The 57,671-nt window shown below is 41.0% G+C and carries 53 protein-coding genes (1 of these 53 running past the window's edge); 2 read left to right on the top strand and 51 right to left on the bottom strand.

The annotated features are described in order from the left end of the window. The 33 genes from ACQKMR_RS21770 to ACQKMR_RS21610 form a co-directional block, all read right to left on the bottom strand. On the bottom strand, positions 1 to 1,472 hold the 5' portion of the coding sequence (locus ACQKMR_RS21770; protein WP_427699185.1) for a hypothetical protein. The gene continues 442 nt to the left of window position 1, outside the view; the window shows 1,472 of its 1,914 coding nt (coding positions 1–1,472); the start codon lies at positions 1,470 to 1,472; its stop codon lies off the left edge, out of view. A gap of 22 nt (positions 1,473 to 1,494) precedes the next feature. After that, positions 1,495 to 2,268: a ribonuclease HII gene (locus ACQKMR_RS21765; protein WP_427699196.1), complete on the bottom strand. Its 774-nt coding sequence runs from the start codon at positions 2,266 to 2,268 to the stop codon at positions 1,495 to 1,497. 202 nt (positions 2,269 to 2,470) lie between these two features. Continuing rightward, positions 2,471 to 3,343 carry a ribosome biogenesis GTPase YlqF gene (gene ylqF, locus ACQKMR_RS21760; RefSeq protein WP_053345306.1) on the bottom strand — a complete coding sequence of 291 codons (873 nt, stop codon included), beginning with the start codon at positions 3,341 to 3,343 and terminating at the stop codon, positions 2,471 to 2,473. A 17-nt stretch (positions 3,344 to 3,360) separates the two neighbouring features. Continuing rightward, positions 3,361 to 3,921: a signal peptidase I gene (lepB, locus tag ACQKMR_RS21755; protein ID WP_427699184.1), complete on the bottom strand. Its 561-nt coding sequence runs from the start codon at positions 3,919 to 3,921 to the stop codon at positions 3,361 to 3,363. A 217-nt stretch (positions 3,922 to 4,138) separates the two neighbouring features. Then, on the bottom strand, positions 4,139 to 4,486 hold the full coding sequence (gene rplS / locus ACQKMR_RS21750) for a 50S ribosomal protein L19 (RefSeq protein ID WP_053345304.1): 348 nt from the start codon (positions 4,484 to 4,486) through the stop codon (positions 4,139 to 4,141). A 130-nt stretch (positions 4,487 to 4,616) separates the two neighbouring features. Then, a complete protein-coding gene (trmD, locus tag ACQKMR_RS21745) occupies positions 4,617 to 5,351 on the bottom strand; it encodes a tRNA (guanosine(37)-N1)-methyltransferase TrmD (protein WP_427699183.1) in 735 nt (244 codons plus the stop codon). Beyond that, positions 5,351 to 5,869 carry a ribosome maturation factor RimM gene (rimM, locus tag ACQKMR_RS21740; protein WP_328113997.1) on the bottom strand — a complete coding sequence of 173 codons (519 nt, stop codon included), beginning with the start codon at positions 5,867 to 5,869 and terminating at the stop codon, positions 5,351 to 5,353. The genes trmD and rimM overlap by 1 nt, the downstream gene beginning before the upstream one ends. A 10-nt stretch (positions 5,870 to 5,879) precedes the next feature. After that, positions 5,880 to 6,266: a YlqD family protein gene (locus tag ACQKMR_RS21735; RefSeq protein WP_053345301.1), complete on the bottom strand. Its 387-nt coding sequence runs from the start codon at positions 6,264 to 6,266 to the stop codon at positions 5,880 to 5,882. A 223-nt stretch (positions 6,267 to 6,489) separates the two neighbouring features. Continuing rightward, a complete protein-coding gene (locus ACQKMR_RS21730) occupies positions 6,490 to 6,720 on the bottom strand; it encodes a KH domain-containing protein (RefSeq protein WP_053345300.1) in 231 nt (76 codons plus the stop codon). A 13-nt stretch (positions 6,721 to 6,733) separates the two neighbouring features. Continuing rightward, positions 6,734 to 7,006 carry a 30S ribosomal protein S16 gene (gene rpsP / locus ACQKMR_RS21725; protein ID WP_053345299.1) on the bottom strand — a complete coding sequence of 91 codons (273 nt, stop codon included), beginning with the start codon at positions 7,004 to 7,006 and terminating at the stop codon, positions 6,734 to 6,736. Between the two features lie 153 nt (positions 7,007 to 7,159). Then, positions 7,160 to 8,500, bottom strand: a complete 1,341-nt coding sequence (gene ffh / locus ACQKMR_RS21720) for a signal recognition particle protein (protein WP_230158133.1) — start codon at positions 8,498 to 8,500, stop codon at positions 7,160 to 7,162. Between the two features lie 11 nt (positions 8,501 to 8,511). Further along, complete coding sequence (locus ACQKMR_RS21715; protein ID WP_427699182.1) at positions 8,512 to 8,844, bottom strand: putative DNA-binding protein; 333 nt, start codon at positions 8,842 to 8,844, stop codon at positions 8,512 to 8,514. A 107-nt stretch (positions 8,845 to 8,951) separates the two neighbouring features. Further along, the gene (locus tag ACQKMR_RS21710; protein WP_427699181.1) at positions 8,952 to 11,738 is read right to left on the bottom strand and encodes a VWA domain-containing protein; all 2,787 of its coding nucleotides are present in this window, start codon (positions 11,736 to 11,738) and stop codon (positions 8,952 to 8,954) included. Further along, positions 11,728 to 13,491: a VWA domain-containing protein gene (locus tag ACQKMR_RS21705; RefSeq protein ID WP_427699180.1), complete on the bottom strand. Its 1,764-nt coding sequence runs from the start codon at positions 13,489 to 13,491 to the stop codon at positions 11,728 to 11,730. The genes ACQKMR_RS21710 and ACQKMR_RS21705 overlap by 11 nt, the downstream gene beginning before the upstream one ends. A 9-nt stretch (positions 13,492 to 13,500) precedes the next feature. Then, the gene (locus tag ACQKMR_RS21700) at positions 13,501 to 14,364 is read right to left on the bottom strand and encodes a DUF58 domain-containing protein (protein ID WP_427699179.1); all 864 of its coding nucleotides are present in this window, start codon (positions 14,362 to 14,364) and stop codon (positions 13,501 to 13,503) included. After that, positions 14,364 to 15,368 carry an AAA family ATPase gene (locus tag ACQKMR_RS21695; protein ID WP_427699178.1) on the bottom strand — a complete coding sequence of 335 codons (1,005 nt, stop codon included), beginning with the start codon at positions 15,366 to 15,368 and terminating at the stop codon, positions 14,364 to 14,366. The genes ACQKMR_RS21700 and ACQKMR_RS21695 overlap by 1 nt, the downstream gene beginning before the upstream one ends. Positions 15,369 to 15,375: 7 nt before the next feature. Further along, positions 15,376 to 16,956 carry a hypothetical protein gene (locus ACQKMR_RS21690; protein ID WP_427699177.1) on the bottom strand — a complete coding sequence of 527 codons (1,581 nt, stop codon included), beginning with the start codon at positions 16,954 to 16,956 and terminating at the stop codon, positions 15,376 to 15,378. Continuing rightward, positions 16,953 to 17,804, bottom strand: coding sequence for an ABC transporter permease (locus ACQKMR_RS21685; protein WP_427699176.1), 852 nt, complete (start codon positions 17,802 to 17,804; stop codon positions 16,953 to 16,955). Before ACQKMR_RS21685 ends, ACQKMR_RS21690 begins: the two co-directional genes overlap by 4 nt. Further along, positions 17,801 to 18,736, bottom strand: a complete 936-nt coding sequence (locus ACQKMR_RS21680) for an ATP-binding cassette domain-containing protein (protein ID WP_427699175.1) — start codon at positions 18,734 to 18,736, stop codon at positions 17,801 to 17,803. Before ACQKMR_RS21680 ends, ACQKMR_RS21685 begins: the two co-directional genes overlap by 4 nt. After that, entirely contained in the window at positions 18,733 to 21,111 is a 2,379-nt protein-coding gene (locus ACQKMR_RS21675; protein ID WP_427699174.1) for a hypothetical protein, read from the bottom strand. The genes ACQKMR_RS21680 and ACQKMR_RS21675 overlap by 4 nt, the downstream gene beginning before the upstream one ends. 164 nt (positions 21,112 to 21,275) lie before the next feature. After that, a complete protein-coding gene (gene ftsY, locus ACQKMR_RS21670; protein ID WP_427699173.1) occupies positions 21,276 to 22,283 on the bottom strand; it encodes a signal recognition particle-docking protein FtsY in 1,008 nt (335 codons plus the stop codon). A 26-nt stretch (positions 22,284 to 22,309) separates the two neighbouring features. Next, complete coding sequence (gene smc, locus ACQKMR_RS21665) at positions 22,310 to 25,873, bottom strand: chromosome segregation protein SMC (protein WP_427699172.1); 3,564 nt, start codon at positions 25,871 to 25,873, stop codon at positions 22,310 to 22,312. Between the two features lie 24 nt (positions 25,874 to 25,897). Next, positions 25,898 to 26,638 carry a ribonuclease III gene (rnc, locus tag ACQKMR_RS21660; RefSeq protein ID WP_427699195.1) on the bottom strand — a complete coding sequence of 247 codons (741 nt, stop codon included), beginning with the start codon at positions 26,636 to 26,638 and terminating at the stop codon, positions 25,898 to 25,900. A 265-nt stretch (positions 26,639 to 26,903) separates the two neighbouring features. Next, on the bottom strand, positions 26,904 to 27,137 hold the full coding sequence (locus tag ACQKMR_RS21655; protein ID WP_053345291.1) for an acyl carrier protein: 234 nt from the start codon (positions 27,135 to 27,137) through the stop codon (positions 26,904 to 26,906). 57 nt (positions 27,138 to 27,194) lie between these two features. Then, the gene (fabG, locus tag ACQKMR_RS21650; protein ID WP_427699171.1) at positions 27,195 to 27,938 is read right to left on the bottom strand and encodes a 3-oxoacyl-[acyl-carrier-protein] reductase; all 744 of its coding nucleotides are present in this window, start codon (positions 27,936 to 27,938) and stop codon (positions 27,195 to 27,197) included. A gap of 2 nt (positions 27,939 to 27,940) precedes the next feature. Further along, the gene (gene fabD, locus ACQKMR_RS21645; protein ID WP_427699170.1) at positions 27,941 to 28,882 is read right to left on the bottom strand and encodes an ACP S-malonyltransferase; all 942 of its coding nucleotides are present in this window, start codon (positions 28,880 to 28,882) and stop codon (positions 27,941 to 27,943) included. 24 nt (positions 28,883 to 28,906) lie between these two features. Beyond that, a complete protein-coding gene (gene plsX / locus ACQKMR_RS21640; RefSeq protein ID WP_427699169.1) occupies positions 28,907 to 29,896 on the bottom strand; it encodes a phosphate acyltransferase PlsX in 990 nt (329 codons plus the stop codon). Between the two features lie 24 nt (positions 29,897 to 29,920). Beyond that, positions 29,921 to 30,481, bottom strand: coding sequence for a transcription factor FapR (gene fapR, locus ACQKMR_RS21635; protein WP_427699168.1), 561 nt, complete (start codon positions 30,479 to 30,481; stop codon positions 29,921 to 29,923). A 119-nt stretch (positions 30,482 to 30,600) separates the two neighbouring features. Further along, the gene (recG, locus tag ACQKMR_RS21630; protein ID WP_427699167.1) at positions 30,601 to 32,652 is read right to left on the bottom strand and encodes an ATP-dependent DNA helicase RecG; all 2,052 of its coding nucleotides are present in this window, start codon (positions 32,650 to 32,652) and stop codon (positions 30,601 to 30,603) included. Continuing rightward, positions 32,649 to 33,533 (bottom strand): L-serine ammonia-lyase, iron-sulfur-dependent, subunit alpha, encoded by an 885-nt coding sequence (sdaAA, locus tag ACQKMR_RS21625; RefSeq protein WP_427699166.1) that lies wholly within the window; start codon positions 33,531 to 33,533, stop codon positions 32,649 to 32,651. Before sdaAA ends, recG begins: the two co-directional genes overlap by 4 nt. Before the next feature lie 37 nt (positions 33,534 to 33,570). Further along, entirely contained in the window at positions 33,571 to 34,233 is a 663-nt protein-coding gene (sdaAB, locus tag ACQKMR_RS21620) for an L-serine ammonia-lyase, iron-sulfur-dependent subunit beta (protein WP_427699165.1), read from the bottom strand. A 224-nt stretch (positions 34,234 to 34,457) separates the two neighbouring features. Next, positions 34,458 to 36,128 carry a DAK2 domain-containing protein gene (locus tag ACQKMR_RS21615; protein WP_427699164.1) on the bottom strand — a complete coding sequence of 557 codons (1,671 nt, stop codon included), beginning with the start codon at positions 36,126 to 36,128 and terminating at the stop codon, positions 34,458 to 34,460. 19 nt (positions 36,129 to 36,147) lie between these two features. Then, positions 36,148 to 36,510 carry an Asp23/Gls24 family envelope stress response protein gene (locus tag ACQKMR_RS21610; protein WP_053345282.1) on the bottom strand — a complete coding sequence of 121 codons (363 nt, stop codon included), beginning with the start codon at positions 36,508 to 36,510 and terminating at the stop codon, positions 36,148 to 36,150. Positions 36,511 to 36,762: 252 nt separating this feature from the next. Between ACQKMR_RS21610 and rpmB the strand changes: the two genes are divergently transcribed. Beyond that, the gene (rpmB, locus tag ACQKMR_RS21605; protein ID WP_034313767.1) at positions 36,763 to 36,951 is read left to right on the top strand and encodes a 50S ribosomal protein L28; all 189 of its coding nucleotides are present in this window, start codon (positions 36,763 to 36,765) and stop codon (positions 36,949 to 36,951) included. 199 nt (positions 36,952 to 37,150) lie between these two features. On the opposite strand, the gene spoVM is transcribed toward rpmB, so the two are convergent. The 17 genes from spoVM to ACQKMR_RS21520 form a co-directional block, all read right to left on the bottom strand. After that, on the bottom strand, positions 37,151 to 37,231 hold the full coding sequence (gene spoVM, locus ACQKMR_RS21600) for a stage V sporulation protein SpoVM (protein ID WP_034313769.1): 81 nt from the start codon (positions 37,229 to 37,231) through the stop codon (positions 37,151 to 37,153). 120 nt (positions 37,232 to 37,351) lie between these two features. After that, positions 37,352 to 38,005 carry a thiamine diphosphokinase gene (locus ACQKMR_RS21595; protein WP_427699163.1) on the bottom strand — a complete coding sequence of 218 codons (654 nt, stop codon included), beginning with the start codon at positions 38,003 to 38,005 and terminating at the stop codon, positions 37,352 to 37,354. A gap of 137 nt (positions 38,006 to 38,142) precedes the next feature. Beyond that, positions 38,143 to 38,790: a ribulose-phosphate 3-epimerase gene (gene rpe, locus ACQKMR_RS21590; RefSeq protein WP_427699162.1), complete on the bottom strand. Its 648-nt coding sequence runs from the start codon at positions 38,788 to 38,790 to the stop codon at positions 38,143 to 38,145. Position 38,791: 1 nt separating this feature from the next. Continuing rightward, entirely contained in the window at positions 38,792 to 39,673 is an 882-nt protein-coding gene (gene rsgA, locus ACQKMR_RS21585; protein ID WP_427699161.1) for a ribosome small subunit-dependent GTPase A, read from the bottom strand. A gap of 24 nt (positions 39,674 to 39,697) precedes the next feature. Next, positions 39,698 to 41,722 (bottom strand): Stk1 family PASTA domain-containing Ser/Thr kinase, encoded by a 2,025-nt coding sequence (gene pknB / locus ACQKMR_RS21580; protein ID WP_427699160.1) that lies wholly within the window; start codon positions 41,720 to 41,722, stop codon positions 39,698 to 39,700. A 5-nt stretch (positions 41,723 to 41,727) separates the two neighbouring features. Continuing rightward, positions 41,728 to 42,477 (bottom strand): Stp1/IreP family PP2C-type Ser/Thr phosphatase, encoded by a 750-nt coding sequence (locus tag ACQKMR_RS21575; RefSeq protein WP_427699159.1) that lies wholly within the window; start codon positions 42,475 to 42,477, stop codon positions 41,728 to 41,730. A 4-nt stretch (positions 42,478 to 42,481) separates the two neighbouring features. After that, entirely contained in the window at positions 42,482 to 43,576 is a 1,095-nt protein-coding gene (gene rlmN / locus ACQKMR_RS21570; protein ID WP_427699158.1) for a 23S rRNA (adenine(2503)-C(2))-methyltransferase RlmN, read from the bottom strand. Next, positions 43,577 to 44,929, bottom strand: coding sequence for a 16S rRNA (cytosine(967)-C(5))-methyltransferase RsmB (gene rsmB / locus ACQKMR_RS21565; RefSeq protein ID WP_427699157.1), 1,353 nt, complete (start codon positions 44,927 to 44,929; stop codon positions 43,577 to 43,579). Next, positions 44,916 to 45,875: a methionyl-tRNA formyltransferase gene (fmt, locus tag ACQKMR_RS21560; protein ID WP_427699156.1), complete on the bottom strand. Its 960-nt coding sequence runs from the start codon at positions 45,873 to 45,875 to the stop codon at positions 44,916 to 44,918. The genes rsmB and fmt overlap by 14 nt, the downstream gene beginning before the upstream one ends. Beyond that, entirely contained in the window at positions 45,872 to 46,357 is a 486-nt protein-coding gene (gene def, locus ACQKMR_RS21555) for a peptide deformylase (RefSeq protein WP_427699155.1), read from the bottom strand. The genes fmt and def overlap by 4 nt, the downstream gene beginning before the upstream one ends. Positions 46,358 to 46,452: 95 nt before the next feature. Beyond that, a complete protein-coding gene (gene priA, locus ACQKMR_RS21550) occupies positions 46,453 to 48,864 on the bottom strand; it encodes a primosomal protein N' (protein ID WP_427699154.1) in 2,412 nt (803 codons plus the stop codon). A 6-nt stretch (positions 48,865 to 48,870) separates the two neighbouring features. Next, positions 48,871 to 50,073 (bottom strand): bifunctional phosphopantothenoylcysteine decarboxylase/phosphopantothenate--cysteine ligase CoaBC, encoded by a 1,203-nt coding sequence (gene coaBC, locus ACQKMR_RS21545; RefSeq protein ID WP_427699153.1) that lies wholly within the window; start codon positions 50,071 to 50,073, stop codon positions 48,871 to 48,873. Positions 50,074 to 50,330: 257 nt separating this feature from the next. Further along, a complete protein-coding gene (rpoZ, locus tag ACQKMR_RS21540; protein ID WP_427699152.1) occupies positions 50,331 to 50,537 on the bottom strand; it encodes a DNA-directed RNA polymerase subunit omega in 207 nt (68 codons plus the stop codon). 3 nt (positions 50,538 to 50,540) lie between these two features. After that, positions 50,541 to 51,155: a guanylate kinase gene (gmk, locus tag ACQKMR_RS21535; protein ID WP_034313809.1), complete on the bottom strand. Its 615-nt coding sequence runs from the start codon at positions 51,153 to 51,155 to the stop codon at positions 50,541 to 50,543. 10 nt (positions 51,156 to 51,165) lie between these two features. Then, complete coding sequence (gene remA, locus ACQKMR_RS21530) at positions 51,166 to 51,429, bottom strand: extracellular matrix/biofilm regulator RemA (protein ID WP_034313813.1); 264 nt, start codon at positions 51,427 to 51,429, stop codon at positions 51,166 to 51,168. A 54-nt stretch (positions 51,430 to 51,483) separates the two neighbouring features. Beyond that, the gene (locus ACQKMR_RS21525) at positions 51,484 to 52,359 is read right to left on the bottom strand and encodes a YicC/YloC family endoribonuclease (RefSeq protein WP_427699151.1); all 876 of its coding nucleotides are present in this window, start codon (positions 52,357 to 52,359) and stop codon (positions 51,484 to 51,486) included. Between the two features lie 154 nt (positions 52,360 to 52,513). Next, positions 52,514 to 55,192: a calcium-translocating P-type ATPase, SERCA-type gene (locus ACQKMR_RS21520; protein ID WP_427699194.1), complete on the bottom strand. Its 2,679-nt coding sequence runs from the start codon at positions 55,190 to 55,192 to the stop codon at positions 52,514 to 52,516. Between the two features lie 449 nt (positions 55,193 to 55,641). Here ACQKMR_RS21520 and ACQKMR_RS21515 point away from each other — a divergent pair, with 449 nt between their 5' ends. Beyond that, entirely contained in the window at positions 55,642 to 57,369 is a 1,728-nt protein-coding gene (locus ACQKMR_RS21515; protein WP_427699150.1) for an Rqc2 family fibronectin-binding protein, read from the top strand. 126 nt (positions 57,370 to 57,495) lie between these two features. Here ACQKMR_RS21515 and ACQKMR_RS21510 read toward each other — a convergent pair. Next, on the bottom strand, positions 57,496 to 57,671 hold a 176-nt coding region (locus tag ACQKMR_RS21510; protein WP_427699193.1), incomplete at its 5' end, for a transposase.

Below are 57,671 nucleotides of genomic sequence, written 5' to 3'. Positions count from 1 at the left end.
TTCAAAATTTGTTCTGCCAATTCCTTAACGGATACCGGATTTTGCTCGTTCAGAAGTTTAAGTAGCAACGGTTTGAGGGTCTCTAAATCCTTTGTTAAATCTTCCAAACCATCTCCAGGCATATTAGCAAGAGCATGTTCCAACTGTAGTCCAAGCATCTTCGTCCACTCTTTAAGTTGTTGTGCAACAGAGGCACCATCCGTGAAATCGATTGTTTGATATTCAGATTCCAGCAATTGTGCAAGCACTAATTTCTCAGCATTCGTAACGGAGAGCGCCTCAGGACGTTGCTTAAGCGATTGAATCAGTAGTTCTGTCACTTTACCCTTCGACTCGGTAACTTTCACTGTATCCTTATTTAAATGGGCTATCAGATCATTTACCTCTATTTCGGCACCCGCTATTCTATTTCCGGCTGATGCTTCTGCAAACGTACGCTCAAGCAAGCGGGATGCAAGAGCGGACAGTTCTTCTGAAGAAATGGCTTTTTGCTGAATTGATTTGATCTCAGTAGACGTTCTTGCTTCTACATAATCAAGACCGTTCAATAACCGATTTAGACTATATTCGACCTTTTCAACTTTCCCCAACGTTCCATTTTTTGCATCAGATAGCAATTGCAGTCCCTGTTGTAGTTTATCAGTCACTGAGTTCTTAGTAGATCCTGATATTTCCGCCGATTCGACAACTAATTTCTCCAAAAAGCTAGCCTCAGTAATCCCCATTGGAATGAAACCAGTCTTTTGAAGTAGGGAGAATGCCCCGGATTTCAATTCAGCTGATGCATTGGAATCGATCCAAGTGGTAACAAGTTTCTGTAAACCAGTTTGTTGAAGCTGATTCAGTTTAGTTACATGTAAAGAGTCTAATACCCCTTTTAGTTTTACTGATGTTTCCGAAACACTGTCCTGTAATTGTTGCTGCAGACCACTGAGCAATTTGTGAAAAGGTTCGCCTTTTGCTTGTGCCAACAACGCTACAAAAACATCTTTAACAAAAGGTAATTGCTGAAGAAACATTATTTTGATGATAGACAGCCCATATTCTTCCGAACCAGCAGATTTTACCCATTGCAGAGCGGACAAAAAAGTATCCTTTGTAATCGGGACTTGATTTTTCAGTAAATATTCGGCAAGCCTGGTTGCCTCCGGTTCTGGAGATATGCCAAGATGAGCGAGCAATTGTGAAGCCCCTCCCTTTAAATTAGAAAAGTTCATAATCGGAGAATCTAGTACTTTTAACACAACGTTCTCTTCATTTGGCTGCTGTACTTGAAACCAATACCTTTCTCCTGCCTGAAGTGGTGAATCGAGTGTAGCAATCATTTTTTGATGGCCAATCTGCACTTCCCCTGTTTGGTTAGGATAAATCCTGTTCACTTTTCCGAAAAGGATTTGTCCATTTTTCAAACTCGAACTTCCCTGTATTTCAATGGGTGAAGACACGGATTGACCGCTTGTTATCGATTGCATCTCTCTCGCCCTCTCTCTTAGCTTAGTCCTTCATTCGTGCGGCGATTTCCTTTACAGGTGCAAAACTTCTCCTATGCCAAGGTGTAAGCCCGTGATTATCGAGTGCTTCTAAATGTTGTTTTGTGCCGTACCCCATATGCTTTTCAAATCCGTATTCTGGATACGCTTCCCCATATTCCTTCATCATCCTGTCACGTGTCACCTTCGCGATAATAGAGGCAGCAGAGATAGAGATACATCTTGCATCTCCCTTTATGAGTGAAAGTTGAGGAATCGGCACTTCAAGTTCCATCGCATCAATCAGCAAATGATCCGGGAGTTCTGAAAGATTGTTCACCGCCGCAATCATGGCCTTTTTCGTAGCTTGATATATATTGATTTCATCAATTTCTTCGCTATGTACAATGCCCACCCCGATGGATAGGGCTTCCTTTACGATAGTCTCATAAAATAGTTCCCTCTTTGATTCAGGAATCTTCTTAGAATCATTTAGCCCTGGCAGATAAAAGGATTCCGGTAAAATAACTGCACTAGTCACAACTGGTCCCGCTAACGGCCCTCTTCCTACTTCATCGATACCGGAAAGAACTGAAAAGCCCTGTTTTCGCAGCTCCCGTTCAAACTCCGTCATTTTCATAAAATTATTCTTTACCTGTAACTCTTTTTCATAGGCTCTATGCCATTTACTTACTAAGTCCGTTACTCCCTTTCGTCCATCCTCCTGGCATTCTTGTAAGAACGAATCTTCTGGCATGCTTACTGTTTTTAACTTCGAAGAGATTTCTTTTATACTCATAGCAGTTTTCATCATTTATCACCTATCATTTTAATTATCGGCAGTCATGCTTCATTTCTACAGCTTAAACAAAAATACGGAGCGGAAAAGAGACATCAAAAAGTAAAAAAACCTTTTGACATCTACCTCCAGCTCCGTATCAACCCTATAAACTGACATTCCTTTTAAAAATCATGTCTGTGTTCTCTAACCTCAAAAGAAGTTATTCGGGGGTATTTTCTTCTTCTTTTTCTATCGGTAGCTCAAACGTGAGCGGACCCATCTTTTCAGAACGGATTTCTCGAACGACCAATTCTGCGGTTTTATCATAATCAATAAAGCCCCCAGATGCTAGACAACCTCTGAACTTTCCAACTGCATCAAATAATTCAAGCGTTTCTTGAGGAATTACATCCAGATTATAACGGGATTTCAAACGATCCGGATATTCTCTTTCTAAAAAGCGAAGGCCGTATAAAGAAACTTCATGCAAGTTTAAAATCGTATCTTTGATTGCTCCTGTTAGCGCTAGTCTTAAGCCAACTTCCTGATCCTCAAATTTAGGCCAGAGAATCCCCGGTGTATCCAGAAGTTCTAATTCCTTTCCTACTTTTATCCATTGCTGTGCTTTCGTAACACCAGGTGTATTCCCTGTTTTGGCAATGTTTTTTTTAGCAAGGCGATTGATTAAAGTCGATTTCCCTACGTTAGGAATACCGACAATCATAGCACGAATCGCACGCGGCTTAATTCCTCTTGATTCCATCCGGTCATACTTTTCTTTTAAAAGTTTCTTAGAGGCAGCTGTAATCTGGTTTAAGCCATTTCCTGCCTGTGAGTTAATAGCGATTGCCGTTTTACCTTGCGATTTATAATACTCAAGCCACTCATTGGTTTTTACCGGATCAGCCATATCAGCCTTATTCAAAAGGATAACCCTTGGTTTATGCTGTATGATTTCATCGATCATAGGATTTCGTGAAGATGCAGGAATCCGGGCATCCACAAGTTCAAAAATGATATCGATTAGTTTTAATTTTTCTGTTACTTCCCTTCTTGCTTTGGCCATATGGCCAGGGAACCACTGTATTGTCAATGGAATCAACCTTCCTACTATTCCGCCAATCGAAAGTCTTCAATCGGCCAATAAACTAATTTAGTTTTACCTAACACCTTATCGTAAGGAACAACACCAACCCCAATATGGCGGCTGTCCTTACTAAAACGGCGATTATCTCCTAAGACAAATAGATGGTCTTCAGGCACAGTTTCTTGTTCTATGACATCACTTAATGTAAATGATTCCGTCAAAGCTCCGCCATCTATCAACTGCTTTTTATATTCATCCAAGTATGGCTCTGCATAGGCTTTTCCATTCACGTAAAGCGTATCATCTTTATATTCTATTTTTTCGCCTGGCAACCCGATGACCCGTTTTATATAATCTTTGCCTTCAGGGGCTTCAAAAACAATAATATCGAATCTTTTCGGTTCACTAATTGAATAGGAGATTTTATTTACTAACATGCGGTCCGTGTCCTTTAATGTCGGCATCATGGAATTGCCGTCCACGACAATTGGAGCCAAGAGGAAATAACGAATCAGCGTGGCTGCTATAACCGCGATTATGACCGCCTTAGTCCATTCCCACAATTCATTTTTCTTTTTCGCCATCCTTATCCACCCTTTTAAAAGCATATCAACAATTATTTTAACATGTTGCGGAAGCTATAGCGAGCAGGATTCTTTATAGTCTTCACCCTGATGAGCGATTTTTTTTCTTCAAGTGCAAAAAAAGGAGCCTGTTAAACAAGCTCCTTTTTTGCATAATACTGTTTGGTTATTCACCATATGTGAATCATGGCAAACCCGCATAGAGATATTCGAAGAATTAACGACGAATTTCTTTAATACGTGCTTTTTTACCACGAAGTTCGCGTAGGTAATAAAGTTTCGCACGACGTACTTTACCGTGACGGATAACTTCTAATTGCGCAATTTTTGGTGTGTGAAGAGGGAAAGCACGTTCCACTCCAACGCCGTAAGAAATCTTACGTACTGTGAAAGTTTCACTAACTCCGCCGCCACGACGTTTGATTACAACGCCTTCAAACAACTGGATACGTTCGCGAGTTCCTTCAATAACCTTTACGTGTACACGTACTGTGTCACCAGGTCTGAATGATGGAAGATCTGTGCGAAGTTGTTCTTTTGTGATATCGTTAATAAGATTTTGCATCGATTTCAACTCCTCCTGGACGCTCTTACAAATACTAATTGTTTGCAGCGGAACATCGTTATAAGACTGAGCATTTTGCCCAAGTCACAAGGTATATCCTATCATACTCTAGGTGCCGATGCAATAGACATCAGTCTTCTTTTTGGATCTCTGATAATAATTTTTTTTCAATTTCCGAAAGTTCATAGCTTTCGAGCAAATCCGGTCGTCGGTTCCACGTTCTGCGTAGTGACTCTTTCATCCGCCATTCATCGATTTTTTTATGATTACCGGATATAAGCGGATCAGGAACTTTCATTCCCCTGAAATCTGCAGGTCTAGTATAATGGGGATGCTCTAACAAACCGGAAGAATATGAATCAAGAATCGGGGAGTCTACATTTCCTAACACGCCCGGTAGTAAGCGGACAACGCTGTCTATAATAACCATAGCACCCAATTCTCCACCTGTAAGCACAAAGTCACCTATTGATATCTCATCTGTGACAATATGCTCCCGTATGCGCTCATCATACCCTTCATAATGGCCGCAAATGAAAATAAGATGATCTTCTTTCGCAAACTCCTCAGCTTTTCTCTGCGTGTAACGCTCACCCTGTGGACATAGCAGGACAACTCGTGGAGTTTGTTCAGCGCGTCCTTTAAGGGCTTCTACGGCGTCAAAAATGGGTTGTGCTTTCAATACCATCCCTGCACCGCCACCATAAGGATAATCATCTACTGTCGAATGCTTATTGTCTGCATAATCGCGAAAATTGGTCACATTATAGCTGACAGCCTGTTTTTCTGCTGCCTTTTTTAAAATTGACGAGCCAAATACCCCTTCGAACATTTCTGGAAATAGCGAAAGTACATCGATTTTCATCAGTCTAAAAGCCCTTCCATCGGTGTGATGATAACTTTTTTAGCCGATATATCTACTTCTTTCACAATTTGATCAATATACGGAATCAAAATATCCTTACTGCCAGCTTTCTTAATGACCCAAACATCATTGGCGCCCGGCGTTAGAACCTCAATGATTTCCCCAATCTCTACACCTTCATCTGTAAACACCGAACAGCCGATGATTTCATGGAAGTAGAATTCACCTTCATCCAATTTACCTAGCTGCGCTTCCTTAATTTTCAAGACTCCATTCCGGAAAGCCTCGACCTGACCGACGTTGTAGTAGTTTTCAAACGTCAATAGGTTAAAGTTTTTATGGTTGCGATGCGACCTGATAATAAGTGGCAAAGGCTTTTTCTCTGTTTCTCTAAATAAATACAGCGTATTGCCTACTTTGTACCGTTTTTCCGGAAAGTCTGTTGATGAAATAACACGGACTTCACCTAAAAGACCATGTGTGTTGACAATTTTACCTACATTAAACCAATTTTCCATTCTTTCACCTCTAACGAATTTCCGAGACGATTCCATCTTTAATGACAATAGTCTTCGTTGTCATAAGTTCGTCCCAATCTGCCCCAATTTCTACCTCAATGATACTTTGAACTTCTCGTTCCTTCAGTTCGCTTCCAGTAGGAAGAATTTCTAACTGTTCCATTTGAAATTCAAGCAGTTTGATTTTTTCTTGCCTTTGGTTTATTTCTTTTTCAAAATGAGCACGGAGACTAGCGGGCTGAAGGTTCCGAGTTTTTTCAAGTTTTTTCAGTTCAAAACGAAGCTGTTCACTCTCTTTTTGAAGCTGCAGACGTTTTGATTTGTACTTCTCGAGGAGCTGATTCTTGCTGGATTCCGTTAATACTTGGTTAACGATTACATTTTGGAGAATTTTCATTCCAGCACCTCCTATTATCTATGATTTCTTATTTCATTCAAAAAATATGTATGATAGGGTAATCTTTTTGAAAAATGGGGGTCATTCTCTTAAGTATAACGTAAATCGGTAAAAGATGCGTCTTATAAAGGCGTAAAGTTTAAACTCCGAGTCTTATTTGAATATGGTTAAAGTCAGAATTTAACTTCTTGAAGTACAAAAAAAGGAGGGGTATTAGCCCTCCTTATTCGGAAATCTCCAAATAGATTTTCTTCTGCTGTGAGGATCCTGCTGCATATACCACAGTCCGAACCGCCTTAGCAACACGCCCTTGTTTACCGATGACCTTGCCCATGTCTTCTTTATGAACGGAGAGGACATAAACAATTCGGTCGGACTCTTCCTTCGAAGTCACGATAACCTCTTCCGGATAATCCACAAGCGCTGAAACAATTGTTTCAATTAAAGCTTTCATCAACTACCGTCGATTACTTGCTGTTTTTTGCAACATGGAATTTTTCCATGATGCCTTGTGTTGAGAATAAGTTACGAACTGTATCAGATGGTTTAGCTCCATCTTGTAACCATTTAAGAGCAAGCTCTTCGTTGATGTCAACTTTAGCTGGTTGAGTAACCGGGTTATAAGTTCCTACAACTTCAATGTAACGTCCGTCACGTGGTGAACGAGAATCTGCAACTACAATACGATAGAAAGGAGATTTTTTAGCTCCCATACGTTTTAAGCGAATTTTTACTGCCATTTTAAATAAGCACCTCCGAATAGTTTCACACAAGATAGTATAATATCAAATGTCTTGTATGTTTGTAAAGGTTTTTTTCTTAACAGGTGAAAAAAGTGTTGAAATACATGGCTTCAGCCTGCATTTACGCCTCGTTTCGACCTAAAATAAACCTTACATGAACGGGAATTTGAATCCCTTTTTCTTCCCTTTTTGCATATTTGTAACCTGTTTCATCATCTTTTTCATTTCTTCAAATTGCTTTAGTAAACGGTTCACTTCTTGAATAGATCTGCCGCTTCCTTTGGCAATCCGTTTTTTACGGGATGCATTCATGGTTTCTGGATGTTCCTTTTCCTGCGTAGTCATTGAACGGATGATAGCTTCAACATGACCGATCTGTTTCTCATCGATTTGAAGGTTATCCATCCCTTTCATCTTGTTCGCACCAGGAATCATTTTCAAAATGTCATCAAGCGGTCCCATATTACGCACCTGACCAAGCTGCTCAAGGAAATCATCAAAGGTAAAAGTAGCGGTACGCATCTTTTTCTCTAATTCTTTCGCTTTTTCTTCATCTACATTGGCTTGTGCTTTTTCGATAAGGGTTAATACATCACCCATACCAAGGATTCTTGAAGCCATCCGTTCTGGATGGAATGCTTCAAGTGCATCCAATTTTTCACCCATACCGACGAATTTAATCGGCGTGTTGGTGACTGAACGAATCGAAAGTGCCGCACCACCACGTGTATCCCCATCAAGTTTCGTTAATACGACCCCAGTCAGGCCAAGCTGCTCATTAAAGCTTTGGGCCACATTGACAGCATCCTGCCCGGTCATCGCATCAACAACGAGGAAGATTTCATCCGGTTTGGTCAATTCTTTGATATCTTTCAGCTCGCCCATCAGGTTTTCATCAACATGAAGACGACCTGCGGTATCAATCAACACATAATCATGATGTTCTTCCTTCGCTTTTTCGATCGCCTGTTTAGCAATTTCAACAGGACTGACCTGATCCCCAAGGGAAAAAACAGGCATGCTTAATTGTTTGCCAAGTGTTTCAAGCTGCTTAATCGCCGCCGGACGGTAAATATCAGCCGCAACGAGCAATGGCTTGCGGTTGTATTTTTTTCTAAGAAGATTGGCAAGCTTTCCGGTGGTAGTTGTTTTACCTGCCCCTTGAAGCCCTACCATCATAATGACAGTAGGTGGTTTCGAGGCAACGGCTATCTTGCTCTGTTCGCCGCCCATCAGCTCCGTCAATTCTTCCTTAACTACTTTAATTACCTGTTGACCGGGGGTTAAGCTTTTTAGCACTTCCTGGCCTACCGAACGTTCACTTACACGCTTTACAAATTCCTTCACGACTTTAAAGTTAACGTCCGCTTCAAGTAGGGCCAATCGAACTTCACGCATCATTTCTTTAACGTCTGCTTCGTTGACCTTCCCTTTTCCACGGATCTTTTGCATCGTGCTTTGCAGTCGGTCGGCCAATCCTTCAAATGCCATATTGCCGCCTCCTAATCCAACTTCTCAAGCGTTGTAATTGCGTCAATCAGCTTCTCTTTTGAAAAGGATTCCTTTTCTATGAGTTCCTTCATATTCGCAATCCACTGGTTACGCTCTTGAAATTTTTGAAATAACAATAGCTTTGCTTCATATTCCTCAAGCATTGCTTCTGTTCTTTTTATATTATCATAGACTGCCTGTCTACTCACTTCGTATTCATCGGCAATCTCCCCAAGAGAGTAATCATCCAGATAGTAGAGGGACATATAGCTCTGCTGCTTCTCTGTTAACAACGATTGGTAAAAGTCATACAAATAGTTAATCCGCGTTGTCTTTTCAAGCATCTTAGCAAGCCTCCCTGCTGTTAAGTGAAAACCCTTTACAAGTTTATATTGTATAGCGTAGCCTATTTGATGTCAAGCTAAACTCCTTACCACTTGTTTGGAAAGCATTATTTTTTTCGTTTTCTCGCTTCCAGAAGGCGTTTCATCTGGTTCTCTCGCTCTGATTCGGATAATTTCTTTTCAGGTTGGTTCTGTTTCCTGCGTTCTGTCACTGGTCTAACAGATTGATTATTAGACTCTGAATTCAGGTTTGCCTTCCCCGTTTTACGTGTTTTATGTGTCGCTTCTTGCACAGTTTTCAGTTTCTTAACTGTTTCAGCCGGTTTTAATGATTTAGTTCCTGTCTTTTTAAGAATTCCTGCAAATAGGTGCGTAACTCTATGCAAGCCAAAACGACGTATTGTAATTTCTACAAATAATAGTAGGAACGCCGCTAAGAGAAGCCAATGGCTAATGCTTTGCTTTTGTCTGGCTGTGGTCTGTAAATCACGGAATGCCTGAGCCTCAGTTTTCAACTCCTGGCCACCCGTAACAGCCAACAATTCCTTGATAAGCGACTTGTTTAGACCTTGCTGCAGATACTCTTCTGAATAGGGCACCGTGAAACCTGTTTGATACAGGTTCGTACTGCCTTCATTGTTTGCCTGTTTTACACTGATAAAATACATGCCAGACTGCTTTGGGATAATAATTTCATATTTCCCAGGAGCGACGAGCTTTGTATTCGCATCAACTATTTCTCCATTTTCCGAAACCACATCTGCAGATAAAGGCAGGTTGTTTTGTGAGGCCGATTCTAGCATAATCACGGTTTCTTCACCACTATTTTCCTGAGTAAGAGTATATGGCTCACTCTCGAATTTAGGAAGTGTTATTGTGACCAATTGATTGAGGAAAGAGCCCCACTTACCCCAAGCAGGCCAATCACCAGACCATTTGCCACTTAGATCCGAGGTGAAGGCCACTGTCGTCCCCATTCCATATTGCCATTGAGCGAGGACTGGATCTTCTTTTTCACTGACCAACGGCAGGAAAGCACGCTGTTTCGCCGTTGTCGCGATATATGCATTCATCTTAGGTACTCCATCATTAAACAAGCCATTCCATTCAGGAGTATCCTGTATGGATGGATAAAACGGATTGTCCTCGATATATGTACGGCTTGCCATCACCGTTTCACGTGATAAAATGCTTGGAATTACAGAGGCATCCGTGACATCGTAAAAACGCCCCGTTCCGAATTCGGCCAAGTCCTCGAGCAAGTTCTTATCGGCATCACTGCCAATGGACACCGTTGAAAGTGTTATGTTCTTTTCCTTCCCGTCTTCGATTAATGCTTCATAATCGCTAGAAGTATTTGACTGACCGTCCGTTAACAAAATAATATGCTTACGCTGTAACTTTTCATCCATTAACTTGTTATACGCCATCTCAAGAGAACTGTAGATTTCCGTACCACCTCCTGGAGCAAGCGAACGGATTTTCCCCATGGCTTCTTCCTTATCCGTGAGTGGACCGGCTTCGATAATTTCCCAAGGGCGGTCATCAAAGGCAATGAACCCGAAGGTATCTTTCTCACGTAGAAGCTCTACGGACCGGGCCGCGGCTTCTTTTGCTAATGAAAGCTTGTTGCCAACCATACTGCCTGACCTGTCGAGAACAATCATTAATCCGAGCGAAGGCATTTCTTTTTTTCCTTTTATATCCATGTCCACTGGTAGCAGATGCTCAATTGGAGTCTTGAAATACCCTCCAAGTCCGAAACTATTTTCTCCTCCAGTCATCACGAACCCATTGCCGAATTCCTTGACGGATTGTTCGATTAATTTCATCTGATTTTCCGTGACAGAGGTTGCAGAAACATTGTTAAACACAATCGATTGATACTGTAAAAAGCCAGATAATGTAGTCGGCAACTTTTCTGGTACGGTCGTCTCAACAATCAGTCCGCTTCCTTTTAGAATTTTTTCAATCCGACCGGTCCCTTCTGCCTCGACAATCAGAATTTTTGGCGTCCCTTTTACTTTCGTAATCGCCTGTAGCTGATTATTTTCCGTAAAGGTGTCCTTTTCGGCAATAATTTCAGCTTTGTATACCTGTAAACCTGTATCATCTGCTGTATGGTTAAATGTGTATAAATTGGCCCCTTCCTTTACATCCACGTTTTTTTTGATAATTTCCTGATCGTTCAGTGAAATACGAACGGTCGCTTTTTTTGCTGAATTACTATCCACTTCTAAAGATAGCTCCGTTTTTTCTCCTTGATATAAGGAAGGAGGTATCGTTAAATTCCTGATAGCAATGTCCTCGCCAGCCTCCTCAATTAAAGGGACCACATCGAGTTCGATGTTTTTGTTCTTTAGTAATTTTGCCGCTTCCACGGCATTGCCTGAAGTTTCATTGCCATCCGAAAAAAGCACAATCCTGCCGCTTGAGTGACTCGGAATAAGTGATGAGGCAAACTGAATTCCAGACTCTAAACGGCTTGCATCTTCATCAACTTTGCCACTATATTGAGTAATGGATGAATGTTTTGTCGTTATCGCCTGCTCGGCAACAGCACTGTCACCAAATGCAGCCACCGCAAACGAGTCATCTTTATCCATTTCCTCCGTGCTTTTCTCAATCCAGGCAAGCGTTTTAGCTTCCGAATCTTTGACACTTGCAGAACGATCAACTAAAAAAACGACCGTAGATCCCTTGAGAGGCAGTAATATTTGCGGAACTGTAAGAGCTAAGATGATGAGTAAAAAGATAAAGGACCGCAGTACCGCAACCACCGTCGTTTCCTTTTGCTTAGCCTGATGTCGGGATTTAAGAAGATAAAAATAAATAAGTCCTGCACAGGGAATGAGTAATAAAAAAATCAGCGGATAGGTAAACTCAACGCCCACGAAAATACACCTCCCATTCGAACATCAACAGTAGAAGGGCCGCACACGCTAGCCAATACCATAAATAATCCTGTTTATTATTGGATACCTCTTTCATATCGGTCGATTTTGTATTTATACTGAATGAAGGAGAGGGGATGATTCTTTTTTCACGTTCGTCAAGCAACACGGAAAAATAAAACACCTGATTTCCTGATACTGCTTCGTATGTACCAGGCATACTTGGAGCCTTAAAACCTTCTTTCTGTAAGTCTACGGAATAGAGATTACTTCCAGACTCTGAGAAAATAGTTAGTTTTTGTGTATCCTTTCCAAGGTTCAACCACTTTTCTTCACCAGGCTGGTAGTACCCCAGAAAATTCGTTTGCTGTGTCAGCCATTGAAACGAGTTATATAAAAAGATTGGAAAGCCCGGCTGCAACGGCCAATCACTATCAGCAACAGAAAAGTTCAATGAAATGATTGGTTGGCCTTGATATGTTCCTTTTTGTATGAGCGGAGAGTCGCCGCTTACGAGTACATTTGTCCATTGTTTATTGATAGGAGGGGATGTTGATTCAATATAAATTTTCTCTGTTTGAACATACTCCATCAACGGATCATCCGTTCCTAAAAGCTTTTCTGTTAATTTTTGTTTTCCTTTTTTAGCCTCGTTCACAAAAAGCAGGGGATATGAACCAAGTTCTTCTAGTTCCATCCCTTGGGCAATCACAACCCCATCCTTTCTAACTTTTTCTTTATCTTCAAGTTGGATGACGTCAAGCCCTATTGTTTCAAGTGCATTAATGAGAAAGGCATTCACATTTCCTACTGCATAAACCTTTTCATAAATCGCCGATTGAATAGCCGTCATTTCGTTGTCAGCGGAATAATTATCATTCACATTGATGGAAGCCGTGTAATAAGGCTTTTCTTTGAGTACTGGAATATCGACCGTTTTTTCACTATTGGCTTTAACAGACAGTTTTTTTGTAAAAAGAACTTCTTTTCCATTCGTAACTTGGAATTCGAGGGTTTTATCTTTCTTGGTTTGATTTTCAACGACAGCCACCCCGGTAATGCCTTCTTTGCGGTTGGCCGTACCAAATGAAAGTAATGACAGATTGTCATTTTGACTACTGAAATTATGTACATCAATCGGTATATCTTCAGATAGCCCGCTAAGGTCATCTTTCACAACCCTATCAGAAAAAAGATGGATGACCGTTTCTTTTCCGTTGGAAAGTGAGTCCGCTAATTTCAGTGCTTTATCAATATTTTCATGATCATACGTTAACTCTAATGCTGCTGTTTGTTTTTTCAGTACAGCGTGGTTAGTCTCATGATTAGCACGGATGATGGGCTTTTGACCAGCTTCTATAATAGTCACTTCTTGATTATCTACTTCTTTAAGCATCTCCATCACTTCTTGTTTAGCCTTTTCAAAACGGGTAAGTTCCCCATCTTTTGCACTCATTGTAGCGGATGTGTCGACTATAAGGATAAGATGATCGCCCGGAATTCCTTTTTGAAACCAAAAGGGACGGACTAACGAAAACATGAGGAGAAGAAGCACAAGAATCTGTAGCCAGAATAAAAGGTTATGCTGCAATTTATGAAGCCATGGGGAAGCTTGCCATTCATTCAGAACCTGCTCCCATAATAAATTGGATGAAATCTTTGTCGTTTCATATTGCTTCCGGAAAAAATAGAACAAAATCACGGCAGCGATAAAGATGATTAATAGAAAAAAGAGCGGATTAGAAATATGCATATCTTCACCTCAATTCATTAGCCCATGGCGTGGAAAGTCTTGAAATAAAATCGTCTGTATATCAGTTTCAGCACTGATAAGAATATAATGGCAACCAAAACTCCGGCATACCCCTTCAAGCTTTTGGTTATGTTCGGTAAGACGAGTCCGATAGTTTCCAATGAGCGAAGGATGGATGCTAACGTTAACTGCTGTATCCAATTCGCTGTCGACCAGTTTTAAGTCTCCGTTAAAGTCAGGATTTAGTTCCTCTTTTCCCAACAATTGAATGAACCAGATTTCTTGTTTTGCAGAACGCATTTTCCTCAATGTCGCCTCCACTTGATCAAGGGGCTCAAGGCCGTCGGAAATAATGATTGACAGCTGATGATTCTTCAAGATTACCTTGCCCAACTGATTAACAAAATGACCACTTTTCTCGGTATCTTCTAAACCAGCAATCTCCCGAAAAACGCCTTTTCGGTGAACCGCTCCCTTTCGGCGAATCGGATGGGCGGTCTTGGACGCAACTGGAATAAAGGCGAGCCGGTCCTCACCAGCAAGGACGACAAAGCTTAGAGAAGCTGCAAGCTGGCGTGCCTGCTCCCATTTATCAGGGAGAGCACGCATCGACGAGGTCACATCCAAATATATAGCCACCGACAACTCTTGTTCATCGAGGAACCGTTTAATATAATGCTTTTGTGTTCGTCCATAGACATTCCAATCTATTTGCCTCACGTCATCTCCTGGTTGATAGGCCCGGAAATCGGAAAATTCAAGGGAGGAGCCAAACGCACTCGATTTCCTTGAACCTTTATGCATCCCACGTTTCCTTGTTTTCACAAGTAATCTTTTTTTCTGCAATCTTTCTAAAAAAGCATAAGAACCCATCACACTGACAGTCCTTTACCTAATTTGTACGCCGATTCAACGACTTCAGCAATGATGGAATCAGCCAGCACCCCGCTTGCTTCTGCTTCAAAGTTGAGTAAAAGTCGATGCCTTAATACAGGATAAGCCGTTTGCTTTAAGTCTCCGGCAGAAACATGATAGCGTCCTGCAAACAGGGCTCTTGCCTTTGCCATTTTGATTAAGCTTTGCAGTCCACGGGGGCCACTTCCAAATTGCACATACTTTTGGACTACTTCTGGAGATTCCTCTGTATTAGGATGAGTACTGGCAATAATGGAAACCGCATAATCTAGAATTTCATCTGAGACAAGTACCTCTTTTACGAGTTTCTGCAAAAATATGACATCTTCAATTGAAGCTGCTTTTTCAATCCTAATGGTTTCTTTGCCTGTCGTTCTAAGAACAATCTGCTTCAATTCATCCTTCGATGGGTAACTGACATGAATTTTGCAGATAAACCGGTCCATCTGTGCTTCAGGAAGTGGATATGTTCCCTCCATATCAATCGGATTCTGAGTCGCAAGCACAAAGAACGGCTGTTCAAGCTGTTTCGTTTCGCCCATCACGGTCACAGTTTTCTCACCCATTGCCTCAAGTAGCGAGCTTTGGGTCTTTGGTGTCGCCCGGTTGATTTCATCAGCAAGGACGATATGCGAAAATAGCGGCCCCTCATGGAAAATAAATTGCTGCTTCCCGTCTTCATCAGGCTGTAACAACATCGTTCCCGTAATATCGGATGGCATTAGATCCGGTGTAAATTGAATCCTGGAAAACGCTAAATCCATGCATTCTGATATCGTCCGAACAAGCATCGTTTTTCCGAGTCCCGGTAGCCCTTCAAGCAGCACATGGCCGCCGGCAAAAATACTCCATAAAACTTGCTCGGTCACTTCCTCCTGTCCAACGATGAAACGGGAAATCTCCTGCTTGACCTTATCAATCAGCACTGCTGCATCATTAAATTGCTGTTCTTTCTCGTTCATATTCCCACTACCTTTCCGGATCAAGCTTGTTAAAATAATTTTTGACAAGATTATTTAAATCTGACGGCAGTCTGAGCCTCTCGGTACTTTGGCGATAAGAGTTCTCATACTGCTGATAGACCTCTTCATAATTTCGAAGATTCCCCTTTAATACAGGGCCGTCTGCCTCCTCTTCCTCGCCACTTCCCTCACCAAGCTGTCCGTTATCGGTTTCTGTATTCTGTTTCCCATCAGTCATTTCAGGAATTGTCAGCATTTCCCTCGGTCCCTGACCCGTTCCGCCTTTAGTGCCACCTTTCCCGCCACCGCCATTACTGCCTTGTCCTGATTGTTGGCCTTGTCCGACGCCTTGTTGTCCTCCTTGCCCCCCTTGTTGTCCTTGTCCGCCTTGTCCCTGTTGATTTGGAGCCGAGTTACCTGACTGTGAATTAGGCTGCCCGTTTGGAGAAGCTGAAGTTGAGGGCTGACCTAATGGCTGGTTGGCAGCCTTGTTGCCCTGTGCTCCCTTGTTATTAGTAAAGGCTAGTTGAGAAGAAGGCATTCCATTTTGACTCAGTTGATTCTGAAGTTGCGTTCCTGCTTGTTGGACCGCTTGGTTGGCTTCAGCTAGCTGCTTTACAAGCTCGTCTGACTTCATTGCTTCCTCCAACTGTTTGATTAGTGCCTCTAATTCTTCATCGCTTAATGGATTTTCCTGCCCTGTCAAACTCTCGAGTGCCTGTTTTTGCTCATCAGGAAGCTTATCCCACTTTTCATTCAACTTTTGCAGTTCCTTTTCAACCTTAGACATATCTTTTTGTGCAAGTGCCTTTGCAAGCTCGGAAAATCCTGATTTTTTCGTCTGTTCCTGCCATTTTTCAAGGAGTTTTTGCTTTTCTTTTTGCTTCACCTCTTTTAATTGCAGCTCACTTGATTGTTTAGCGAGGGCCTCAAGCGCCTTTTCGCCACCTTTCTCAAGGGCCATTTTTTTCTTTACCTCTTTCAATGTCTTTTCAACTGCGGGGTCTTTAGATTTGTTCGCTTTTTTTTCAAGCTCTTTTTTCACTTCTTCAACAATCTTCACTTCTTTTTCCAACTTCTGTGCTTCTTTCATTTCCTTGTTTGGGAAAAAAATGAACAGAAGCACACATACCGCTAAGCACAATGCTGACGTCAACCATTTAGGATAGAACCACCTTTTCTTCCGGCTTAGTACTTTCTCTTGATGGATTTTCATATTACGGATTGCATCTCGAAGTTGCAGAGTTTCAAGTTCACCAGAGTTTCCTAAAAAAGTAAACCCTGTTACGACTCTGTCATCCGGAACAAATTGATTTAACAACAAAGCTGCCATCTTTTTGTCTGGTTTCCGTTTAACGACTCTATATAGAAAGAATGCTAACAGACATATTAAACCTATGAAAAAGTAACGTAAAATAAATGGAATTACCATTAAGCGAGCTATAAACAACAGCAAAAATGACCATACAGCCACAGCCAGAAGGAGAAGCTGCCCCTCTTTCAGCAACAATTGCATTAAAAGTTGCTGTTGAATTGGCTTTAGAAGCTTGAGAAACTGACTTTCATCACTTATTTTTTCCTTTTTCATCGTCTAGCCTTCATACCGACCCGAAGTTTCTTTACGCTAAGTAAAACGGCGCCGATTAACAGTAAGGTATAGCAGATCAGATGTGCCGCCCAAAGGGGGAAATCAATGCCCGCTAACTTCTGGATTTCCTCGGAGTATGTAGGTTCGATGAAACCGATCATGACAATTGGTGTATTAAGCATGGCCCCTATATAAGGCAGAGGGTTTGTTGTAGGTGTAGCAGAATTCCCCTGCAATCCTAAAGCCATGCTAGAGAAAAGCAAAGTCAATAGGGCTGTCCCCCCCACTAAAAACAATGTGACCCCATAAGTGGTTACCATCGCGGCTATTGTTTTACGTACGAGTGTAGAGAAAAGTACGCCTATGCTGCCATACACGATGACAGTAAAAACATTGAACCCTAATACCATTAAAAGCTGTGCGGGTGAAATTCCGCCAAATAAAAAGACAATGCTATATAGCGGCAAACTAGCAACCACTAACAATAGCAAATAAGAAATGGATGAAATTAACTTTCCAAAAATAATACCCGTGGAGCTTTGCGACGTCGTCAATAGAATATTCAAGGTCTGCCGCTCCCGCTCACTGGAAATGACCCCAGCTGTCAGCCCTGGTGTAATGAAAAGAATCAAAGCTAACTGAACTACCGCTAGAAATATAAACATAGACCGGCTTGCATCAGGATCTATATGCCCCCCCATATTGGATAGCGATTGGATAAAGATCATGCCAATGACTAGAGCTCCAATAGCAAGAACATAAAATAAAACACCTAAAAAACTTTTGAAAGAGCGAAACCGCAGTTTAAATTCTTTATTTAAGACAGGATTCATCAGCCAGCTTTTCATGACAGTTCGACTCCTTTCGTAATTTCCATAAATACGTCCTCAAGATCCGTCTCAATTTCAGCAAATGAGACAATGGGCAAATCCTGTAACATACAAGACTTCAACAGTTTCTGTTGGGCAGATGCATCTCCTTTGAATAAAAACTGAATCGTTTCCCCATCAACATGTACGCTGATTTGACTAATGTCAGGATTGTCTTCAAAAAAAGCAATGGAACGCTCAACATCCTGATGTACTTTTACGATCAGGCTCTTTTCGCCTTGAAGTTTATGCTGAATTTCAGCAACCGTTCCTTGGGCTTTCAATTTCCCTTGATCGATTATGCCAAGTACATCACACATCTCAGCAAGCTCCGGTAAAATATGTGATGAAATCAAAATTGTTTTCCCCATATTCTTTAACTCTTTTAAAATCTCACGCATTTCCACCCGAGCACGTGGATCAAGGCCCGACGCCGGTTCATCAAGAATGAGTACCTCCGGGTCATGGATTAGGCTCCGTGCCAAACATAGTCGCTGCTTCATTCCTCGCGAAAGCAAGTCAACGTAAGACTCTCGTTTATCGGATAAATTAACGAGTTCAAGCAACTGAGGAATCAGTTTACTCCGTTCCGAAAGGGGAATTCCATAGCTAGCACCATAAAAGTCCAAATACTCCTCAGCTTTCAATTGATCGTACACCCCAAAGAAATCAGGCATATAACCTATTTGGCTGCGTACTTGTTTTGGCTCCTTCGAAATATTGTAGCCATTAATATAAGCGGTCCCTGAGGTTGGAGCAAGAAGGGTAGCTAAGATGGAAAAGGTCGTAGACTTTCCGGCACCATTTTGTCCGACGAACCCAAACACCGTTCCTTTGTCAATTTGCAGGTCCAGGTGATCCAATGCGGTGAAATTGCCATACTTCTTCGTTAACTGTAATATCTCTATCATTTCGTCACTTCTCCCTTCACATTGATTTCTGGCATCCTTAAACTTGAATCGTCTTCGCTTTCTTTAATTATCTTTATTTGAATGTCTCCTTCTTTTGAAATATATGAAGAGATCTCTTCTTGTCCTTCAAATGAAATAGCCCGTTCTCCAACAGGTATAGGTTCATATTTTTCAGTTGAAAAGTTATAGAGTTCATATTGAATTTTTTGTTTACTGAACTTAATCGACAATTGCTTCGCTTTAAACGAATGATCTTTCATAATTAATGGAACTTGGCTGATATATTCATATTCACCAATTTCAAACCAATGTTCTCCGATTCCGGCTTCTTCATCATAAGAACCGCGGATGACATCCACCCTGCTTTGGAACATTTCTTTCGAAAGGGTTACATCACCAGACAAAATCGTTTCTGGGTCGAAAGTTTGGAAAATAAGATTATCTATATTCTTCTTTGGCCTTTTCGATACTTTAATATCGACAATTGAATCACTGGTCACCCCAGCAATGACAGGATCAGTATCGGCATTTACTCCGCTAAAGAAAAAAGTTTCCGTTACATAAAGCAATTGATCTCTTCGGATTTTATCGAGGTCTACTTTTTGTCCTGCGTTCCAGTTATTCATCGGTCCTGATGTCACGGCATAAGGCTCAATCAAGAAGTCTCCCTTCAACTTTTCTTTAACCGTTATCGTTTCCCCTTTTTTTAACTTACCAAGATTAATTCTTTCTTGGCCTGACATGATTAGCAATTCTTTAAAGTCATATGGTGTTTCATTTTGAATCGTTCCGGTCAAGGTCTTATTTTCAACTGTCAAATCAGTCTTGAATTGACCCGCATCCCCTTTATAAACTTTTCCAAGTAAAGACCGAGTTGACCAATATTCAACGTTTGGAAAGATAAGTTTCGTATCTGTCGCTTTTTCCTCAAGGATTGGTGACCGTTTAATGTTTCCTCCTAAGCTTTCCTGCGTCATTGGCAAAGCAGTCAACTCATTTTTGGGGAAAGACAGTGCATAATCCCCACCTTTATTTGAGAGAAGGACATCAGATTGAAGTCCGACAAGTTGACCATCCTTAGAATGATAGATTCCGAGTTGATTCAGTTGCGGCTGAGCAAGACGGTCTTTCGCACCGACAGTAAAAGTCAAGACTGACGTGATACAGGCAATCAAAGGAATAATCCACCATGCATGCTCTCTTTTGTCGATTTTTTTCAAAACTATATATAAAATAGGTACAATAATTACGATGTAAACAAATAGTAGCAATAATAATTGTCCAATTGATAAGGTAGTATCATCAAAATAGCTATTAGGCTCATTCAATTCCCATTGTGCCTGCTCAATGAAATTTTCTGATGAAGAAAATGAGTTTATGTCTGCCTGATTTAAAATCTTTTCAAGCCAGGTGCCATACCCTTTCCATGAAGCTAGTGGCTGGTCTCCAAGTGAAAAGCCTGTTTGAACAATTATCCCGTTGCCGTACTGTTTTTTCACAATAGCCGGAAATTCACCGCTTTTTGTGACAATTTCCGCTCCTTTCTCTACATCACCAATAAAGCCAGGTATATAGCTAAAGGAAGGCCTCTCCTTTTCCTTTTTGGCAAAAAGGGTAGTTTCAAGCTTAACCTCTTTATCCATTTTCATCGGTAGAAGATCATAAATGGATCCGTATTGCTGTGCTCCATTTGGCGATGCTCCAGCAATTAAAATCCCCCCGGATTTGATCCAGCCTTTTAACGCTTCCTGCTGCGCTTCATCCAAAGCGGCAATTCCATATTCGTCAATAATCAAATAATTTATCATTTCAAAGCCTATAGACCGATTTGGCAGTTCTTCCTTTGTCAGGTCAATCATCGTAGATCCTGTAGATGGCAAAACTCTTAATTCAGTCAAGCGGTCATATTTTTCACTTAATACACCAATTAAGTCCTGACTTTCATCAAAATATTTTGGTGTTAATATCTTCGGACCTGAATAGTCTACTTCTTTACCATTCTGCCAATCTCCCTCATAGAGATAAATCGACTTATTCAATACGTTTCCATTGTAATTATCATCCGTATAGCCCGGAAGTGATATCGAATAGGTTTTCGAACTTCCCTTTGGCAACTCTACTTTTAGAGCCTGTGCCCCACCGTACTCATAAGTGGATTGAAATTGAAACATAAGCGTACCACTAAAGGCCTCTCCCTTATTTTCAATTTGCACTTTCAGCGGCATTGCCATTGAACGCTTTATGTAGCCATCAAAACCTGGTTCAATCGATATTTTAATCTTCGGGTCAGCTGCTTCTGCCTGTGGCGCCAACATATGTAAAAATATGCTAAAAAATAATAAATAAGCAGCTATTCCCAGTATTTTTCTGAACAACCTGACTCCCCCTTTTCTTCTCTAATAAATAGACGACCAAATACTGAAAAAGTATACAGCATTTGGGAAAAAAGTAAAGCGAATTTCAAAAAGTAATGGAGATGTGCAGAAAAAACGACAAAAAAATCCGGAAGAGAAAATCCCTTCCGGACTACAAAATAATATTAAGTTTCTTCTTTTTCAATGATATCAGCAAAGAGGCCGTATACATATTTCTCAGCATCGAATTCCTGAAGATCGTCCATTTTTTCACCAAGCCCGACAAATTTAACTGGAATAGATAGCTCATTGCGGATTGCCAAGACAATTCCACCTTTCGCTGTGCCATCAAGCTTCGTTAAGACTATTCCAGAAACATTGGTCGCTTCCTTGAACGTCTTAGCTTGAATAAGTGCATTTTGTCCGGTTGTTGCATCAAGAGCAAGCAACACTTCATGTGGTGCACCAGGTATTTCACGTTCAATTACACGTTTCACCTTTTCCAATTCCTTCATTAAATTCACTTTATTTTGTAAACGTCCAGCTGTATCACAAATCAGGATATCCGCTTTACGTGCCTTAGCAGCCTGAATGGCATCGAACATAACAGCGGCAGGATCAGAGCCTTCTCCTTGCTTGATTACACTGACACCAACACGTTCTCCCCATACCTCGAGCTGTTCAATTGCTCCAGCACGGAATGTATCACCAGCTGCTAATACAACCGATTTACCTTCTTCCTTAAATTTATGAGCAAGTTTACCAATTGTCGTTGTTTTACCTACCCCATTCACTCCGACAAACAGAATGACAGTTAAACCATCTTCTTGTATGTTCAGGCTTGATGTCTCTTCCTCATCACCTTGATAGATTTCGACAAGTTTTTCGGAAATAACGGATTGCACTTCTCTCGTATCAGAGATATTGCGGAGTTTCACTTCCATTTTTAATTGATCGATTAATTCCATCACCGTATCGAAGCCTACGTCAGCCTGAATGAGGATTTCCTCAAGTTCTTCAAAAAAGTCTTCATCCACTTTCCGGTAACGGGCAACGAGTTCATTAACCCGTCCAGTAAAGGAATTTCTCGTCTTAGTTAAACCTTGCTTAAATTTATCGCCAATCGATACTACTTCTACTTCTTTTTCTTCCTGGGTCGTAAATTTTTCTTTTAGCTTCTTGAAAAAACTCATTGTCCCACTTCCTCTAATTCATGAATTTATACTTCAACAAAGTTCTCTGATTCTTCCATGCGGACGGAAACAAGTTTGGAGACACCTGACTCCTGCATCGTAATGCCATAGAGGACGTCTGCCTCCTCCATCGTACCTTTACGATGAGTAATCACGATAAACTGTGTTTCCCTACTGAATTTCCTTAAAAATTGGCTGAAACGGACTACGTTCGCCTCATCAAGAGCTGCCTCGACTTCATCAAGGATACAGAAAGGCACTGGTCGAACTTTTAAAATGGAGAATAAAAGTGCAATCGCGGTCAATGCTCGTTCTCCACCGGATAAGAGACTCAAATTCTGCAATTTTTTCCCCGGCGGCTGAGCAATAATATCTACCCCCGTATTCAGTAAATCATCTTGATTTGTCAGCTTCAACTCAGCTCTACCCCCGCCAAACAAGGCTTTAAAGACTTGCTCAAACTCTTCACGAATCGCATAAAAGGTATCAGCAAAGCGGCGTTTCATTTCATCATCCATCTCATCGATAACTTGGAATAATGTATCCTTGGCCTGCTGAAGATCTTCCTTTTGGCTAAGAAGGAACTCATAGCGTTCGGCCACACGCGCGTATTCCTCAATCGCCCCTAGGTTAACCGTCCCTAATTCCTCGATGGCAAGTTTGATAAGCTTCACCTTTTTTTGAGCTTCTTCTACAGGCATCACCAATGGATACTGTTCTTTAGCCCCTTCAAAGGATAACGTATATTCTTCGCGTAAATGGTCTAGTCGATTTTCTAATTCCACATCAAGTCGTGTTAGTTTAACCTCTTCATCCTTAATCACTTCAACGATACCCTTATAAAGGCGATTTTCCTCTTTTAAGGATATTTCAAACGCTTCAACCTGCGATTGCATTTCGGCTTTTTCTTGTTTTTTCACGGAAATATCTTCTATCGCTCTATTTTTATCAAGCAATTTTTGCTGTGCCATATCCTCAAGTGTCTCTTCTCCACTCGAACTGTCAGTCATTTCATTAGTCAAGAGTCCCAAATCATCCTTATTTTCTGCAAGTCTGCTTGTTTCTTTTGAAAGATCCGATTCAAGGCGCTCCATCTTTTCTTTTTGGTTTTGTAGCTGTCCACGTTTAGAGGCCAATGTGACTCTTAACTCATTTGTTTCTTCAGCAAGGCTCTCTTTAGAGGTTTGTTGAGATTGTTTTTGTTTCGTCATATCAGCAATCAATCGGTCTAGCTCTTCAATTTCGGTTTTACATGAATCCAAAAGCTCTTCTAATTCTTCCAGTCTAGCTGTTTTTTGCTGTTGCTCTTCTAAATATGAATTTTTATCCAAATCATAAAGATGCAGACGATCATTCACATTTCTTTCCTGCAGCTCCACTTCACGAAGTTCACCCTTTAGGGATTGTTCTTGTAAACGGAGAGTTTCACCTGCTTTTCTGGTTTGTTCAAGCGTTTGCTCTTGAATACCAACATCCACTTTAAACTGCTTGACCTGCTTTTCAAGCTGGTTCGTTTTTGATTCCATGGCGGCAAGTTTTTGGTGCAGTTCTTCCAATTCAGTTTTCCTTGAAAGCAGGGAGGTTGTTTTTTGCTTAAGTGCTCCACCTGTCATTGAACCACCTGGATTAACGACATCCCCTTCAAGCGTTACAAAGCGAAAACGGTGCTGTGCCATTTTCGCCAGGTCATTAGCACCCTTTAAATCTGTTGTTATAATGACGGTGCCAAGTAGGTTTGCCGCGATTGCTGCATGTCTTTCATCATATTGGATTAATGATGAACCAGTCCCGACAAAGGCAGAATGGTTCTTCAGCATCGATAATTGGTTCGGTGAAATCTCTCTTCCTTTTATGACTGATAAAGGCAAGAAAGTCGCCCGGCCGTACCGATTTTTCTTCAAGAAGGAAATGGCGTCTCGCGCATGCTCTTCGCGCTCTACAACCACATGCTGCATCGCTCCGCCCAGTGCCGTTTCGATGGCCGTTTCATATTCCTTTGGAACCTTAATTAATTCTGCAACTGCCCCTTCAATGCCTCGAAGGGTTTCTTTCGCTTTTAAAACTTCTTTAACACCTTGAAAGAAGCCTGCATAATCCTCTTCCATTTCTTCAAGCAGTTCTTTGCGTGATTTTGCTTGTTGAAGGAATTGATAGGCCTTATATAATGTCGTTTCTTGTTTTTGATACGTATCTTTTGCTGCATTTAGTTTATTCTGCTGATTTCGGAAAAAAGAAACATGATCTTCAAGCTGCTTGGTCACCTTTTCCATCAGCTGTGAATATTCCTTTTTTTTTGCGGTGATTTCAGTTCTTTCTGTTAAAAACTTTTCATTTTCCTGATCAAGCTTGGCATTTTTATGTTCCTGCTGTGTAAGCTGCTGAAGCAGGTATTGCTTTTCATTTTTTGCCGATGCCTGCTTGTTCAACCACTCGATATAGTCACTCTTTTTCACTTCAATCATGGCTTCGATATCGCTATTGAATAGACCTAGGCTTTTTTGCTTTTCATGTAAAATTTCTTGTATGCCTTTTACTTCGGAGTTCAGTGCATTTAGAATTTCCGTTTCTCTTTCCTTTTGTAAAGACAAACGCTCAACCGCTGCTTCGCCCTCTACAATTGCTTTTTCAAGCTGTGACTTATTTTGGGCAGCATTTTTTTTTCGTTCTTTCAATACTTCTTTACGGCCTTCAAGCTTTTCAAGCTCTTCACTGGCATTCAACAGCATTTCCTGAAGTCCATTAATTGATGTCTCAAGTTTGGCTAGATTGCCCCGGACATTTTTGAGATGCTCTTCCCGCTCATGAAGCTTGCCACCCATTTGTTGCTCCATCTCATTATGTTTTTCAAGCTCTTGGGACAAGCTTTCCCATTTGGCATAAAGTTCTTCTATTTCAAAAACGGTTAAAGCTACTTCTATTTGTTCAAGCTCCTCTTTCTTCTCCAAATATTCCTTGGCAAGAGAAGATTGAATCTTTAACGGTTCCACTTGGCCCTCTAATTCATGGAGGATATCATGGACCCGGTTTAAGTTATCCTGTGTTTCCGTAAGCTTAGATTCAGCTTTACGTTTTCTTGTTTTATATTTTAAGACGCCGGCTGCTTCTTCAAAGATAACACGTCTTTCTTCTGCCTTACTGCTTAGGATTTCTTCTACTTTCCCTTGGCTAATGATAGAAAATGCTTCACGACCAAGACCAGAATCCATAAACAAATCAATGATATCTTTCAGTCGGCAACCTTGATTATTAATGAAAAATTCACTTTCACCCGATCGATACACCCGTCTTGTCACACTGACTTCTTGAAAGTCAATCGGCAGGGAATTGGTCTCGTTATCAAGGGTCAAGGATACCTCTGCAAAATTTAACGCTTTTCTCGTGTCACTTCCTGAAAAGATGATATCTTCCATTTTTGCACCACGGAGCGATTTTGCAGACTGCTCTCCAAGTACCCATCGGACTGCGTCGGTCACATTACTTTTACCGCTTCCGTTTGGTCCAACCACTGCCGTGACACCAGGTACAAAATCAATCGAAATTTTATCTGCGAAAGATTTAAATCCTACAACGTCCAAGCGTTTGAGGAACATGACCTTTCCTCCTCTACTGTTCAACTATCTTGTTGAGCTTTTTTCTTTTAAAACTATCAATGCGTGCTCGGCAGCATGCTGCTCCGCTTCTTTTTTCGACTTTCCTACTCCAGAGCCCAGATCTTCTCCATTCAAAGAGACAGTCGAAACAAATTCACGATTATGGGCTGGCCCTTTTTCATGCAAAATTTTATATTGCAGGACACCTATAGCATCTCGCTGGATGAGCTCTTGAAGTTGGCTCTTATAATCCATCACATGAGAAAAAGCACCCTCGTCTATCTTCGGAAATACAACATTTTTCAAAAACTGCACAACTGGCTCTAATCCTTGATCGAGGTACAAAGCCCCTATATAAGCTTCAAATACATCCGCAAGCATGGCAGGACGTTCTCTTCCGCCTGTCATTTCTTCCCCTTTTCCAAGTAATACATATTCCCCGTAAGAAAGACTATTGGCAAAGGCAACAAGTGATGGCTCACAGACAATGGCAGCCCTTAATTTTGTAAGCTCCCCTTCACTCATCATCGGATATTTTTGATACAAGTATTTAGATATGGTCAGTTCAAGTACAGCGTCTCCTAAGAATTCAAGCCTTTCGTTATCTTCATAAGGCTTACGGCGATGCTCATTCACATAAGATGAATGTGTAAAAGCTTGTTTCAATAAATTTTCATCTTTAAAATAGAAACCTAAACTTTCTTGCAATTGTTTAAATTTATTGTCTTTGATTGATGGTTTACGATTATTTCCGTTCCTACGTATCACACAAAACCCTCCACAACGGTTCAAAAAACATATTTTTCCAATATATAAAAAGAAACTTGGCAGGAATTCCTGTCAAGCCTTCCTATGTACCATCATACAGTATAATCCGCTTAATGAAAACTAGCCGGCCGGCTTACAGCTAGGCAGACGGAGGCTCAGTTGGATGTATACTCATTCCCTTAAAATCGGCCGCTACTTCAGGCTTCTTTAAGTATAAGAGAAAGCCCCGTTAAAAAACGGAGCTTAATCAAAGGACATTTCATTACATAGTACTTTTTATGTAATTCACAGCATCACCTACTGTGGCGATTTTTTCAGCATCATCGTCCGAAATTTCCATATCAAACTCGTCTTCAAATTCCATAACTAGTTCAACTACATCTAGGGAATCGGCACCAAGATCTTCTTTGAAAGAAGCTTCAAGTTTCACTTCTGATTCTTCAACGTTCAAACGATCTACAACGATTTTAGTTACTCTTTCTAATACATCTGCCAATTTGTTCACCTCCCCTCAAAACATTATAAATTAATTTTGAAAAAAATCAAAGAAAACTTACATAACCATGCCGCCATCAACATGAAGAGTTTGTCCAGTCATATATTTGCTTGCCTCTGAAGCGAGGAATGACGCCACTGCAGCGATATCTTTAGGGTCACCAAAACGTGCCAGTGGAATTTGATCCAGCATCGCTTTTTGGACATCTTCAGACAATTCCCCTGTCATATCCGTCGAGATAAAGCCAGGAGCAATCGCATTGACCGTAATCCCTCTTGAAGCAAGTTCCTTGGCTGTAGTTTTAGTCAAGCCAATCACACCTGCTTTAGCAGCAACATAATTTGCCTGCCCTGCATTTCCGCTAACGCCGACGATTGATGCCATATTGATGATCCTTCCGCTACGCTGCTTCATCATTTGTCTAGTGACTGCTTTTGTGCAAAGGAATACACCTTTTAAATTCGTATTAATGACTGAATCCCATTCTTCTTCTTTCATCCGCATCAGTAGGTTATCACGTGTGATACCAGCATTATTGACTAGAATATCTACTCGGCCAAACTGTTCGACGACTTCTTTGATCATGCTTGTTACCGATTCACTATTTGCAACATCACATTGAATCGCAAATGCTTTACGGCCCAATGCCTTGATTTCATTTACCACTTCATTGGCTTTCGATTCGCTGCCAGCATAATTGATAGCAACATCTGCTCCCTGTCGAGCAAGTTCTAAAGCAACTTCCCTGCCAATACCTCGGGACGCTCCAGTTACAAGTGCTTTTTTACCTTCTAGGATCATGCTTATACCTCCTTCAATGCTTCAACTGTTTTAGTTAGAGTATCTAGATCAGAAACTGAGTAAATGTGAACAGTTCGATCGATTTTCTTTATTAATCCGCCTAATACTTTTCCAGGGCCTACTTCGATGAACGTATCAACACCTAATTCAAGAAGTTTTTTAACGCAGTCTTCCCATAGTACTGGTGAGTACAGCTGTTCAATTAATTTTTCTTTAATTTCTTCCGGAGCGGTAATAGGGTTTGCCGTTACATTTGAAATCACTGGAATTTCCGCTTGTTTGAAGCTCACTTCATCAAGCACATTCTGTAATTTTTCAGCTGCCGGTTTCATTAATTCTGAATGAAACGGACCACTTACTTCAAGAGGGAGTGCCCGCTTTGCTCCATTTTCCTTAGTTTTTGCACTAGCCAGCTTTACGCCTTCTGCAGTCCCTGAAATGACGATTTGTCCCGGACAATTAATATTTGCTAATTGAACAGATTCCCCTGTTGCAGTTATTTCAGCAGTTACTTCAGTAAGCGCTTCACGGTCCATTCCTAGAATCGCAGCCATCGAGCCTTGACCATTTGGCACCGCAGCCTCCATGAATTCGCCACGCTTACGGACAGTATACACGGCATCTTCGAAAGAAATTGCACCTGACGCTACTAATGCAGTATATTCTCCTAAACTATGTCCTGCCGTAAAATCTGGTTTGATTCCTTCTTCTTCTAATGCCCTAAAAAAGGCATAACTTGTGGTCAATAACGCGGGTTGCGCATTGTAGGTTACCGTTAATTCTTGTTGTGGTCCATTAAAGATAAGCTCAGAAAGTGGAAAATCAAGTTTTTCATCCGCTGTTCGGAAAATTTGCTGAGCTTGTTCGTTTTCCTGAAATAAGTTCTGACCCATTCCTGTTGACTGTGAACCTTGTCCTGGAAATACAAAAGCAATTTTACCCATCAGTTAATCCCCTACCTCTATAAATTATTGATCTTTTTCTATCGTCTTCGCAATGGTCGGAATGACGTCATGGCTAACCATATCGCGCGTCTGGCGGATTGCATTATAGATTGCGTTCGCATCGGAAGATCCATGTGCCTTAATGACCGGCGCCTTCAAACCGAATAAGCCGGCACCACCATACTCTGAGTAATCCATTTGATTTTTAATGCCTTTTAGTTCCGGTTTCACTAGTGCTGCAGCAATCTTACTCTTCAGATTGCTCATCAACGCTGTTTTTACCATTTTAAAAACACTCATAGCCGTACCTTCAAGGGTTTTCAGTACCATATTTCCGGTGAAGCCGTCCGTTACAACCACATCTGCAGGTCCGTTAAGGAGATCCCTTGCTTCTACATTACCGATAAAGGAAATTTCTGATGATTGCTGCAGCAGTGCGAAAGCATGCTTTGTCAGTTCATTCCCTTTTTTTTCTTCTGTCCCGATATTCAATAGTCCAACGCGGGGCTTTTCAATACCGCGTACTTTTTGTGCATACACAGAACCCATTATGGCAAATTGAAGCAGATGCTCCGGTTTCGCATCGGAATTCGCACCAACATCAAGAAGCACAAAACCTTTTCCATCGATTGTCGGCAAGGTCGGAGCCAATGCAGGACGTTCAATACCTTCTATTCTACCGACAACAAACAATCCTGCAGCCATTAACGCACCAGTATTACCGGAAGATATGCATGCATCTGCCTCTCCGTCAGCCACCTGTTGAGCTGCCAATACCATTGAAGCACCTTTCTTGCGGCGAACTGCACGAACTGGTTCATCGGTACTTAATATCTTTTCTTCTGTATGTATAACACTTATCCGATTATGTTCTGTTAAGTGTGGGCTAATTTCAGCTTTATTGCCTACCAAAGTTATTTCTACATCGGAAAAAGCCTCGACAGCTTTCATTGCCCCTAACACCTGTGCCTTGGGAGCATTATCGCCACCCATTGCATCTATCGTTATTTTCATGTTCTTTCATCCTTTTCTAGAAAGTTAAGAGCGATACATATCGAACTCGCCTTTAAAAACCAGTTCATTTCCCACGTAGCTTCTGACTTCCACCACGGAACGATCATCTGTAGTGTGGTCCACGTTTTTAACCTTCGCTTTAGCTACCACTCTTTCATTTTCTTTAACAGAACGAGTAAATAAAATGGACGCTTTCGCTGTTAATGCAAGTTCATCATTAATAACCGCCACAGCTAAAGAATTTGCTTGAGCAAAAAGGTGATGTCCCCTCGCAATTCCATTCCGCTTAAAGACATGCTCTTTTTTTATATCTAAAATTGAAATTGCATTTTCATCTAAATTAAGATCAATTACTTCCCCGATGATTTCATCCAAAGGCAAAGCTCTAATTTCGTCACTGAATTTTTTCTCGGCCACGCTTTTAATTCGTTCACGAAGCTCCGGTATTGATAATTCAAGACGGTCGAGCCTAATTGTCTGGACGCTCACCGAGTACTTTTCAGCCAGCTCCTCATCCGTTACAAAAGGATTCTGTTTAATCGTTTCGATTAATAATTGCTGGCGTTCCTTCTTGTTTCTTCGCATTTGAAGGTCACCATCCGTAGTATTATGACTAGGTACTAATAGTAGTATATATATTTTAAAAACAGATTGCAAGATATTGTAGAAATTCTCGCAATCTGTTAAACGATTTCTTTATTTAATTAGTCCAGCTTTTCTCCATTTAATACACCAGTTTGTTCCAAATAAGCCCGAAGAGGTGCATATTCTGGCGAATGCCAAAAGCTTTGTGAGGCAATCAATTTTGCGGCATCTGTCCTAGCAACTTCTAGGGTCCGGTAATCATGGACCATGTCGGCTACTTTGAATTCAGGAAGCCCGCTTTGTTTTTTGCCGAAAAAGTCCCCAGGACCTCGAAGTTCTAAATCTTTCTCGGATAGGACAAAGCCATCATTTGTCTCGGTCATGATTTTCATCCGTTCTTTGCCGACTTCTGTCTTCGGATCAGCTAGGAGAATACAAAAGGACTGATCACTTCCTCTTCCTACTCGCCCTCGCAACTGATGTAGCTGGGATAGGCCAAAGCGCTCGGCATCATAAATGACCATCACCGTTGCATTAGGGACATTTACGCCAACTTCGACAACCGTGGTCGAGACAAGAATTTGCACTTCATTGGAACTAAATTGCTGCATTACTTCGTCTTTTTCATCCGCGGGCAAACGCCCATGCATAAGCCCTACTTTATAACGGTTCGCAAAATATTGTGTCATCATTGCATGAACATCAAGAACATTTTGTAAAGAATCAAGCTTTTCGGATTCCTCAATTAATGGACAAATGACGTATGCCTGTCTACCCTGCTTAAGTTCCTTTTCCACAAAAGATAAAATCCGATCAAGCATTTGGTGCTTCGCCCAATACGTTTCAATTACTTTACGTCCGGCCGGCATTTCGTCAATGGTCGAAGCGTCCATCTCTCCAAACACAGTAATCGCGAGCGTGCGCGGAATTGGTGTTGCCGTCATAAAAAGAACATCTGGATTTTCGCCTTTTTCACGAAGAATACGACGCTGCTCTACCCCGAATCGATGTTGTTCATCGGTTATGACAAGACCGAGGTTCCTAAAATTCACTTCATCCTGGATTAATGCATGAGTTCCTATCAAAAGGTCTAGTTCCCCGGATTCAAGATTCTGTAAAAGTTCTCTACGCTTCTTGCCTTTCACCGAACTTGTCAATAAGGCTACCTTTACTCCGATGGGTTCTAGCATAGCCTTCAATGATTGAGTGTGCTGCTCAGCCAAAATTTCAGTTGGGACCATAAGTGCGCCTTGGAAACCAGCTGAAATTGTTGCATTTAGGCAAACAGCGGCAACCACCGTTTTTCCTGACCCAACATCCCCTTGAAGTAAACGGTTCATCCGGTAAGGAGATTTCATGTCATTTATAATTTCTTCGACGACCCTATTTTGAGCGTTTGTTAAAGGAAAAGGTAGAGTTTTTATGAATGTATTCACTTGCTTTCCATCAATGTCCTGACCAGTTCCTTTTGACTGCTCACGCTGTATTTTACGAAGCGCCTGCATCTTCAATTGAAAAAATAAAAATTCTTCATACACAAAACGGCGTCGGGCCTGTTTGACATCATTAGCCGATATAGGAAAATGCATCGTGCGAAGTGCATCTTTACGCGGCATCAGTTTGTATGTGGCCAACAGCTGTGGCGGCAAATTTTCTTCAATCATGGTTCCATATTGAGAAAAAGCATTGGCGATAAAACGACGCATCCCTTTTACAGTAATATTTCCCTTTACAGAATAAACGGGTTCGAACTCTTTTTCCCGGCTATGGTCCCCGACATGACATTCGGAGCCAGTAATAGTTTGGCGATGTCGGTCCCACTTTCCAGTCACCGTGACGGTTTCGCCAATCGTAAGCTTGGGTTTCAGATAAGGCTGATTAAAAAAAATGACATTTATCAAATATCTACCTGTAAGTAATTTGATCGTCAGCCTGGATTTTTTCTTCCCAAAGTAACCTAAAGACGGAACTGTATGAATCTTCCCTTCTATGGTAACCCTCTCATCATGTTCAACCGTTTCTAAATCTCTCAATCGATAATCTTCATAGCGATAGGGAAGATGTTCAAGGAGATCTACGACGGTATGGATCTCCATTTCCTGCAAGGCCGCAGCCGTTTCCCCCCCGATGCCTTTAACTGCTGTTATAGGTTCTTGTAAATCAACGCTCACTTTTTATTTAGCGGCAAGCCAAAGATCTTAGCTTCCAACTCCCGTCCAGTCGGTGTAGCCGCTAAACCTCCTTGTGCAGTTTCTCTTAAAGCTGACGGCATCGTTTGTCCGATTTTGTACATCGCATCGATGACTTCATCACACGGTATCCGGCTTGTAATCCCTGCCAACGCCATATCTGCGGCAACCATTGCATTTGCTGCACCCATTGCATTTCGCTTCACACACGGTACTTCCACGAGCCCAGCAACCGGGTCGCACACAAGACCAAGCATATTCTTTAGAGTAATTGCCATCGCTTCTGCACTTTGTGCTGGCGTCCCTCCCGCCAATTCAACTATTGCTGCAGCCGCCATTCCTGAAGCAGAGCCGACTTCTGCTTGGCAGCCTCCTGCCGCTCCAGAGATGGAAGCATTATTCGCTACAACAAAACCAAACGCACCTGCTGTAAATAAAAACTCAATTTTCTGTTCCCGATTCGGTTTTAATTTATTTTGCAAAGCAAAAAGGGTTCCAGGTACCACACCAGCAGACCCTGCAGTGGGTGTTGCACAAATAGTTCCCATAGCTGCGTTCACTTCGTTTGTTGCCACAGCTTTGCTGACCGCATCCAACAACAGTTCACCTGATAAGGCATTTCCAGATTTAATGTAATTCTGAAGAAGAACTGCATCTCCACCTGTAAGGCCTGAAACGGAACGTACACCTTGAAGTCCCTTTTCAACAGCCTGTTCCATCACATCCAAGTTGACTCCCATTTGTTCGATAATTTGGTCACGGCTTTTACCCGTTACTTCCATTTCCTGTTCAATCATGAGAGTTGATATTTTTTTCTGCTTTGATTCAGCTAATTCTACTAATTCCGCTACATTTCTAAACATATTATCCTCTCCTTCCTAAGTGGAAACGATTGCCCTATTAATCGACAATCCTTGCCACTTGAGTAATGTTAGGGAGTGCTGCAATTTCATCGATTACAAGTTCTTCTAGATTATGATCCACTTCAATGGTCATTAAAGCCATCTTCCCTTTCTCTTTGCGGGACACTTCCATCTGACCAATATTAATTTGATGCTTAGCTAAAATGTTTGAAACATTGGCAATTGCACCAAAACGGTCATCATGAACAACCAGTATTGCAGGATTATGGCCAGAAAGCCTCAATTTAAACCCATTCAATTCGATAATCTCTATCTTGCCCCCTCCAATCGATATTCCGACAAGCTCAAGTTCACCATCATCATCTCCCACCGTTATTTTCGCAGTATTGGGATGTTCCGGGACGGCTTCTTCTTCCCGAAAAGTTATTTTCATTTTCTTTTTGCGAGCTATTTCAAGAGATTCTTTGATTCTCTCGTCAAATGTATCAAAATCAAGCAGGCCTCCCACAATGGCTACATCTGTTCCGTGGCCTTTATAGGTTTTTGCAAATGAACCATAAAAGGAAATATGGGCCCATTTTGGTTCTCTGTTGAATAAATTCCTGGCGACTCTACCGATTCTTGCAGCTCCTGCTGTATGAGAGCTAGAAGGACCAATCATTACAGGGCCAATAATATCAAATACACTTCTAAATTTCATAATCTACTCCTCCTTCTTTAGCACTGAACTCAAAGGAAAAACGCTGGGAGTTATTTCTATGGTACCCAAATTTACAGTCGCTCCATTCAAGCTGTTTATTACCCTTAATATCGAAAAAAATAAACTGCATAGCCTAATGACATATGCAGTTTATTGCTTTTTATTCTTTCAGTATCATTCATAACAAAGAGACGAATCAGTCCCTTATTTTAATGATGCCTTAATTATTCAATTGAAAAAATGAAAGAATATAACGGTTGTTTTCCGTTATGGACTTCAACTTCAACGTCTTCAAAATTCTCATTACAAAATGCAACTAGGTCCTCTACTTCTTCTTTAGTTGCATCTTCTCCATATAAAATCGTCAGGATTTCGGAATCTTCATTAATCATCTCAGAAAGTAGGTCCTTTGCAGCCTGAGATTTGTCTTTATCTTTCACTTTGATGGTTCCTTCATCGATTCCCATGAAGTCTCCGGTCTTGATTGTAAGGCCATCAATATTCGTATCCCGGACAGCATAAGTAATCTGACCCGTTTTCACATGTGAAAGGGCTTCAATCATCGCTTTTTTATTCTCAGAAGAATCTTGTGATGGATTAAAAGCCAACAATGCAGCCATGCCCTGAGGCACTGTTTTCGTAGGAATAACAGTCACATAATCTCCCAGAACATCTGCAGCTTGATTGGCAGCCATAATAATATTTTTATTATTAGGTAAGATGATGACATGTTCGGCATGCGCCTCTTCGACTGCTTTAACAATGTCTTCTGTGCTAGGGTTCATCGTTTGTCCGCCTTCAATAACCGATTTAGCCCCGATGCTTTTGAATAGCTCGCTGATCCCTGTGCCCATCGCTACAGACACAACACCGTATTTTTCTTTCGATTTTGGCTTCGTTTGAAGCGGCACATTCGTTTCACCGACAATCGCTGTATGCTGTTCTCGCATATTATCGATTTTCAACTTGATTAAACTACCATATTGCTGTCCATAATTAAGACAGTTACCAGGCTGTTCAGAGTGAATATGCACTTTTACAACTTCATCATCAGAGATGACTAATAATGAATCTCCGTATTCACTTAAATCGTTGCGGAACTTTTCTTCATCAAACGAATCGTTAGCCAGTTTGCCGCTTTCCAATCGGACCATGAATTCTGTGCAATAGCCAAACACGATATCTTCAGTGTTCATTTGTCCTTGTACGTTCATATGATGTTCAGCACTAACCAAGTCATCCATGCTTGGACCATTTGCTGAACGGACAGGAAGAGCTTCACCTTTCAATACAGCGAGGAAGCCTTCATACACGAAAACCAACCCTTGTCCGCCACTGTCTACGACTCCCACTTCTTTTAATACAGGAAGAAGATCCGGTGTGCGTTTTAATGAAGCATTAGCCTCAGTTACGATTTCCTCCATTACCTGAATAAGGTCCTGGTGCTTTGCTGCTGATGAAACCGCTTGCTTTGCAGCATCTTTCGCAACCGTTAAAATGGTACCTTCAACAGGCTTCATAACGGCTTTATACGCTGTCTGAACACCTGCTTCAAAGGCTTGGGCAAATTCTTCACTATTAATTTCCGATTTATGCTCAATCGCTTTAGCAAAACCTCGGAAAAGTTGTGAAAGGATAACCCCAGAATTACCGCGTGCACCCATTAATAGGCCTCTTGAAAGGGAAGTACCCACTTTCCCGATATGTTCCTGCACATTATTTTGTACTTCCTTCGCTCCGGAAGTCATTGATAAATTCATATTTGTTCCAGTATCACCATCCGGAACAGGGAAAACATTCAATGCATCAACCATTTGGGCATTAGCTGCTAAATGATTGGCTCCTTGAATGATCATTTCTGCAAAGCGCTTTCCGTTTAAACTTGTAATTGACACAAAACTTTCCTCCTATTGCTTAAGGGTTCGTTACACGAACTCCCTGGACAAAAATGTTAACGGATTCAACAGCTAATCCGACAGTTTTGTCCAAAGTGTATTTTACCTTTGATTGCACATTATGTGCAACTTCCGAGATTTTAGTTCCATAACTCACGATAATATACATATCGATATGAACTTCTTCCTCTACTTGACGCACTATTACACCCTTAGTAAAGTTTTCTTTTCTTAAAATTTCGGCAATGCCGTCTTTAAATTGTTTTTTGGAAGCCATTCCTATAATTCCATAGCAATCCACAGCTGCGCCGCCGGCTACAGTAGCGATCACATCATTAGAGATATCAATTTGTCCATATTTTGTTTGTAATTCGATAGACATTTTCTTTTCCCTCCCAAAAATCAAATCAACTAAAGACATTTTACTATAATGTCTATTGTTTTAAAAGTAAATGTCTTACGGTTCTTATTATAATTCAATTTTAAAGTATGTATGTCAAGGTTTTTTTCTTGAAAGTAATTAACTGAAGTATTGCATTCTCACGGTAGGTATGATAAATTATTAAAGTATTTTACAAAGACTTAAGATGACTTTGAAAAACTTAAGCTTGTTGTAGTTAGGAGGGAATTTAACATGGCACGTAAATGTGTAATCACTGGAAGAAGAACTCGTTCTGGTAACAGCCGCTCTCACGCAATGAACGCTAGCAAGCGTACATGGGGCGCTAACCTTCAAAAAGTACGTATTTTAGTTGACGGTAAACCTAAACGTGTATACGTTTCTGCAAGAGCTCTTAAATCGGGCAAAGTAGAACGCGTATAATGTTACGGCATCCTCTCAGGATGCCTTTTTATTTGAAATGGCTGCATTTTTAATGGGTATGCTTTATTTGTTTTGGCCTAGTCCGCATTCAAGAAAGTCATCACCCATTAATGGCTTGCCTATTCTTTTCATTGTCCCCCAGTAATTCCGAAAAAATAACACCCCCCCTAAATAGAGAGGTGTTATGTGGAGATAAGTATCAGCCTTTTTTAAACGCTCCGAGCATAGCCCTTACCAAACTGCCCAGAACTTTTGGCAATTTAATCGTATAAAATTTCATCATGCCCCTCCTCTTTGCATCCCACAAATAAGATGAAGTGGAATTTTTTCTATTACAACATAAGCTTTTAAGCAGATATAGGATGATCGTATATATCCGAATCTGCTCTAAGCATGAATTTTAATCACTGCTTCTTATCACCATTAATATGCCTTCCTCAAATGAAACATTCCCACATTCAGAAATTAGTTCATTGCTGATGCAGAGTGTCGACCCTATCTCCAGCCTTGCGTTATTTAGCGGATATTTGAAGCCTGAGAGTGTAATGCCGGTGACTTCTGCCGTAACAGGGAGTAGGGACATATACTTCTTGTCTTTCAAAGCAGAGACCTTATAGGAGCCCGGTATCTTTACTGAAAATATATTTTGTTTATCAACTATGTACATATCTATTTCCTTATGAACAGGAAGGATGCTCTCTTTCTGAAGTAACTGGATATTACCAAGAAAATGATCCAATCTCCCTCCTGTAGCACCTAATATATGAATTTCACTTGGTTTTTGCTCTACAGCCCATTTAAAAGCAATCTCTAGATCCGTTTCATCCTTCTCAGAAGGATATAGATTGATATGTTCCAGTCTTTGTTGAATACTCAAGTATTCATCTTCTGAAACTGAATCAAAATCGCCGAATACGTACCCAGGCTCTATATCATTTTCAAGCAGCGCCCACACTCCCCTATCGACTCCGACCCACAAATCAGTTATCTCTTTATATATTTTTAAATCAGGCCACAAATACTCAGGGCCCCCAGCCATTATACTAATAATCATGCAATCATCCTTTTTAATAAAATATTCTTATCTTTCATATCGTTACAGAAACATCATTTTTAAATATTAGCACATACTTTCTGTGTAAAAAAAGCCGATCACTATCATACGAATATGATAATGTCGGCTTTTTTCTTTTAGTTTCCACGAATCCTTTGAATGGCTGCGTGTCGATCTTCTTGATTATATATGGCTGATCCGGCCACAAGGACGGTTGCCCCTTGTTCGATACAAAGTTTAGCCGTTTCTTCATTTACTCCGCCATCAATCTCAATTTCAAGCTTTGGATTATAAATGTCTGCCATTGCCTTCACTTCAGCAATTTTCGGAAGTACGGAAGAGATGAACTTTTGCCCGCCAAACCCTGGGTTAACAGTCATTAACAACACCATGTCAATATCCTCGATGATAGGCTGAATCATAGAAGCGGGAGTAGCCGGATTAAGCACAACGCCTGCATTCACACCAAAAGATTTAATTAACTGAACCGTGCGATGCAAATGCGTGCATGCCTCAACATGCACAGTTATATAATCAGCTCCTGCTTTCGCAAATGCTTCGATATAACGATCAGGGTGTTCAATCATCAAATGGACGTCAAGCGGAAGCCTTGTAACCGGTCGGATAGCATCGACAATTAATGAGCCTATCGTAATATTGGGCACGAAATGACCATCCATGACATCCACATGGATAAAGTCCGCACCGCCCCTTTCCACATCCAGAATCTCTTCTCCAAGTTTTGCAAAATCAGCTGATAAAATGGATGGTGCAATTTTAACCATTCTAATACCTCGGCTTTCTATCTCTAATTTCCTCTATAAACTGCATATAGTGCTCATATCGATACCGTGGAATCTCCCCTGTATCAACCGCTTCCTTCACAGCACACTTCGGCTCTTTGTCATGTAAGCAAGCCCTGAATTTACAGTTTTCTCCATACTTATGCATTTCTGGGAAGCAATAGGATAAGCGTTCAGCTTCCATTTCCATAAATTCAAGTGAACTGAATCCAGGTGTATCCGCAACAAGTCCAGAACCAATATGAATCAATTCCACATGACGAGTGGTGTGCTTTCCTCGTCCTAAGTGGGACGATATATCATCTGTCTTTAGAGCCAATTCAGGATTGATTGCATTCAGTAATGAGGATTTCCCAACCCCTGACTGACCGGCAAATACACTTGTTTTCCCTTCTATATAAGGAACAAGCTCTTCAATGCCACCAGTGGAAACTGAAGAAGTCTCCAGCACTGTATAGCCCAACTTCTGATAGTCTTTGATATACTGAGACAATTTCTCTTGGCTCTCAGCAGTCACTAAGTCCATCTTCGTTACGACAATTATGGGTTCGATTTCGTTATCTTCAATAAGAACGAGAAATCTATCAAGCAAGGCTGGGCTAAAATCAGGTTCAACAGCCGAAAACACAAGAATGGCTTGATCTACATTTGATATCTGCGGACGAATCAATTCATTCTTACGTGGCTTTATTTCGGTTACAGTCCCATCTGTTTTATTATCCGCTTGATAAACCACATAATCACCAACAAGGGGCGTTACCTTATTTTTCCGGAATACTCCACGGCCTCGGCATTGAAAAACCTCTTCTCCATCAAGAACATAATAAAATCCACTTAATGCTTTAATAATTTTTCCTTCGGGCATAGCCACACTCCTAATTTAATAAATTTATTTTGGATAAGAGACGGCTTGGTCGATAATGACCTGATTGTCCCGCATGACTTTATATCCGGCTTTCTTATCTGGAGATACCATTAGATCAATCTTTCGTTTTTCAGTTTCTACGATAAAAAATGATTCTTGTGGCTCCGTCATGCTATTGTTGATATCTTCAATGAAAATTTGGATCTCTTGCGCTTTGCCTGGCTCTACTGGATCATACTCAATCGTAATTTCCTCTGTTACCTTTTTTGGAGGGATTTCTTCTTTCCCTTTTGAAAGGACTACTTCCACAGTACTGCCTTGTTCGACTCTAGTACCCGCTTCAGGCGACTGTGATATAACAAGCCCCTCTGCAATGGAATCATTATAGACTTTATCTTCCACCTTAATCTTTATTCCACTGTCATTAGAGTAATCATTGAGTCCAGCTTCATTGAAACCTGTTAGGTTCTTCAAGCTCAATAAATCTGCCCCTTTACTTACCGTTAACTTAAGATCTGTTTCGGATGGTACGATTTTGTCACCTTCCGAAGGTGTTTGTTTTATAATCGTACCTGCTGCACTGTCATCATATTCTTCGGTCACGACAATGTCCTTGAAGCCCATTTTTTCAAGGAAGGATTCGACATCTGAATACTTTCTGCCTTCATAGCTAGACAATGAAATCGTTTCTTTACCAATACTCTGGTAAATATCAATTTTTGCACCTACCTTGACCGTCCTGCCTTGCTTAGGGTTCGTTTTAATCACAAGGTCTTTTTCGACCTCTTCATCTTCAATCTCAATCGTATTTCCAATAACCAGTTTCAAATTAACCAATTCAGTAATAGCATCATCCAACTCTTTCCCTTTAAGATCAGGGATGGTAACTTCCTTCGAACCAAGCATCGTCGGTACAAGAGTTATAGATAAAATAGCAAGCAGGGCAAGAACTAAAAAGATGGTAACTAAAATGGTGGGCAATTTTTTTCGTTTTTTATCTTTTTGTTTTGACTTTGTTTTTTGTTTTTTCTGTCTCTTCTTTTTCTTTTTTGTTTTAGTGGCCGCTTCAGATTCTCTATCCTCATCATCCGCATAGACTAGAGTGTTTTTCTCCGGTCCCCTTATTATTGTCTCATCAATACTTGAAAGCTGATCATCCGTGATGATTGGTATGGCCTTTGTTGCATCATGATCTTCAGGAATGGCAAAAGGGGATTCATTTAAACGCTCTGGATTAAGCGACGTTCGAATATCATCTTCCATTGAATCTACACTTTCATAACGGTAATATGAATCTTTTGCTGTCGCTTTTAAGATAATATTTTCCACACTTTGTGGTATTTCAGAGTTCCAGCGTTTTGGAGAAGGAGTTTCTGATTGTAAATGTTTAAGAGCTATCGAAACCGCAGATTCACCTGAAAAGGGTAATCTCCCCGTTAACAATTCAAACATGACGATGCCAAGTGAATAGATATCAGATTTCTTATTGGCCATTCCGCCTCTAGCCTGTTCTGGAGATAAATAATGAACAGAGCCTAAGACTGCGTTCGTCTGAGTTATATTCGTTGCACTAAGGGCCAATGCAATTCCAAAGTCCGTAATTTTGACGGTTCCTTCTTTATCAATCAAAATATTCTGTGGCTTGATATCCCGATGGATAATCCCGTTATGATGGGCATGGGAAATCGCTGCTGTAATTTGCTTCATGATATCCAAGGCTTTTTCAACCGGAATCGGATAATATTTTTGTATGTATTGCTTTAGTGTAAAACCGTCTACATATTCCATGACAATATAATAGATAGCATCTTCTTCACCAACATCATAAATACTTACAATATTCGGATGAGCTAGACTTGTTGCTGATTGTGCTTCACGATTAAAACGCTTGATGAACTCTTCGTCATTATTAAAATCCATGCGAAGGATTTTCAACGCAACATCACGGTCCAAAATCATGTCCCTTGCAAGGTAAACATTCGCCATACCGCCGCCACCGACCATCTCGATCAGTTTATAACGGCCGTTGATTCTTCTACCAATCAACATTAAGTTCACCTGCTTTCGCTTTCATCGATAAATTGAACAAGCACAAGGGTGATATTATCTTCTCCACCATAGTGATTGGCCTTATCTATTAATGAATTCGCCTTATCTTCAAGTGGCAGCCCATTGGTAACTGTTTCTGCAAGTTCCTGTTCACTCACTTTATTCGTTAAACCGTCCGAGCAAAGCAAAAGTAAATCACTTTCTTCGAAAATGACCGTAGTAATGTCCATTTCCACTTGCATTTCTGTACCCAAGGCTCGTAATAAAACATTTTTTCGTGGATGATTCTCGGCGTCTTCCTTTGAAATCTGTCCTGAACGGACTAATTCGTTAACAAGCGAATGATCTTCCGTGACCTGCTTAAAACCACTCTCATTATACAAATAACATCGGCTGTCCCCGATGTTGGCAATAGTTGAAAATTTATCAGTACATATTGCTGCAACAATGGTTGTCCCCATGCCCTTGCATTCTGTATTCGCTTCGGCATGTTCAAAAAGCAATTGATTAACCAAGAAGATTTTCTTTCTTAGCCAATCCTCTGCATCATTTGCAGTCTCAATCCCTCTGGATTCCTCCCAACCTTTTTTCAAAAGGTCAATCGTCATTGCACTTGCTACATCTCCGGCTCGGTGGCCGCCCATGCCATCTGCAACGATGGCAAGGCGAACGCCTTCCGAATTCTTAAAGACTCCGCCATTATCTTCATTATGCTGGCGGACTTTTCCACGGTCTGTTTTAAATATTGCCCTCATAGGGTCACCTCGTCTCTTCTTTGCGCTCCTTAGCCCGAAGCTGGCCGCAGGCTGCGTCAATATCACTGCCTTGTTCCCTTCGGATCGTTACATTAATGCCACGCTTTTTCAATGTTTTTTCAAACTCAAAAATTTGGTCCCGAGGTGTACGTACATAGTCTCGTTCCGGTACATAGTTAACCGGAATTAAGTTGACATGGCATTTAATTCCGGTTATTAAATCGGCTAATTCTTCGGCGTGTTTCACTGAATCATTTTCGCCTCCGAATAGACCATATTCAAAACTGACACGGCGCCCTGTTTTTTCTGTATAGTATTTGATGGCTTCAATCAAGTCTGGCAGTTTATAGGCCTTGTTGATTGGCATCAATTTACTTCTCAATTCTGTATTAGGGGCATGAAGGGAAACCGCAAAATTGATTTGCATGCTCTCTTCAGCAAACTTATAAATTTTTGGAATGATACCACTTGTTGAAACGGTAATATGACGTGCTCCAATGTTTAAGCCTTTTTCATGATTTATATTCTTCAAGAAAGACATCATATTATCATAGTTATCGAACGGTTCACCGATTCCCATGATAACAACTGAGCTAACGCGTTCTTCCACTTCATCAAGTGCCTGTTGTACCTTAACGACCTGGGCAACGATTTCTCCTGATTCAAGATTTCGTTTTAAGCCGCCAAGAGTTGATGCACAGAATGTACAACCAATCCTACAACCCACTTGTGTTGTAACACAGATAGAGTTTCCATATTCATGGCGCATTAATACTGTTTCAATTGAATATCCATCATGCAGCTCAAATAAAAACTTCATGGTCCCGTCATTTGACGTTTGCTGAATCAATGTTTTTAATGTAGTGAATGTAAACTGTTCTTCCAGTTTATCGCGTAAAGATTTCGAAAGGTTAGACATATCTTCAAAACTAGAAATACGCTTTTTGTAAAGCCAGTCATAAATTTGATCTGCACGGAATGCCTTCTCGCCGTTTTCAACCAGCCATTCTTTAATTTGGTGAAGCTCTAATGAATAAATCGATGGTTTTTCTGGTGTTGTGTCTTTTTTTACTCTTGATGATTTAGTAATCTCTGCCATTTACAGCACCTTCTTTCTAAAACTCGCAATAAAGAATCCATCACTGCTTAAATATTGCGGGAACACTTGCAACGTATGGCCTTCAATATATGGCTGAACACTTTCAGGCATTCTTGTGGCCAATGTTGTATCACTTTCAAAATCCGGATGGTTTTCCAAAAATGCTGCAGCAACTTTATCATTTTCTTCTTTGTCCACCGTACATGTACTATATACTAACCGTCCGCCTTGCTTTACGAGCGGGGCAGCTGCTTCCAATAACTGTTTTTGTATACTTGAGAGTTTCATTATATCATCTTTTGTTTTTGTGTACTTTACATCCGGCTTCCGGCGCATAACGCCTAATCCTGAACATGGTGCATCTATCAGGATCCGGTCAAACCCTTCTTTATTAAAGTGTTCTTGAACGCTTCTGCTATCGATAGCCATAGTCTTAATGTTGTTTCTTAGCTTTAGCCTCTCTGCCTGCTCTTTAATGAGCTTAACCTTATGCTCATGAAGATCAAGGGCATATACTTGTCCTGTGGTTAATCCTTCCGCGATATGAGTTGTCTTACCTCCAGGTGCCGCACAGCAATCGAGAACTGCATCATTGTCATTGGCTCCTAACGCATGGGCTACTAGCATCGAACTTTCGTCTTGAATCGATAGATACCCCAATTTATAGCTTTCTGAATGAGCAAGATTTCCTCTATAGCTAACAATTGCTTCTGGAACAACATCACTTGCCTCAACATCATAGCCTTCTTCTGTCAAAATGCTGATTAGTTCATTGCGTGAAATCTGCTTTAAATTAACCCTTCCCGTCTGCAGTGGAGCTGTTAAGTTAATTTCACACATTTCCTTTGTTTTCTCATAGCCAAATTGCTCTACCCAACGTTTGACTAGCCAAGTAGGATGGCTTACCTCGATTGAGAGGCGTTCAAGATCATCTTTGATATCATCAAGAGGAGCTACACCATTTCTTTGTATATTACGAAGCACACCATTGACCATTGAAGACGTTCCCTTATGGCCACGCTTTTTCGAGATTTCGACAGCTTCAAAAATAATTGCGTGATCTGGTACTTTATCTAAATAAATCATTTGATAAACGGAGAGTCTAAGCAGGTTGATAACCCAGCTTAGCGTTTTTTTCGGTTGCTTTATATATGGCTTCAGATAGTAATCCAAAGTCATTTTCCGCTGAATCGTACCGTAGCTTATTTCTGTTAGCAAACCACTATCTACACCAGATAGCTGGTGCTTTTTAATCAAATTGTTAAGTAAAAGGTTGCTGTAGGATTGGTTTTTCTCTACAGATTCCAAAATATCGAGAGCGATTTCACGTACTCCCTTTTTAGTTTGCTTCATTCTGTTCTCCTAACTTCATGCCTGCTTTAATGAACGACCCGGCTCCGCGCAAGTAATCTTTCGCCGGCATTTTTTTCTTTCCTGAAGGCTGCAGGTCCGTAACTAGTATAGCCGTCTCATTGCCGGTCGAAACGACAAAACCATCGTTTCGTACATCAATAATCGTCCCCGGCACTGCCCGATTGTTATGTTCAAGCTTCTTTGCCTGCCAAATTTTTAAAATGGATTCATTTAAGAGTGTATAGGCAACAGGCCATGGATTCAGGCCACGTACATGGTTATATATGTCTTCCCCTGTTTTCGTCCAGTCGATTTTTTCCTCTGACCGTTTAATATTAGGTGCGAAAGTTGCTTTATCTTCATCTTGCTTAATCGCATATAATTCATCATTTAAAAGCTTTGGCAATGTTTCTGCAAGTAAATCCGAACCGACCTTGCTTAATTTATCATGTAGTGTGCCGACATTGTCTTCTTCCTCTATGGTAACTTCTGCCTGCGTTAATATATCCCCAGCATCCAGTTTCTCGGCCATATACATGATCGTTATTCCTGTTTTTTCTTTCCCCTGTAATATCGAATAATGGATAGGCGCTCCTCCACGTAGTTCAGGAAGCAGTGAGGCATGTACATTAATACATCCGTATTTTGGAGCTTCTAACAATTCATTCGGAAGGATTTGTCCGAAAGCAGCCGTTACCACTAAGTCAGGCTTCAATGCAATAATTTTTTCAAGTTCTTCATTTTCACGAATTTTTTCGGGCTGATAAACAGGAATCCCCTGCTTTTCGGCTTCTACCTTAACTGGCGGAGGCGTTAGCACCTTTTTGCGACCCACCGGACGGTCAGGCTGTGTAACAACTGCAATCACTTCATAACCTTCGTCAATGATTCTTTTAAGTACCGGTACTGAAAAGTCCGGTGTTCCCATAAAAATAATTTTTGTCATTCTTCTCCAAACCTTTCTAACTCTTCTTCCGTAATATAGCGTGAAACCTTACTTGTAAATAACACTCCTTGCAAATGATCTATCTCGTGCTGAAGGGCTCTAGCAAGGAAATCCTCCGCTTCTATTTCGAAAAAGGATCCTTTTCGGTCCTGGGCCCGCACCTTGACGCGGTAAGGGCGCGATACTTCCCCGTATATACTTGGAAAACTCAAACAGCCTTCAACAGCTGTTTGTTCGCCTTCCACTTCTAGCACTTCTGGATTAATCAGTTCGATTACACCAGATCCTTCCTCTATTTCAACGACCGCTACTTGCTTTTTCACCCCAACCTGAGGTGCAGCAAGGCCAACGCCATCAGCTTCAACCATGGTTTCATACATGTTATTTAACAGCTTAGCCAATTTTTTATCAAAACTTGTTATTTTATCGCATTTTTGTTGTAAAATTTTTTCAGGAAACAAGACAATCGGTAAAATAGCCAAAATTAAAGGTACCCTCCTAAATATAAAAACCAAAACTTCATTATATAAAAACGCAAGCTAGAACTGCTCGCGGTAATCATCCAACGCTTAAATAATTACATCATAATTTGCGGATTTAAATCTATTGAAATCTGCAGATGATTTTGGGCCGTTTCTTTTTGATAATGCTCTAAAAGTGTTCGTAAATGCTTATTAAGATCCGGCTCTCGTTTGTATTTTATCAGACATTGGTAGCGATATCTATTGTTGATTCGACTAATGGGCGAAGCAACAGGACCGAGTACGATGGAATCCCGATTCAATCGGGAACTTAAATAATTGGTGATTTTTTCCGTGACATTCACTGTTTTCATTAAGTCTTCATGTGAAACAGTTATAAGTACAACGTAATAATAGGGAGGGTAATGACTTTGCCTGCGGAGATACATCTCTCGCTCAAAAAAGAAATCATAATCCTGCATAGCTGAAAGCTCAATGCTGTAATGCTCAGGCGTATAGGTTTGAATGACTACCTCTCCTGGGAGTTGGTGACGTCCCGCTCTTCCACTGACTTGTGTCAACAGTTGAAACGTTTTTTCCGATGAACGGAAATCGGGCAAATGGAGCATTGTGTCGGCTGAAAGGACTCCAACTAGAGTAATATTGGGAAAATCAAGTCCCTTGGCAATCATTTGGGTGCCGAGTAATATATCAGCCTTTCCCTCACCAAAGGCATTTAGCAACCGCTCATGTGAACCTTTTTTACTTGTTGTGTCGACATCCATTCGTATTACTCGTGCATCTGGGAGAATTTTTGCAAGTTCTTCCTCCACTTTTTGCGTACCTGTACCGAAGAATCTAATATGTTCACTATCACATTCAGGACAAACAGATGGCATTCCTTCCTCAAATCCACAATAATGGCATTTCATTATATCATTAAAGCGATGATAGGTGAGTGAAATGTCACAATTAGGACAGTTGATCACTAATCCACAGCTTCGGCACATCACAAAGGAGGAATGTCCTCGTTTATTTAGCATCAACACAGTCTGTTGCCCCTTTTCAAGCCGATCCTTCAACTTCGTAAAGAGCAGCTCTGAAAACATCGATCGATTCCCCGTCCTTAATTCTTCTCTCATATCAACAATTTCCACTGCCGGCAACGCATTTTTATTCATCCGCTGACTAAGAGTCAGTAACTGATAGACGTTTTTCTTGGCACGTGCAAAGGATTCAAGAGTCGGAGTGGCGCTACCGAGAATGACCGGACATTGATACGATTTTGCTCTTTGAATTGCAACGTCCCTCGCATGATAGCGGGGCGTTTCTTCTTGCTTGTAGCTGGATTCATGTTCCTCATCAATGATGACTAGGCCTAGGTTTTCAAAAGGCGCAAACACGGCTGAACGTGCCCCTACCACAACTTTTACTTCTTTTCGGTGGATTTTCCGCCATTCATCATATTTTTCGCCCACAGACAAACCACTATGCATGACCGCTACTTGATCACCAAAGCGCTCCTTAAACCTTTTCACCGTTTGTGGCGTCAATGAGATTTCCGGAACCAGCATAATGGCTTCCTTACCTTTATCCATGACAGAAGCGATCGCCTGTAAATACACTTCAGTCTTCCCGCTTCCGGTTACACCATATAATAGGAAAACTTCATGTTGGTCATGTTTTATTTTCTCCTGAATGGGCCTCAAGGCAACTGCTTGTTCATCCGTTAAAGTAAAGGGATTGGATTTTTCAAACACACGATTTTCATAGGGGTCGCGGTATATTTCCTGATCCAGTTCCACTAAAGCCCCTTTTGACACAAGGGACTTTACCGTGCCGCTTGAGGCATTAATCATTTCAAGCAGTTCCTTAAGCGAGACTGGTTCTGGATGTTCAATAAAGTATTGAAGAAGTTCCTGTTGTTTTTTTGCATTACCGGAAAGTGTAGAAGCCATTTCTTTCAATTCCACTGGGGAAAGCAACGGTTTAATGATACGGACCGTCTTCTTATTGAGGCGGTTTTTCACATAATACACTAGTTCTAAATTGCCGTTTTGTACTTCTTTTTGAAAAAGGGAGGCATGCTCACCTTCAATCACATCTTTCCAGGATAATGAATCATGCTTTCCGAAAAGGTTTTGAATGAGAGGTGGAAGCTGCTCCTTTTTATCTTCAATGATATTGATCACTTTTTCGTATTTTGCTTTCATTGCAGCAGGAAGCATTGCCTGAAGCGCTGAAATTTTAAAACACATGGCCTCTTTGGTCAACCAGTCACCCAGCTTAAGCAATTCATCATTTAGAATTGGCTCCAAATCCATTGGTTCTTTGATATTGCGTAATTTCGCAAAATCACTTTTGGTTTTTAATCCGGTCACGAAGCCCTGTACCATTCTCGGGCCGAATGGGACAATGACGCGCATTCCAGGCTTGATGACTTGTTTCCATTTTTCAGGGATGCGATAGTCAAATTCTCGATCAGTTTGTTTTGCAGGTACATCCACAATAACGGATGCAATATCCATAAGACATCATTCCTTTTGCATGCGAGATACTTCTGACAGAATGCTTTTGGCTATATCCGCTTTACTCATTTTAGGAAGGTCGGTAGCACGTCCATCTTTATTGAAAATCGTCACAATATTTGTGTCAGTGCCAAAGCCTGCCCCGGCAACGGTAACGTTATTGGCAACAATCATATCTGCTTTCTTTTTCGCTAATTTCCCTCTTGCATACTCTTCAACATTATTCGTTTCTGCCGCAAATCCTACCAATATCTGATGGGTTTTATTCTCACCTAGTTCCTTAAGGATATCCTTTGTCCGTTCAAATTCAATCACATTTTCACCGGGCTTCTTTTTCATTTTCTGAGCATGATAAAATTTCGGTTTATAGTCTGCCACTGCGGCCGTCATGATCACGACATCACTAGTATCATATTGTTCAAAAACCGCATCATACATATCTGCTGCCGATTCCACATGGATGACCTTGACCTTTGAAGGAGGTGTCAAACTTACTGGGCCTGTAATCAATGTCACCTCAGCCCCCTGCTCAGCTGCCTGCTCAGCAAGAGCATAGCCCATTTTCCCGCTTGAATGATTTGTCACATAACGAACCGGATCGATTGCTTCACGTGTCGGTCCTGCAGTTATCAAATATTTCTTTCCTTTAAGAGGTTGTAATTTTCTTTCACCGAAATATAGATTAAGGTGTTTTACAATCGTTTCTGGTTCCTCCAATCTACCCTTACCAACATATCCGCAAGCCAAATAACCTTCACCTGGTTCAATGAATTGATACCCGAACGTACGAAGTGTCTCTATATTTTTTTGGACCGCTGGGTGAGCGTACATGTGGACATTCATTGCGGGTGCCACCCAAACAGGAGCCTCCGTTGCTAAAATTGTCGTCGTGACCATATCATCTGCGATTCCATTGGCTATCTTGCCAATAACATTCGCGGTAGCTGGAGCTACAAGGATGATATCTGCCCAATCAGCCAGGTCGATGTGGGCAATGACTGAAGAATCTTTTTCATCAAATGTATCAGTATAAACATCATGTCTCGAAAGCGCTTGAAAGGTAAGCGGCGTCACAAATTGACGTGCGGAATCACTCATGATTACTTTAACTTGGGCACCTGCCTGTGTGAGTTTACTGGTCAGGGCAGCAGCCTTATATACAGCAATTCCGCCGGTGACACAAAGTAGAACTTTTTTATCGATAAGCATGCAAATTTCCCCTAACTATACATTCTATTTTTCTTAATTATGAAGGATTACATAAGAAATTTCATTTGATTTGCGCAGTAATATATGGATTTTTACAAAATTGTGATGTCTATGCCTTACTTCTGCCTAAGGAGCTTCTTAAAAATCAAAACAAACAGGCCTGACACCTTGGCCGCAGGAAGGAAGCAACTTTCAAATGTAACGCATCCTGTTTGCTTTAGGGTGTCAGGCCCGATAGGTCAAGCTTATGTGTTCGCTTAGTTTTCCTCGTAAGAATTATCGTAAGTCAATTTACCAGAATGAATTTCTTCAAGGGCACGACCAACTGATTTATGAGAAACTGGTTTATTAATAAGGCAGTTTTCTTTAATTTGCATTTCTCTAGCACGTTTTGCTGCCACTGATACAAGTGAATATTTTGAATCGATTTTTAGTAATAGGGAATCAATAGATGGATATAACATAGTTTATTCCGCCTCCAACATTTTTTTATATAAAACAGCAACTCTTTCCCGACGGCAATGCTCGGCAATTACAATTGCATTAATTCTAGCACAAGCAGCATCCACATGATCATTTTCAACGACATAATCATACAAATCCATAAGTTCTATTTCTTCTTTAGCTACTTTCATTCTCCCTTTAATCGCTTCCTCTGTCTCGGTACCGCGTGTTACGATTCGGCTTTCGAGTTCAGTCAAGCTTGGGGGTGCAAGAAAAATGAAAAGCCCTTCAGGAAATTTCTCCCTAACTTGTTTGGCTCCTTGAACTTCGATTTCTAGAAAAACATCTTTTCCAGAATCGATTGTTTCACGGACATAATCCACAGGTGTTCCATAATAATTGCCGACGAACTCAGCATATTCAAGCAGTTTACCTTCTTCAATCAACGCTTCGAATTCCTCACGTTTTTTAAAGAAATAGTCTACTCCATCCACTTCACCATGGCGTGGCAGTCGTGTCGTCATCGAAATTGAATATTCAAATGCCGTACCAGGCTGAGAAAAGATAGCCTTCCTTACTGTTCCTTTACCAACACCGGATGGACCGGACAAAACGATTAATAAACCTTTTTCTCTCATATTCTTTTAGTTACCCCTCTTCTACGCTGTCATCTCTATCTTGAAGCCTTGCTGCAACCGTTTCTGGTTGAACCGCTGATAAGATAACATGGTCGCTGTCTGTAATAATAACGGCCCTTGTTCTTCTACCGTATGTAGCATCTATTAAGGATCCGCGATCTCGAGCATCCTGGATAATCCTTTTAATCGGAGCTGATTCAGGACTCACGATGGATACTATCCGATTTGCGGAAACGATATTCCCAAATCCAATATTAATGAGCTTTATTGACATTTTTGTCCCCCATTCATATTCTATTGTCACCTTGATAGGTTCATCATAAACCGACTACTCGATATTTTGAACCTGTTCCTTTAATTTTTCAAGCAGACTTTTCATTTCAACCACTTCTTTAGTAATGGTCGAATCATTTGCCTTTGATCCAATTGTATTGACTTCTCGATTCATCTCCTGAACTAGGAAGTCAAGTTTTCTACCGATTGGTTCACCATGTGTAAGCGTTTCTGAAAATTGCTGCACATGACTTTCGAGTCTCGTCAGCTCTTCATTTATATCACATTTATCAGCAAAAATGGCCGCTTCTGTCACAATACGGCTATCCTCAATCAATCCTTCTGTCAGCTCAGCTAGCTTGATTGCCAACCGTGCTTTATATTTCTCAACAACTGAAGGTGCATAGTTTTTAACCCCTACTACAATCTCACCAAACTTTTTCAGCTGATGTTGCAGATCCTGGGCCAACTCACGGCCTTCCTGAGTCCGCATTTTTTTCAAGTTTTCCAATGCCCCCGAAATAGCCTTCATTAGCAAGGCTTCCAAATCGGTGGGAACAATCGGTACTTCTTCCGTCACGAAAATTGATTCAAGTTGCAGCATATCCTGTAATGTAACGGAACTTTCCAGGTTGTATTTCCCTTTAACCATATCCATCAAACTCACATACTGATCAGCAAGATTCCAATCGATCTTGACCTTTTTGGAAACTAGGCTATCACCTTCTACTGTAATGAAGATTTCCACCCGTCCCCTTCTTATGTATTGATTCGCCCTTTTCTTTACTTTTTCTTCCAAAACCAAAAGCTGGCGCGGCATTCGAATCGTATATTCACAAAAACGATGGTTTACCGTCTTGATTTCGGCAAAAATCTTGACCTGTTCGTTTGCTGCTTCTTCTCTTCCATAGCCCGTCATACTGGTAACCATGGCTTCACTTCCTATCAAGCATAATGTAGTAACTTGGCGTTTACATTAATTATATATCAGCTTAAGCACGAACGCTTTAGCTTATAAATAAAAGGTTATAAAAATAAAAAGGTAATAGAGCAAGACTCTACCACCTTAAAGATTATATCATATTTCATTGTGCTTTTCTTGCTAAAAAAGTTCCTGCTAGTAAAAAAGTTGGGATGGACGACATTCCTAATACTAAAAGCCAATCCCTCCCCGAAATCGGAACGGTATGGAATATCGCTTGCAAGGGCTGAACATACATGACGGCGAGCATTACCAAAAGGGAAGACAGTACAGCTCCCACTAAATATAGATTACCAAATGGATTTCTCGAAAAGATTGATATTTCACTTCTACAATCGAAAACGTGGATTAGTTGAGCAAGAACAAGGGTAGCAAATGCGATCGTTTGTGCATAAGCCAGATTAGCCGGGTTTGCTCGATATACCACGTAAAACGCAATCAATGTTGAAATCCCAATTAGAAAACCACGAGAGATAATTTTCCATCCAAGTCCTCTGCCGAAAACACCTTCATTTGCATTTCTAGGATTTCTTTTCATTACATCGTCTTCAGGCGCATCAAGCCCCAAAGCCATCGCAGGAAGACCGTCCGTAACGAGGTTCACGAATAGAATTTGGATCGGGATTAACGGTAAAGGTAAGCCACATAGCATCGCAAAAAACATAACCAAGATCTCTCCAACATTGGATGCGAGCAAGTAACGTATAAACTTTCGGATATTTTCATAGATATTTCTGCCTTCTTTAATTGCTGATTTTATTGTTGCAAAATTATCATCAACCAATATCAAGGAGGAAGCCTCTTTGGCAACATCTGTCCCGGTGATTCCCATAGATATACCAATATCCGCTGATTTTATTGCAGGTGCATCATTGACACCATCACCTGTCATCGCTACTACATGTCCTTTATTTTGCAAGGCCTTTACGATTTTTAGCTTATGTTCCGGGGAAACGCGAGCAAACACAGAAACACTTTCTACTATTTCCTCAAGCTCTCCGACTTCCATATCCGATAATTGCCTGCCTTCTAGTACAAGGTCTTTCCCTTTTAAAATACCAAGTTCTTTAGCTATCGCCTTTGCGGTTATTACATGGTCACCAGTGATCATGACGGTTTTGATTCCCGCATCACGGCACTCCTTAACCGCCTGCTTCACCTCTGGACGTGGAGGGTCAATCATGCCCTGCAGTCCCATGAAGGTCAAATTGCGTTCAGCTTCTGTTTCATGAAGCAGAATTGTTCCTTTCGAAAGGGGTTTATAACCAACGGCAATCATCCGTAGTGCCTGTGAAGCTAACTTACTCATGTCTTGTTGAACTCTTTCCTTACTTTCCCGATTCAGCGGGCCCGACTTCCCTTCCCATAGAATCGTGTCGCTCTGGGCGAGCAATACATCGGGGGCCCCTTTTACGATGACGAAATGATTCTCTTTATCATCCTTAACTATAACGCTCATCATTTTCCTACCCGAGTCAAATGGAAACTCCTTCACTATCGTGAACTGACTAGATAAGTATTCCCTTGTCAAACCTGCCTTCATTGCGGCAACCAACATCGCCCCTTCTGTCGGATCTCCGTCAACGACATATCGTTTTCCCTTTTCGTTTAGTTCAGCTTTATTACAGAGCAGTCCAAATGTCATCATTTGAAGCAAAGCTTTGTGGTTTTTCGGAGCTACGGAAACTCCTTCTAATGAAAACTCCCCAACCGGATTATATCCAGTCCCGCTGACATCCCAGGTTTTACCTCCACTCCAAATTTTAGTCACCGTCATTTTGTTTTGCGTCAGTGTACCTGTTTTATCTGAGCAAATCACTGTCGCGCAACCAAGAGTTTCGACCGCTGGAAGCTTACGTACGATCGCTTTTTGTTTGATCATACGCTGAACACCTAACGACAAGGCTACAGTCACAATTGCTGGCAATCCTTCCGGAATCGCCGCAACTGCTAAAGAAACGCCAGCTAAAAACATTGTATAGAGATCATGTCCTTGAATGACTCCAGTCAGTACGACGATCACCGTTAATATCAACGCAGTGACGATTAAAATTTTACCTAGCTGCTCCAAACGGCGCTGTAAAGGTGTTTCTTTTGTTTCAGCTGTCTGAAGCAGGTCGGCAATCTTCCCCATCGCAGTATTCATACCAGTAGCGACAACAATTCCGACTCCATTCCCTCTTGTAACCATCGTTCCCATAAAAGCCATATTTTCCTGATCACCGATACCTTCTATCTCATTAATTATCGGATCAGAACATTTAACAGCCGGGAGAGACTCACCGGTAAGTGCCGACTCTTCAATCTCAAGGCTTGAATTGTCAACAATCCGTAAATCGGCGCCAATTCTATCCCCGCTCGAAAATTTCAAGATATCCCCCACAACGACTTCTCTAGATGGAATCTTCAGCCAGTGACCATTCCTAAGAACATGGACTTGTGGTGCTGCCATTTCCTTCAGGGCATCCAACGATTTTTCAGCCTTTCGTTCTTGAAAAAAGCCTAGCACTCCATTCAAAAAAACAATCGCCATGATGGCAATCGCATCGATATATTCACCCAAAATCCCGGAGACCAATGTCGCCGCAAGTAAAACAATAACCATAAAATCTTTAAATTGTGCGAAAAATAAAAGGATGGCTGACTGTTTTTCTCCTTCTTTTAATTCGTTAAAACCATGCTTATGCAGCCTGTCCTTTACTTCATCATCGTCCAAACCGTGTGTAACGTTTGTTTGAAGCGCGCTCTCCATTTCTTGCTTATTCATTTCCTTGAACTCCATCAAGTATCACACATCCCTTTGAATAGAATGAAATAGGCCCCTGTATACAACCAAACAGGCGCTCTAGCTCTGCTCATCCAACACCTGCCCGCATACTAAATACATAAAACAACCTGCTCTTCTTCCATGATTATTCAGACTCGTCCAAAAAAATGCTATAATTAAACAGAAATGCGAAAGATGAACGAACCTTATACGAAAGTGGACGAACAACTGCATATAAAAATAGGCCACCTTAAAAGGTCAACTTTGGCTTGTTTAAACTAGGTACATATTAGAATTGATCAAATTAATTTACCTGAACATTTCAAAGCTCGCTTCATCGAGTTTTTTAAACTTGCAAATACCACTTTTGCGAGTTAATAATAGGTCAAATTACTCTCTGTAACTAACATCAATTAATATCAATGGAGTCATAGAAAATCTTATGTAAAGGAAGTAAAAATAGAATGTCATTTGATGGATTATTTACGAAAGCGATGACGGAAGAAATCGCTTCTTTATTAAAAGGTGGACGCATCAATAAAGTTCATCAGCCTTATAAAAATGAAGTTATCCTGGTTGTTCGTGCTGGAGGTAAGAACCATAAACTCTTATTATCAGCCCATCCAAGCTATTCAAGAGTACAGTTGACTGAAGAAAGCTATGAAAATCCAAAAGAGCCACCAATGTTCTGTATGCTGCTTCGAAAGCATCTCGAAGGCTATACGATTGAAGATATTTATCAATATGAACTAGATAGGATGATTATTTTTGAGGTTAAGGGGCGTAACGAGCTTGGTGATGTCTCACATAAGCAGCTAATAGTGGAAATCATGGGTCGTCACAGCAATATTGTATTAGTTGATAAAGAACGGAATATGATATTAGACAGCATTAAGCATGTCTCCTACGCTGTGAACAGCTATCGGGCAATACTACCTGGACAGGAATATAAAGTGCCTCCCGCACAAGAAAAGCATAACCCTTTTGATGCTACTGAGGATGATATAAGGAAAAATATCGACTTTAATGCGGGAAAACTCGATCGTCAACTTGTTGCCCAATTTTCTGGAGTTTCTCCGTTAGTTGCAAAGGAGGCCGTTTATCGAGCAGGGTTGGCCAACAGCACCACTCTTCCACCGGCATTTTCAAGTCTTATAAAGGAAATTTCGGAACAAAAATATTCCGCAACAATTAAACAAGACGGCAACAAAGAAGTGTTTTATATGCTTTCCCTAGAGCACCTGACTGGAAATTCCCGAACGTTTTCTTCCTTAAGCGCGATGCTCGATCGGTATTACTTTGGCAAGGCAGAACGAGATCGGGTAAAGCAAAAGAGTCAGGATGTAGATCGATTCATTGCGAACGAAATTGAAAAGAACTCCAAAAAAATCGGCAAACTCGAACGAACATTAAAGGAAACGGAACGCGGAGAACAATACCAATTGTTCGGTGAACTGCTGACAGCTAACTTATATCAAATGAAAAAAGGCATGAAGGAAATTGAAGTGGTCAATTATTATGATGATGAACAAAGTATAATCATAATCCCTCTTGACCCATTAAAAAACCCATCCGATAATGCGCAAAAGTACTTCTCTAGATACCAAAAATCCAAAAATGCAGTCGGTGTCGTCCAAGAGCAAATCGAGAAAGCAAAATTGGAATTAGCATACTTTGAAGCACTACATCAGCAACTTCAATCGGCTTCACCTAAAGATATTGAGGAAATACGCGAGGAGCTTCAGGAAGAAGGATATATTCGTCAAAAAAAGAAAAAAGGCATGAAAAAGCCTTCCAATGCAAAACCGCAACTTGAAACATATTATTCCACCGATGGAGATCTTATTTTTGTCGGGAAAAACAATAAACAAAATGATTATTTAACGAATAAGTTTGCACGTCGTGATGAAATTTGGCTACATACCAAAGACATCCCTGGGTCACATGTTGTGATTCGGAATGAATCACCGAGTGAAGAAACCATAAAAGAAGCAGCCGTTTTAGCAGCCTTCTTCAGTAAAGCAAAGCAATCGAGTTCCGTGCCCGTAGACTTTACGCAAGTTCGCCATGTGAAGAAGCCAAATGGCTCGAAGCCCGGCTTTGTCATCTATGAACAGCAGCAAACTGTATATACTACACCAGATGCAGATACAGTCATTCGCTTAAAAGAAGCAGAAGCTGTAAAGGATTGATTTAAATACAAAAATAAAAGTGTGTAGACAAAAGGGGTTCGGAATGTTTTAATTCCGGACCCCTTTTGAAATTCCCTTTGAATTTTGCTCAAGATTAAGCGATTGGGTCTCTACGAGCCCACTATGTTAGGCCATTTTTGGACCTTGCCATGTCCAATTGGCCATCTTCTTTAAATTCATGGCAGCGAAAGTGAGCATCGCCTGCATCGACAATTTTTTAAGTCCCCTTAAAGTAGTCCAACGCATACCATGCTTTTCTTTTGCATCTGCGAATACACGCTCTATTGTTTCTTTACGTTTCG

The organism is Peribacillus sp. NPDC096540, from assembly GCF_050278525.1.
Classification (GTDB): Bacteria; Bacillota; Bacilli; order Bacillales; family DSM-1321; genus Peribacillus.
This window is presented reverse-complemented; position numbering and strand designations above follow the sequence as displayed.

Coding starts and splice junctions, on each gene's coding strand:
- ACQKMR_RS21765 (WP_427699196.1), bottom strand. CDS start 2,268: ATGAGTATAAAAGAAATCTCTTCGAAGTTAAAAACAGTAAGCATGCCA.
- lepB (WP_427699184.1), bottom strand. CDS start 3,921: ATGGCGAAAAAGAAAAATGAATTGTGGGAATGGACTAAGGCGGTCATA.
- rplS (WP_053345304.1), bottom strand. CDS start 4,486: ATGCAAAATCTTATTAACGATATCACAAAAGAACAACTTCGCACAGAT.
- trmD (WP_427699183.1), bottom strand. CDS start 5,351: ATGAAAATCGATGTACTTTCGCTATTTCCAGAAATGTTCGAAGGGGTA.
- rimM (WP_328113997.1), bottom strand. CDS start 5,869: ATGGAAAATTGGTTTAATGTAGGTAAAATTGTCAACACACATGGTCTT.
- ACQKMR_RS21735 (WP_053345301.1), bottom strand. CDS start 6,266: ATGAAAATTCTCCAAAATGTAATCGTTAACCAAGTATTAACGGAATCC.
- ACQKMR_RS21730 (WP_053345300.1), bottom strand. CDS start 6,720: ATGAAAGCTTTAATTGAAACAATTGTTTCAGCGCTTGTGGATTATCCG.
- rpsP (WP_053345299.1), bottom strand. CDS start 7,006: ATGGCAGTAAAAATTCGCTTAAAACGTATGGGAGCTAAAAAATCTCCT.
- ffh (WP_230158133.1), bottom strand. CDS start 8,500: ATGGCATTTGAAGGATTGGCCGACCGACTGCAAAGCACGATGCAAAAG.
- ACQKMR_RS21715 (WP_427699182.1), bottom strand. CDS start 8,844: ATGCTTGAAAAGACAACGCGGATTAACTATTTGTATGACTTTTACCAA.
- ACQKMR_RS21705 (WP_427699180.1), bottom strand. CDS start 13,491: ATGCATATTTCTAATCCGCTCTTTTTTCTATTAATCATCTTTATCGCT.
- ACQKMR_RS21700 (WP_427699179.1), bottom strand. CDS start 14,364: ATGGGTTCTTATGCTTTTTTAGAAAGATTGCAGAAAAAAAGATTACTT.
- ACQKMR_RS21695 (WP_427699178.1), bottom strand. CDS start 15,368: ATGAACGAGAAAGAACAGCAATTTAATGATGCAGCAGTGCTGATTGAT.
- ACQKMR_RS21690 (WP_427699177.1), bottom strand. CDS start 16,956: ATGAAAAAGGAAAAAATAAGTGATGAAAGTCAGTTTCTCAAGCTTCTA.
- ACQKMR_RS21685 (WP_427699176.1), bottom strand. CDS start 17,804: ATGAAAAGCTGGCTGATGAATCCTGTCTTAAATAAAGAATTTAAACTG.
- ACQKMR_RS21680 (WP_427699175.1), bottom strand. CDS start 18,736: ATGATAGAGATATTACAGTTAACGAAGAAGTATGGCAATTTCACCGCA.
- ftsY (WP_427699173.1), bottom strand. CDS start 22,283: ATGAGTTTTTTCAAGAAGCTAAAAGAAAAATTTACGACCCAGGAAGAA.
- smc (WP_427699172.1), bottom strand. CDS start 25,873: ATGTTCCTCAAACGCTTGGACGTTGTAGGATTTAAATCTTTCGCAGAT.
- fabG (WP_427699171.1), bottom strand. CDS start 27,938: ATGATCCTAGAAGGTAAAAAAGCACTTGTAACTGGAGCGTCCCGAGGT.
- fabD (WP_427699170.1), bottom strand. CDS start 28,882: ATGGGTAAAATTGCTTTTGTATTTCCAGGACAAGGTTCACAGTCAACA.
- plsX (WP_427699169.1), bottom strand. CDS start 29,896: ATGAAAATAACGATAGATGCAATGGGTGGCGATAATGCTCCCAAGGCA.
- fapR (WP_427699168.1), bottom strand. CDS start 30,481: ATGCGAAGAAACAAGAAGGAACGCCAGCAATTATTAATCGAAACGATT.
- sdaAA (WP_427699166.1), bottom strand. CDS start 33,533: ATGTTTAGAAATGTAGCGGAATTAGTAGAATTAGCTGAATCAAAGCAG.
- sdaAB (WP_427699165.1), bottom strand. CDS start 34,233: ATGAAATTTAGAAGTGTATTTGATATTATTGGCCCTGTAATGATTGGT.
- ACQKMR_RS21610 (WP_053345282.1), bottom strand. CDS start 36,510: ATGTCTATCGAATTACAAACAAAATATGGACAAATTGATATCTCTAAT.
- rpmB (WP_034313767.1), top strand. CDS start 36,763: ATGGCACGTAAATGTGTAATCACTGGAAGAAGAACTCGTTCTGGTAAC.
- spoVM (WP_034313769.1), bottom strand. CDS start 37,231: ATGAAATTTTATACGATTAAATTGCCAAAAGTTCTGGGCAGTTTGGTA.
- ACQKMR_RS21595 (WP_427699163.1), bottom strand. CDS start 38,005: ATGATTATTAGTATAATGGCTGGGGGCCCTGAGTATTTGTGGCCTGAT.
- rpe (WP_427699162.1), bottom strand. CDS start 38,790: ATGGTTAAAATTGCACCATCCATTTTATCAGCTGATTTTGCAAAACTT.
- rsgA (WP_427699161.1), bottom strand. CDS start 39,673: ATGCCCGAAGGAAAAATTATTAAAGCATTAAGTGGATTTTATTATGTT.
- pknB (WP_427699160.1), bottom strand. CDS start 41,722: ATGTTGATTGGTAGAAGAATCAACGGCCGTTATAAACTGATCGAGATG.
- ACQKMR_RS21575 (WP_427699159.1), bottom strand. CDS start 42,477: ATGAGGGCAATATTTAAAACAGACCGTGGAAAAGTCCGCCAGCATAAT.
- rlmN (WP_427699158.1), bottom strand. CDS start 43,576: ATGGCAGAGATTACTAAATCATCAAGAGTAAAAAAAGACACAACACCA.
- rsmB (WP_427699157.1), bottom strand. CDS start 44,929: ATGAAGCAAACTAAAAAGGGAGTACGTGAAATCGCTCTCGATATTTTG.
- fmt (WP_427699156.1), bottom strand. CDS start 45,875: ATGACAAAAATTATTTTTATGGGAACACCGGACTTTTCAGTACCGGTA.
- priA (WP_427699154.1), bottom strand. CDS start 48,864: ATGGATATTGCATCCGTTATTGTGGATGTACCTGCAAAACAAACTGAT.
- coaBC (WP_427699153.1), bottom strand. CDS start 50,073: ATGCTTATCGATAAAAAAGTTCTACTTTGTGTCACCGGCGGAATTGCT.
- rpoZ (WP_427699152.1), bottom strand. CDS start 50,537: ATGTTATATCCATCTATTGATTCCCTATTACTAAAAATCGATTCAAAA.
- gmk (WP_034313809.1), bottom strand. CDS start 51,155: ATGAGAGAAAAAGGTTTATTAATCGTTTTGTCCGGTCCATCCGGTGTT.
- remA (WP_034313813.1), bottom strand. CDS start 51,429: ATGTCAATAAAGCTCATTAATATTGGATTTGGGAATATCGTTTCCGCA.
- ACQKMR_RS21525 (WP_427699151.1), bottom strand. CDS start 52,359: ATGGTTACCAGTATGACGGGCTATGGAAGAGAAGAAGCAGCAAACGAA.
- ACQKMR_RS21520 (WP_427699194.1), bottom strand. CDS start 55,192: ATGGAGTTCAAGGAAATGAATAAGCAAGAAATGGAGAGCGCGCTTCAA.
- ACQKMR_RS21515 (WP_427699150.1), top strand. CDS start 55,642: ATGTCATTTGATGGATTATTTACGAAAGCGATGACGGAAGAAATCGCT.